Source organism: Micromonospora sp. NPDC005252 (assembly GCF_042872475.1).
GTDB lineage: Bacteria > Actinomycetota > Actinomycetes > Mycobacteriales > Micromonosporaceae > Micromonospora.
In genome coordinates, this window is record NZ_JBIAKN010000013.1 from 56924 (window position 1) to 111422 (window position 54499).

The 54499-nt window shown below is 72.3% G+C and carries 57 protein-coding genes (2 of these 57 cut by a window edge); 27 read left to right on the plus strand and 30 right to left on the minus strand.

Features of this window, described 5'->3' with window-relative positions; translation table 11 throughout:
• From ACFYPH_RS26975 to ACFYPH_RS26985, 3 genes are all read right to left on the minus strand, one after another.
• Positions 1 to 1250 carry the 5' portion of an RNA polymerase sigma factor gene (locus tag ACFYPH_RS26975; protein WP_387185637.1) on the minus strand. It extends 58 nt beyond the left edge of the window, so only the first 1250 of its 1308 coding nucleotides appear in the window; the start codon lies at positions 1248 to 1250; the stop codon falls past the left edge of the window.
• Complete coding sequence (locus tag ACFYPH_RS26980; RefSeq protein WP_355066679.1) at positions 1247 to 1603, minus strand: YciI family protein; 357 nt, start codon at positions 1601 to 1603, stop codon at positions 1247 to 1249. Before ACFYPH_RS26980 ends, ACFYPH_RS26975 begins: the two co-directional genes overlap by 4 nt.
• Positions 1604 to 1751: 148 nt before the next feature.
• Positions 1752 to 2993, minus strand: a complete 1242-nt coding sequence (locus ACFYPH_RS26985) for a DUF2786 domain-containing protein (protein WP_387185640.1) — start codon at positions 2991 to 2993, stop codon at positions 1752 to 1754.
• Positions 2994 to 3132: 139 nt separating this feature from the next.
• Between ACFYPH_RS26985 and ACFYPH_RS26990 the strand changes: the two genes are divergently transcribed.
• Together ACFYPH_RS26990 and ACFYPH_RS26995 are read left to right on the plus strand one after the other, a co-directional pair.
• Entirely contained in the window at positions 3133 to 3624 is a 492-nt protein-coding gene (locus tag ACFYPH_RS26990; RefSeq protein WP_354855552.1) for a DUF2243 domain-containing protein, read from the plus strand.
• On the plus strand, positions 3621 to 4475 hold the full coding sequence (locus ACFYPH_RS26995) for a cytochrome c oxidase assembly protein (protein WP_387185643.1): 855 nt from the start codon (positions 3621 to 3623) through the stop codon (positions 4473 to 4475). Before ACFYPH_RS26990 ends, ACFYPH_RS26995 begins: the two co-directional genes overlap by 4 nt.
• Here ACFYPH_RS26995 and ACFYPH_RS27000 read toward each other — a convergent pair whose 3' ends face one another.
• From ACFYPH_RS27000 to ACFYPH_RS27040, 9 genes are all read right to left on the minus strand, one after another.
• Positions 4476 to 4754, minus strand: coding sequence for a hypothetical protein (locus ACFYPH_RS27000; RefSeq protein ID WP_387185646.1), 279 nt, complete (start codon positions 4752 to 4754; stop codon positions 4476 to 4478).
• A 14-nt stretch (positions 4755 to 4768) separates the two neighbouring features.
• Positions 4769 to 5830 (minus strand): hypothetical protein, encoded by a 1062-nt coding sequence (locus ACFYPH_RS27005; protein ID WP_387185649.1) that lies wholly within the window; start codon positions 5828 to 5830, stop codon positions 4769 to 4771.
• Positions 5808 to 6149 (minus strand): hypothetical protein, encoded by a 342-nt coding sequence (locus ACFYPH_RS27010; RefSeq protein ID WP_355066648.1) that lies wholly within the window; start codon positions 6147 to 6149, stop codon positions 5808 to 5810. Before ACFYPH_RS27010 ends, ACFYPH_RS27005 begins: the two co-directional genes overlap by 23 nt.
• Positions 6150 to 6152: 3 nt before the next feature.
• Positions 6153 to 6599, minus strand: a complete 447-nt coding sequence (locus ACFYPH_RS27015; RefSeq protein WP_354855557.1) for a YbaB/EbfC family nucleoid-associated protein — start codon at positions 6597 to 6599, stop codon at positions 6153 to 6155.
• A gap of 88 nt (positions 6600 to 6687) precedes the next feature.
• Positions 6688 to 7809 carry a CaiB/BaiF CoA transferase family protein gene (locus ACFYPH_RS27020; RefSeq protein WP_387185653.1) on the minus strand — a complete coding sequence of 374 codons (1122 nt, stop codon included), beginning with the start codon at positions 7807 to 7809 and terminating at the stop codon, positions 6688 to 6690.
• A complete protein-coding gene (locus tag ACFYPH_RS27025) occupies positions 7806 to 9947 on the minus strand; it encodes a 3-hydroxyacyl-CoA dehydrogenase NAD-binding domain-containing protein (RefSeq protein ID WP_387185656.1) in 2142 nt (713 codons plus the stop codon). The genes ACFYPH_RS27020 and ACFYPH_RS27025 overlap by 4 nt, the downstream gene beginning before the upstream one ends.
• A 17-nt stretch (positions 9948 to 9964) precedes the next feature.
• The gene (locus tag ACFYPH_RS27030) at positions 9965 to 11179 is read right to left on the minus strand and encodes an acetyl-CoA C-acetyltransferase (RefSeq protein WP_355066645.1); all 1215 of its coding nucleotides are present in this window, start codon (positions 11177 to 11179) and stop codon (positions 9965 to 9967) included.
• Complete coding sequence (locus ACFYPH_RS27035) at positions 11169 to 12329, minus strand: acyl-CoA dehydrogenase family protein (RefSeq protein WP_354855561.1); 1161 nt, start codon at positions 12327 to 12329, stop codon at positions 11169 to 11171. Before ACFYPH_RS27035 ends, ACFYPH_RS27030 begins: the two co-directional genes overlap by 11 nt.
• A 32-nt stretch (positions 12330 to 12361) precedes the next feature.
• Positions 12362 to 13234, minus strand: a complete 873-nt coding sequence (locus ACFYPH_RS27040; RefSeq protein ID WP_355066644.1) for an alpha/beta fold hydrolase — start codon at positions 13232 to 13234, stop codon at positions 12362 to 12364.
• A 60-nt stretch (positions 13235 to 13294) separates the two neighbouring features.
• Here ACFYPH_RS27040 and ACFYPH_RS27045 point away from each other — a divergent pair, with 60 nt between their 5' ends.
• A complete protein-coding gene (locus tag ACFYPH_RS27045) occupies positions 13295 to 13609 on the plus strand; it encodes a hypothetical protein (RefSeq protein ID WP_355066643.1) in 315 nt (104 codons plus the stop codon).
• 51 nt (positions 13610 to 13660) lie between these two features.
• Here the strand turns inward: ACFYPH_RS27045 and ACFYPH_RS27050 are convergent, their stop codons facing one another.
• Complete coding sequence (locus ACFYPH_RS27050) at positions 13661 to 13879, minus strand: hypothetical protein (protein WP_354855564.1); 219 nt, start codon at positions 13877 to 13879, stop codon at positions 13661 to 13663.
• 113 nt (positions 13880 to 13992) lie between these two features.
• On the opposite strand from ACFYPH_RS27050, the gene ACFYPH_RS27055 reads away from it, so the two are divergent.
• Positions 13993 to 14250 (plus strand): hypothetical protein, encoded by a 258-nt coding sequence (locus ACFYPH_RS27055; RefSeq protein ID WP_355066642.1) that lies wholly within the window; start codon positions 13993 to 13995, stop codon positions 14248 to 14250.
• Between the two features lie 78 nt (positions 14251 to 14328).
• Here ACFYPH_RS27055 and ACFYPH_RS27060 read toward each other — a convergent pair whose 3' ends face one another.
• On the minus strand, positions 14329 to 15285 hold the full coding sequence (locus tag ACFYPH_RS27060; protein WP_355066641.1) for a YafY family protein: 957 nt from the start codon (positions 15283 to 15285) through the stop codon (positions 14329 to 14331).
• A gap of 120 nt (positions 15286 to 15405) precedes the next feature.
• Between ACFYPH_RS27060 and ACFYPH_RS27065 the strand changes: the two genes are divergently transcribed.
• Together ACFYPH_RS27065 and ACFYPH_RS27070 are read left to right on the plus strand one after the other, a co-directional pair.
• Positions 15406 to 15804, plus strand: coding sequence for a VOC family protein (locus ACFYPH_RS27065; RefSeq protein WP_355066640.1), 399 nt, complete (start codon positions 15406 to 15408; stop codon positions 15802 to 15804).
• A gap of 95 nt (positions 15805 to 15899) precedes the next feature.
• A complete protein-coding gene (locus ACFYPH_RS27070; RefSeq protein ID WP_355066639.1) occupies positions 15900 to 16532 on the plus strand; it encodes a TetR/AcrR family transcriptional regulator in 633 nt (210 codons plus the stop codon).
• Positions 16533 to 16552: 20 nt separating this feature from the next.
• Here the strand turns inward: ACFYPH_RS27070 and ACFYPH_RS27075 are convergent, their stop codons facing one another.
• Positions 16553 to 17062 (minus strand): pyridoxamine 5'-phosphate oxidase family protein, encoded by a 510-nt coding sequence (locus ACFYPH_RS27075; protein WP_355066638.1) that lies wholly within the window; start codon positions 17060 to 17062, stop codon positions 16553 to 16555.
• A 137-nt stretch (positions 17063 to 17199) separates the two neighbouring features.
• Here ACFYPH_RS27075 and ACFYPH_RS27080 point away from each other — a divergent pair, with 137 nt between their 5' ends.
• Positions 17200 to 18678, plus strand: a complete 1479-nt coding sequence (locus tag ACFYPH_RS27080; RefSeq protein WP_387185664.1) for a flavin-containing monooxygenase — start codon at positions 17200 to 17202, stop codon at positions 18676 to 18678.
• Between the two features lie 7 nt (positions 18679 to 18685).
• Here ACFYPH_RS27080 and ACFYPH_RS27085 read toward each other — a convergent pair whose 3' ends face one another.
• Positions 18686 to 19510, minus strand: a complete 825-nt coding sequence (locus tag ACFYPH_RS27085) for a zf-HC2 domain-containing protein (protein ID WP_387185784.1) — start codon at positions 19508 to 19510, stop codon at positions 18686 to 18688.
• 72 nt (positions 19511 to 19582) lie between these two features.
• On the opposite strand from ACFYPH_RS27085, the gene ACFYPH_RS27090 reads away from it, so the two are divergent.
• From ACFYPH_RS27090 to ACFYPH_RS27125, 8 genes are all read left to right on the plus strand, one after another.
• A complete protein-coding gene (locus ACFYPH_RS27090) occupies positions 19583 to 20623 on the plus strand; it encodes a TRM11 family SAM-dependent methyltransferase (protein WP_387185668.1) in 1041 nt (346 codons plus the stop codon).
• A 383-nt stretch (positions 20624 to 21006) separates the two neighbouring features.
• A complete protein-coding gene (gene kdpF, locus ACFYPH_RS27095; protein WP_036390805.1) occupies positions 21007 to 21096 on the plus strand; it encodes a K(+)-transporting ATPase subunit F in 90 nt (29 codons plus the stop codon).
• Positions 21096 to 22751, plus strand: coding sequence for a potassium-transporting ATPase subunit KdpA (gene kdpA, locus ACFYPH_RS27100; RefSeq protein ID WP_354855571.1), 1656 nt, complete (start codon positions 21096 to 21098; stop codon positions 22749 to 22751). The genes kdpF and kdpA overlap by 1 nt, the downstream gene beginning before the upstream one ends.
• A gap of 20 nt (positions 22752 to 22771) precedes the next feature.
• Positions 22772 to 24967 carry a potassium-transporting ATPase subunit KdpB gene (kdpB, locus tag ACFYPH_RS27105; RefSeq protein ID WP_387185672.1) on the plus strand — a complete coding sequence of 732 codons (2196 nt, stop codon included), beginning with the start codon at positions 22772 to 22774 and terminating at the stop codon, positions 24965 to 24967.
• Positions 24967 to 25848: a potassium-transporting ATPase subunit C gene (locus ACFYPH_RS27110; protein WP_387185675.1), complete on the plus strand. Its 882-nt coding sequence runs from the start codon at positions 24967 to 24969 to the stop codon at positions 25846 to 25848. Before kdpB ends, ACFYPH_RS27110 begins: the two co-directional genes overlap by 1 nt.
• Before the next feature lie 73 nt (positions 25849 to 25921).
• Positions 25922 to 28474, plus strand: a complete 2553-nt coding sequence (locus ACFYPH_RS27115; RefSeq protein ID WP_387185678.1) for a DUF4118 domain-containing protein — start codon at positions 25922 to 25924, stop codon at positions 28472 to 28474.
• On the plus strand, positions 28471 to 29151 hold the full coding sequence (locus ACFYPH_RS27120) for a response regulator (RefSeq protein ID WP_354855575.1): 681 nt from the start codon (positions 28471 to 28473) through the stop codon (positions 29149 to 29151). Before ACFYPH_RS27115 ends, ACFYPH_RS27120 begins: the two co-directional genes overlap by 4 nt.
• Before the next feature lie 100 nt (positions 29152 to 29251).
• A complete protein-coding gene (locus ACFYPH_RS27125) occupies positions 29252 to 29527 on the plus strand; it encodes an FAD-dependent oxidoreductase (protein WP_355066631.1) in 276 nt (91 codons plus the stop codon).
• Positions 29528 to 29806: 279 nt separating this feature from the next.
• On the opposite strand, the gene ACFYPH_RS27130 is transcribed toward ACFYPH_RS27125, so the two are convergent.
• The gene (locus ACFYPH_RS27130) at positions 29807 to 30241 is read right to left on the minus strand and encodes a universal stress protein (protein WP_387185682.1); all 435 of its coding nucleotides are present in this window, start codon (positions 30239 to 30241) and stop codon (positions 29807 to 29809) included.
• The gene (locus ACFYPH_RS27135; protein ID WP_387185685.1) at positions 30238 to 30672 is read right to left on the minus strand and encodes a hypothetical protein; all 435 of its coding nucleotides are present in this window, start codon (positions 30670 to 30672) and stop codon (positions 30238 to 30240) included. Before ACFYPH_RS27135 ends, ACFYPH_RS27130 begins: the two co-directional genes overlap by 4 nt.
• A gap of 198 nt (positions 30673 to 30870) precedes the next feature.
• Between ACFYPH_RS27135 and ACFYPH_RS27140 the strand changes: the two genes are divergently transcribed.
• Positions 30871 to 31626, plus strand: a complete 756-nt coding sequence (locus ACFYPH_RS27140; protein WP_387185688.1) for a dienelactone hydrolase family protein — start codon at positions 30871 to 30873, stop codon at positions 31624 to 31626.
• Between the two features lie 31 nt (positions 31627 to 31657).
• Here ACFYPH_RS27140 and ACFYPH_RS27145 read toward each other — a convergent pair whose 3' ends face one another.
• Together ACFYPH_RS27145 and ACFYPH_RS27150 are read right to left on the minus strand one after the other, a co-directional pair.
• Positions 31658 to 32764, minus strand: a complete 1107-nt coding sequence (locus tag ACFYPH_RS27145; RefSeq protein WP_355066628.1) for an L-dopachrome tautomerase-related protein — start codon at positions 32762 to 32764, stop codon at positions 31658 to 31660.
• A 100-nt stretch (positions 32765 to 32864) separates the two neighbouring features.
• Positions 32865 to 33746: an SMP-30/gluconolactonase/LRE family protein gene (locus tag ACFYPH_RS27150; protein WP_387185692.1), complete on the minus strand. Its 882-nt coding sequence runs from the start codon at positions 33744 to 33746 to the stop codon at positions 32865 to 32867.
• 141 nt (positions 33747 to 33887) lie between these two features.
• On the opposite strand from ACFYPH_RS27150, the gene ACFYPH_RS27155 reads away from it, so the two are divergent.
• Entirely contained in the window at positions 33888 to 34418 is a 531-nt protein-coding gene (locus ACFYPH_RS27155) for a GNAT family N-acetyltransferase (RefSeq protein WP_387185695.1), read from the plus strand.
• Between the two features lie 57 nt (positions 34419 to 34475).
• Here ACFYPH_RS27155 and ACFYPH_RS27160 read toward each other — a convergent pair whose 3' ends face one another.
• The 3 genes from ACFYPH_RS27160 to ACFYPH_RS27170 all read right to left on the minus strand — a co-directional run bounded on the left by ACFYPH_RS27160 (position 34476) and on the right by ACFYPH_RS27170 (position 36472).
• Entirely contained in the window at positions 34476 to 34955 is a 480-nt protein-coding gene (locus tag ACFYPH_RS27160) for a winged helix-turn-helix transcriptional regulator (protein ID WP_387185698.1), read from the minus strand.
• A gap of 150 nt (positions 34956 to 35105) precedes the next feature.
• Positions 35106 to 35513: a RidA family protein gene (locus ACFYPH_RS27165; protein ID WP_354855585.1), complete on the minus strand. Its 408-nt coding sequence runs from the start codon at positions 35511 to 35513 to the stop codon at positions 35106 to 35108.
• A complete protein-coding gene (locus ACFYPH_RS27170) occupies positions 35510 to 36472 on the minus strand; it encodes an NAD(P)-dependent oxidoreductase (RefSeq protein ID WP_387185787.1) in 963 nt (320 codons plus the stop codon). The genes ACFYPH_RS27165 and ACFYPH_RS27170 overlap by 4 nt, the downstream gene beginning before the upstream one ends.
• Here ACFYPH_RS27170 and ACFYPH_RS27175 point away from each other — a divergent pair.
• Positions 36420 to 37331 carry a LysR family transcriptional regulator gene (locus ACFYPH_RS27175; RefSeq protein WP_387185702.1) on the plus strand — a complete coding sequence of 304 codons (912 nt, stop codon included), beginning with the start codon at positions 36420 to 36422 and terminating at the stop codon, positions 37329 to 37331. The two genes, ACFYPH_RS27170 and ACFYPH_RS27175, sit on opposite strands and share 53 nt — an antisense overlap.
• Positions 37332 to 37364: 33 nt before the next feature.
• Here ACFYPH_RS27175 and ACFYPH_RS27180 read toward each other — a convergent pair whose 3' ends face one another.
• Complete coding sequence (locus tag ACFYPH_RS27180; protein WP_387185705.1) at positions 37365 to 38078, minus strand: oxidoreductase; 714 nt, start codon at positions 38076 to 38078, stop codon at positions 37365 to 37367.
• Between the two features lie 83 nt (positions 38079 to 38161).
• Between ACFYPH_RS27180 and ACFYPH_RS27185 the strand changes: the two genes are divergently transcribed.
• The 4 genes from ACFYPH_RS27185 to ACFYPH_RS27200 all read left to right on the plus strand — a co-directional run bounded on the left by ACFYPH_RS27185 (position 38162) and on the right by ACFYPH_RS27200 (position 40284).
• Positions 38162 to 38704, plus strand: coding sequence for a TetR/AcrR family transcriptional regulator (locus ACFYPH_RS27185; protein WP_387185708.1), 543 nt, complete (start codon positions 38162 to 38164; stop codon positions 38702 to 38704).
• A 93-nt stretch (positions 38705 to 38797) separates the two neighbouring features.
• Positions 38798 to 39565, plus strand: coding sequence for a zinc-binding dehydrogenase (locus ACFYPH_RS27190; protein ID WP_387185711.1), 768 nt, complete (start codon positions 38798 to 38800; stop codon positions 39563 to 39565).
• Entirely contained in the window at positions 39562 to 39828 is a 267-nt protein-coding gene (locus ACFYPH_RS27195) for a zinc-binding dehydrogenase (RefSeq protein ID WP_387185713.1), read from the plus strand. Before ACFYPH_RS27190 ends, ACFYPH_RS27195 begins: the two co-directional genes overlap by 4 nt.
• A 282-nt stretch (positions 39829 to 40110) precedes the next feature.
• The gene (locus tag ACFYPH_RS27200) at positions 40111 to 40284 is read left to right on the plus strand and encodes a hypothetical protein (protein ID WP_354855591.1); all 174 of its coding nucleotides are present in this window, start codon (positions 40111 to 40113) and stop codon (positions 40282 to 40284) included.
• A gap of 72 nt (positions 40285 to 40356) precedes the next feature.
• Here the strand turns inward: ACFYPH_RS27200 and ACFYPH_RS27205 are convergent, their stop codons facing one another.
• Both ACFYPH_RS27205 and ACFYPH_RS27210 read right to left on the minus strand, forming a co-directional pair.
• Positions 40357 to 41157: an RNA polymerase sigma factor SigF gene (locus ACFYPH_RS27205; RefSeq protein ID WP_387185716.1), complete on the minus strand. Its 801-nt coding sequence runs from the start codon at positions 41155 to 41157 to the stop codon at positions 40357 to 40359.
• A 243-nt stretch (positions 41158 to 41400) separates the two neighbouring features.
• Positions 41401 to 42432 carry an ice-binding family protein gene (locus ACFYPH_RS27210; protein WP_387185719.1) on the minus strand — a complete coding sequence of 344 codons (1032 nt, stop codon included), beginning with the start codon at positions 42430 to 42432 and terminating at the stop codon, positions 41401 to 41403.
• A 312-nt stretch (positions 42433 to 42744) separates the two neighbouring features.
• Between ACFYPH_RS27210 and ACFYPH_RS27215 the strand changes: the two genes are divergently transcribed.
• Both ACFYPH_RS27215 and ACFYPH_RS27220 read left to right on the plus strand, forming a co-directional pair.
• Positions 42745 to 43959, plus strand: a complete 1215-nt coding sequence (locus ACFYPH_RS27215; protein WP_354855594.1) for a PP2C family protein-serine/threonine phosphatase — start codon at positions 42745 to 42747, stop codon at positions 43957 to 43959.
• Positions 43960 to 44027: 68 nt separating this feature from the next.
• The gene (locus ACFYPH_RS27220; protein ID WP_387185723.1) at positions 44028 to 45095 is read left to right on the plus strand and encodes a DUF2855 family protein; all 1068 of its coding nucleotides are present in this window, start codon (positions 44028 to 44030) and stop codon (positions 45093 to 45095) included.
• An 8-nt stretch (positions 45096 to 45103) separates the two neighbouring features.
• On the opposite strand, the gene ACFYPH_RS27225 is transcribed toward ACFYPH_RS27220, so the two are convergent.
• Positions 45104 to 45904 carry an SDR family NAD(P)-dependent oxidoreductase gene (locus ACFYPH_RS27225; protein ID WP_387185726.1) on the minus strand — a complete coding sequence of 267 codons (801 nt, stop codon included), beginning with the start codon at positions 45902 to 45904 and terminating at the stop codon, positions 45104 to 45106.
• Positions 45905 to 46221: 317 nt separating this feature from the next.
• On the opposite strand from ACFYPH_RS27225, the gene ACFYPH_RS27230 reads away from it, so the two are divergent.
• The 3 genes from ACFYPH_RS27230 (at position 46222) to ACFYPH_RS27240 (ending at position 48926) form a co-directional block, all read left to right on the plus strand.
• A complete protein-coding gene (locus tag ACFYPH_RS27230) occupies positions 46222 to 46404 on the plus strand; it encodes a hypothetical protein (RefSeq protein WP_354855611.1) in 183 nt (60 codons plus the stop codon).
• 81 nt (positions 46405 to 46485) lie between these two features.
• Positions 46486 to 48321, plus strand: a complete 1836-nt coding sequence (locus tag ACFYPH_RS27235) for a sigma-70 family RNA polymerase sigma factor (protein ID WP_387185729.1) — start codon at positions 46486 to 46488, stop codon at positions 48319 to 48321.
• Complete coding sequence (locus ACFYPH_RS27240; RefSeq protein WP_387185732.1) at positions 48318 to 48926, plus strand: DUF305 domain-containing protein; 609 nt, start codon at positions 48318 to 48320, stop codon at positions 48924 to 48926. Before ACFYPH_RS27235 ends, ACFYPH_RS27240 begins: the two co-directional genes overlap by 4 nt.
• A 4-nt stretch (positions 48927 to 48930) precedes the next feature.
• Here ACFYPH_RS27240 and ACFYPH_RS27245 read toward each other — a convergent pair whose 3' ends face one another.
• The 3 genes in view from ACFYPH_RS27245 to ACFYPH_RS27255 are tightly spaced (at most 25 nt apart) and all read right to left on the minus strand, a layout consistent with a single transcriptional unit that may run on beyond the window.
• Entirely contained in the window at positions 48931 to 51798 is a 2868-nt protein-coding gene (locus ACFYPH_RS27245) for an FAD-binding and (Fe-S)-binding domain-containing protein (protein WP_387185735.1), read from the minus strand.
• Between the two features lie 25 nt (positions 51799 to 51823).
• On the minus strand, positions 51824 to 52996 hold the full coding sequence (locus ACFYPH_RS27250; protein ID WP_387185738.1) for an anhydro-N-acetylmuramic acid kinase: 1173 nt from the start codon (positions 52994 to 52996) through the stop codon (positions 51824 to 51826).
• An 11-nt stretch (positions 52997 to 53007) separates the two neighbouring features.
• Positions 53008 to 54499, minus strand: the 3' portion of a protein-coding gene (locus ACFYPH_RS27255; protein ID WP_354855601.1) for a sodium:solute symporter. 74 nt of this gene lie beyond the right edge of the window; the window shows 1492 of its 1566 coding nt (coding positions 75-1566); its start codon lies beyond the right edge, outside the window; the stop codon is at positions 53008 to 53010.

Consider the following 54499-nt stretch of genomic DNA (forward strand, 5'->3'; position numbering starts at 1 on the left):
GGCCGGCCCGCCAGCCGGGCGGCTCTCAGCTCCAGGTAGCGCTGCTCGGGCAGGCTCGTCGTGCCGCGCGCGGCCGCCAGGTACGCCTCCCGGGCCGCGCCCGGCTCCCCGGCCAGCTCCAGCAGGTGCGCCCGGACCGCGGCGAGCCGGTGGTGCCCGGCCATCCGCTCGTCGGCGTCCAGCGGGGTGAGCAGGGCGAGCCCCGCCCGCGGCCCGTCCACCATGGCCACGGCCACCGCCTGGTTGAGCGTGACCATCGGGTTCGGAGCGATCCGGGCCAGCAGCCGGTAGAGCGCCACGATCTGCGGCCAGTCCGTCTCCGCCGCCGTCGGCGCCTCGGCGTGCACCGCCGCGATCGCCGCCTGGAGCTGGTACGGGCCGGGCGGCGACCAGGTCAGCGCCTCGGTGACCAGGGCGACTCCCTCCGCGATGGCACCGGCGTCCCACCGGGCGCGGTCCTGCTCGGTCAGCGGCACCAACTCGCCGTCCTCGCCGACCCGGGCCGCCCGGTGCGCGTCGGTGAGCAGCATCAGCGCCAGCAGCCCGGTCACCTCACCGTCGTCGGGCAGCAGCCCGTGCAGGACGCGGGCCAGTCGGATCGCCTCGCCGGTCAGTTCGGCCCGTCGCAGGTCCGGTCCGCTGGACGCGGTGTACCCCTCGTTGAAGATCAGGTAGAGCACCCGGAGCACGGTCCGCAGCCGCTCGCCGCGCTCACCCGGCCCGGGCATCAGGAACCGCGCCCCGGCGGCCTCGATCCGCTGCTTGGCCCGCCGGATCCGCTGGCTCATCGTCGCCTCGGGCAGCAGGTGCGCCCGGGCGATCTGGGCGGTGCTGAGCCCGCCGACCGCCCGCAGGGTCAGCGCCACCTGCGCCGAGGGCGCCAGCGCCGGATGGCAGCAGAGGAAGAGCAGGGTGAGGGTGTCGTCCGCGTCCGCCACCGCCGGCTCCGCGTCGGCCGCCGGCGCCACCTGGGCGTACGCCGGCTCGCGCAGCGCCACCGCCACCTCGCGGTCCCGGCGGGCGCTCTCGCTGCGCCACTCGTCGGTGAGCCGGCGGGTGGCCACGGTGAGCAACCACGCGCGCGGATTGTCCGGTACGCCCTGCGCGGGCCACTGCGTCGCGGCGGCGAGCAACGCCTCCTGGACCGCGTCCTCGCACCTGTCGAACTGGCCGTGTCGGCGGACCAGCAGGCCGAGGACCTGCGGCGCGAGCGTGCGCAGCAGATCCTCGACCGTCCGGTCGTCGGTCACATCTCCGTCCCGGCCTGCTCCATGATCGGGCGGACCTCCATCGCCCCGCCGAAGCGCACGTCCGGCCACCGGGCGGCGATCTCGGCGGCCCGCTGCGGGCTGTCGCAGTCGACGGTCAGGTAGCCCGCGAACTGCTCCTTGCTCTCCATGAACGGCCCGTCGACGATCTCCGGGCGACCGCCGGCGAGCCGGACCGTCTGCGTCTGCGACGGGTTGGCCAGCGCCTGGCCGTCGACCAGCTCGCCGCTCTCGGTCAGCTCCTTCATGATCTCGTCCACCTCGCCGAACAGGGCATTACGGTCCGCTTCGGTCAGCTCCTCGGTGAAGCCGGGCCGGTTCCAGATCAGCAGCATGTACTTCACGGCGATGCTCCTCGCTTGGCTGGCCGCTCCCCGGTCGGGGCGCGGCTCACCGGAGGGTCGGAGCCGAGACCCCGTTCCCTACCGCGTACCGAAGAAAATCGCAGAAAGACTTCCCGGCGGTGGTCCCACGCCGTGCGGATCAGGGTCGGCCCGGCACCTGTCGAGGCCGCTGGCCGCCGCCGAGGTCGAGCGCGGCGCGGTCGGCGGCCGAGGTGCCGGACGACCAGCCCTCGGCGTCGCGGACGCTGAGCCGGTGTCGGGTGACACCCGGAAAGAGGGCGCCCAGCCGCTCCTGGACCGCCTCGCCACGGGCGGCGAGCACCGGTAGCAGACGCTCCGGGCCGGCCGTCTCGGCAGCCGCCTGGTCGGCCGCCTCGGTGGCCCCGCGCAGTCGCTCACCGATCCGCAGCGCGAACGCGTTGAGGAAGGACTCGTCCCACACCTTCGTCCGCCGGCCCGACCCCGGCCGGCGCTCGGTGCGCCCGCGCAGCATCGCGGCGGTGGCCTGCACCAGCAGCGACGTGTAGAGCAGCTCCACCGCCACGAGATCCGCCGGCCACCCCAGCACGGTGGTGAAACCGAGGTCGTCGGACCAGACCGCCTCGCACCGGTTCGCCGCCGCCACCTCCTGCACCAGCAGCGCCTTCGCCCCCGCGTACGGGGTCTCGGTGCCCAGCCGGACCCCGCCCGGCACATCGCCGGGCTCCGCCCCGGCGGCCAGCAACGCCTCGTCGATGCTGTGCCGGGCGATCAGCTCCTGCGCCTTCCCGGTCAACGCCTCCGCCTCGGCCGGGAAGGTGGTCGACTCGGCCTTCGCGAGCAGCGCGCGTACCCGGTCCAGCATCGGCGATCCGCTGCGGACCGTACCGGCGGTGCGGGGGATCGTCGCCCCGGTCGAGCCGGGCGGCGGGCGTAGCACCGCGATCGGCGGCAGGCTCTCCACCAGCGCGAGCACGTCGACAGCGGCGCGGAGAGCGTCGGCCCGGTCCAGTCCCTCCGCGGCGGTCCAGGCGGCCAGCAGGTCGTCGCCGTCGTCCCGGCCCTCGGCGGCCAGAGCACGTAGCTGGTCGTCCCACCAGTCGGGGACCGGCCCGGCCTGCTCGCGTCGCTGGGCGGCCAGCGCGTCCCGGACCAGCCGGGCCGCCCGTGCGTCGAGCCGCCGCGCGGTGATCCGGTGCACGTCGACCGGCTGCCAGCCGCGTGGCCAGAGCTGCCCGAGGCCACGGACCAGCCGACGCCGCAGGGCCGCGTCCACCGCCGTGGCGCCGTCCGCCGCGCCGGTGCCGACCATCAGCCGGTCCAGCTGCCGTTCGGCCTGTCGTACGTCGGTGCCGCGCACCGCCGCGAGCGCGTCGGCGACGAGTTCGTCCGCGTCCGGCACAGGCACCTCCTTCGGTCTCCGCTGCCGGCGAGGCATCCGGCCGCCCCACCCAATGATCATGCCGGCACGGCTTCGGTGGGCATGACTCGGCCAGTTTGGGGTAGTTCGGCGGTGACCCGGACGGATGACGAGGTGTGTGGTGGTCGGTTCGAGCCTGCCGCGGGGGCGTCCCGTCGCCGCGCCGGACCGCCGGTCGTCCACGCTCGCGGGCGTCCTGATCGGGGTCGCGATCATGGCCGCCGTGGACGAGATCGTCTTTCACCAGTTGCTGGCCTGGCACCACTTCTACGACCGGTCCACCCCGTCGGTGGCGCTGCTCTCGGACGGGCTGCTGCACGCCGCTGAGGTGATCGCCCTGGTCGGTGGGTTCTTCTGGTTCGCCGATCTGCGCCGACGGCTGGCCCTGTCACCCCGGCTGGTCTGGGGTGGCTTCCTGCTCGGCGCCGGAGGATTCCAGCTCTTCGACGGGCTGGTCGACCACAAGGTGCTCCGGGTGCACCAGATCCGCTACGGCGTCCACCTGGTGCCGTACGACGTGGTGTGGAACGTGGGCGGCGCGGTCCTGCTGCTGGCCGGCGCGGCGCTGGTCTGGCGGACGCGGTCCCGCCGACCGGATGACGGCCCCCGGTGACGGCAGTCGCCCCGGGCCGGGCGGCGGTGGTGCCATGGGCGCACGGGGGCCACCCGGCGGACGGGCCGGGCTGGGTGCCGCTGCTCCCGGTCGCGGTGCTGGCCGTCGGCTACCTGCTGGCCGCCGTACGCGACCCGCGAGGCTGGGACCATCGGCGTACTCTCGCCTGGCTGGCCGGCTGCACCGTGCTGGCGGTCGCGGTCGGGCCGCTGGCTCACCTCTCGGACGACCCGCGCGGGCACATGGCGCAGCACCTGCTGCTCGGCATGTTGGCACCGCTCGGGCTGGTCCTCGGCGCCCCGGTGACGCTGCTGCTGCACGTCGCGCCCACCTCGACGCGTCGGCGGGTGGGCCGGCTGCTGCGCGCCCGCGCGCTGCACCTGATCGCCCACCCGGTCACCGCCGCGCTGCTGAGCACGGGTGGGCTGGCGCTGGTGCTGCTCACCCCGCTGTACGCGACGGCGGAACGCCAGCCAGCCCTGCACCACGGCGTACACCTGCACTACCTGGGCGCGGGCTACCTGTTCGCCTGGTCGCTGGCCGGGCCGGACCCCGCGCCCCGCCGCCCCGGGCTGGCCGTGCGGGTCGGCGCGCTGCTCGGCGCGTCGGCTGGCCACGCCGCGCTCGCCAAGTACCTCTACGCGCAGGCCGGCACCCTGCCCCCGGGGCTGACCGACCCGGACGCCGCGGCGTTCGGATCGGCCGCCCACCTCATGTATTACGGCGGCGACGTCGCGGAGCTGCTGCTGGCGGTGGCACTCTTCGCAACCTGGTACCACCGCTCCCGCCCACCCCTGGTGAACAGGAGTTTCGCGTCACGACACCGCGATGCCGTGACGCGAACCTCTTGATCAACTCTGTGCGGGCGGGGTCGCCAGGGCGGCGGAGAGCCGCCGGAAGAACGCGCGGATGTCGTCCTCGCTGTGGTGCGTCTCGGCCTGGTCGTTCAGCGGGCCCGAGTAGAGCAGCGCCTGCTCCAGCGCGTCCCGCGTCTCGGCCCGGCCACCCGGGTAGAGCCCGGCGGCCACCCCGTCGGCGACCCGGATCACCACCGAATCGTCGAGCGACCTGTCGAACTGGACCCCGTAGAGGATCCCGTTGACGTGGCCCTTCCAACTGTCCGTACCCATGCTCGTCGACTCCCCTAGAAGATCCGGCCGCCATCCCAGCCCAGAATCGGAACCCCGTTGACGCCGTTGCGTTTGAACTCGGCGTCGAGATTGGCCATGTGGCTGGGCTCGGGCTGGTAATGACCGCTGCGCGCCGTGGCGTACTGGACCCTACCGTCCTTGACGACCAGCTCGCCGGCCGCGGCGACCGGGTTTCCGCCGCCCAGAGTGGAGTGGTGGAAGTCGCCGACCTTCTGGTAGTTGGACGCGTAGAGGTTGCCGTTGCGGTCCATCACGAAGATCGCTTGACCGTTTCCGCTGAACACGGTCTGCGCGCTCGACGTGTCGAACGGCTCGCCGTTGCGCGCGCTGCGCAGCACGCCGTTGCTGTCGAAGAAGACCCGGTGCTGTTCCAGCTCCTCGGGGCTGAGCCGGCGCACGGCCGTCGGGAAGTGCCCTCCGGGCAGGTGCTCGTTGCGGTACTTGTCGAGCATCGGCTTGGTGTTGGAGTAGCGCGGGGTGGTGTGCGGGCCGGGCACGCCGGGCCGCTTCGGGCCGCCGCGCTTCGCGCCCTTTCGGGTGAAGCGGCGCAGCAGCGTCTTCGCGCGCTTCAACAACTGCGGGATGATCTCCTTGATGACCCGCTGGATCGCCATCCGGGCCAGGCCGATCGAGACGGGGATCTGGGCCAGCGAGGCACCGAAGCTGGGTGCCGCCGCCGCCAACGCGATCGCCACCTGAATGACCAGGATCGTCAACTGGACGATCACGATGATCTTCTGCGTCAGGGTGATGATGGCCATCACCAGCAACGCCATGCCGATCAGCTCGGCCGCCTGCGCGCCGTCCTCCATGCGGCGCGGCGCACCCTCCTCGTCCTGCCACGCCTGCTCGAACGCCCGGATGTCGTCGCCGCTGTTGGTCGTGCTGACCTGCGCCGCGCCCGCCTGGGCCTCCCCGACCGCCGTCCGCAGCCGGCCGGCGAACGCGAACCACATCTGGGACGCCTCGAACAGCAACTCCTCGTCGGCGGTCGGCCAGGTGAAGCCGACCCAGCCCAGCGCCTCGGCGAGCTCAGGAGGAAGCTGCATACCCACTGGGCAGCTCCATCCTCGTGAAGAGTTCCGCGTTGGCGAGGTCGGTCGCCTCGTGCGCGTCGGCACCGAGGTCGAGGTTCTCGGCGGCCTCCAACAACTGGTCGGCCATCGACCGGTACACGTCGAGCGCATGCGTCAGGACCTCGACGTACACGGCCCCGAAGAGGGAGCCCGCCTCGTCGGCGCCCCAGGGATTACCCGCTCCGTTCACCGTCGACTCGAGGCCGCTGACCGCCTCGCCGAGCTGCTGGCCGGTTGTCGCGATCGACGCGGCTGCGGCATGCAGAGCGTCGACGTCCACCTCAATTCCGTCGGACATGGCTCAGCGACGATCCATCCGGCGGGTGGCCGCGTCCAGGTCACCGATCATCTGTTGGAAGCCACGGAACGCCTGCTCGGAGACCCGTTCGAGCTGCTGGGTGAGGGCCGTGCTGTCGACCTGGGCCCCGGCCGTCAGGTCGGCCCGGCGGGCGCGCTCGTCGGCCTGTGCCGCCTGGACCGCCTCCAGGACGTACTCGGCGATCGTGCTCGTGCCGGCCCGGGACAGGCTCGGGTCGATCACCAGCGTCTGCAGGGCGCCGAACGCGGAGACCTCCGCCTCGACGAGACCGTCACCGCCGGTGCCCCGCCCTACCATCTGCTCGGCGTCCGGCGCGGGCCCGTCGCCGTCACCCGGCTGCGCCGTGACAGCACCCGTTGCCTGGCTCAGCAGGCGCATCGCCTCTTCGAGCGAGCTGCTCAGGCCGGACGGATCAATCCCGCTCGCCATGCACGTCCCCCCACGTCCGCAGTCCACCGTCGGTGCACGACCGTATCAATGCGGCACCCGCACGGCTGCCCCGGAAGTCGGCTGTGGATCACTCCCAGGTGGACAGAATTTCCTCGACCGGCGCGACGTCGCGCCCCGGATCGGGCGCCGGGGCGGGCGGGCCAGCCGGCGTACGGTCGAAGCGGGGTGCCGGCGCCGGTTGGATCTCGCCGTCGACCTCGACGAACGTCCCCCGGGCCGCGTTGTGCGGGTGCCGGTGCGCCTCATTCGGGGCCAGCACGGGGGCGACGCAGGCGTCCAGGTCGGCGAAGACCGCCGTCCACTCGTCCCGGGTCCGCTCGGCGAACCGTTCGGTGAACCGCCTCCGCAGCTCGTCCCAGCCGCTCGGGTCGTACTGGTCGGGCAGCTCCGCCTCGTCGGCCAGGCCGAGACCTGCCAGCAGTACGGCGTAGAAGGCCGGCTCCAGCGCCCCGACGGCCATGAAGCCGCCATCGGCGGTGGCGTACGTGTCGTAGAAGGGCGCTCCTCCGTCGAGCAGGTTCCGCCCGCGCGGGGCGGCCCACAGGCCGGTGCCGAGCAGCCCGTGCAGGAACGAGGTGAGCAGCGCCGATCCGTCCACCATGGCCGCGTCGACGACCTGGCCGACGCCGGAGCGTTCCCGCTCCAGCAGCGCCGCCAGCACACCTACGGCCAGCAACATGCCGCCGCCGGCGAAGTCACCGATCAGGTTCAGCGGCGCGTGTGGGCGTGCGTCGGCTCGACCCAGTGGCTCCAGCGCCCCGGCGACCGCGATGTAGTCGATGTCGTGGCCGGCCCGAGCCGCCAGCGGGCCGTCCTGGCCCCAGCCGGTCATCCGCGCGTACACCAGCCGGGGGTTGCGGGCCTGGCAGACGTCCGGGCCGAAGCCGAGCCGCTCGGCGACCCCCGGCCGGTACGCCTCGACGAGCACGTCCGCCCGTTCGATGAGGCGCAGCAGGTCGGCCACACCGGCCGGGGACTTCAGGTCCAGCGCGGTGACCCGCCGGCCGCGCTGCAACGGTCCACCGGTCGGCGCGGCGAGGCGCCCGTCTCCCGGGCCGCCCGGCCGGTCGACGCGTACCACGTCCGCCCCGAGGTCGGCGAGCACCATGCAGCCGAACGGGGCCGGCGCGAGGCTGGCCAGCTCGACCACCCGCACCCCGGCCAGCGGCCCGCCGCGCGCCGCCGTCACGCGACGCCAACCGGCTCAGCGAGCCGGTCCGCCAGGTCGACGGGAGGCGTGAACCGGTCGCCGTACCGTTCGGCCAGCTCGGCGGCGCGGGCCGCGAAACCGGCCGGGCCGCCCGCGTACTGCCGGACGTAGCGGATCACCCCGCCCGTCCAGGCGGGGAAGCCGATGCCGAAGATCGAGCCGATGTTGGCGTCGGTCTCGGTACGCAGCACCCCCTCGTCGAGGCAGCGCAGCGCGTCCAGCGCCTCGGCGAAGAGCATCCGTTCCTGGAGGTCGGTGAACGGCACCGCCCGGCCGGCATCGGTGACCAGGTCCGCGAGCCCTGTCCACAGCCGCCCTCGGGTGCCGTCGTCGTAGGAGTAGAAGCCGCGTCCGGCGGCGCGGCCCGGCCGGTCGTACGCGTCGACCAGCTCGTCGACGAGCCGGTGCGCGGGCAGCGGCAGGTACTCCTCGCTGGCCGCCTCGAACTGGCGGCGGATCCGCTGGATCAGCGTGAGACTGACCTCGTCGGCGAGCGCCAGCGGCCCGGTCGGGTAGCCGGCCTGAAGGGCGGCCTGCTCCACCGACGCGGCGGGGACACCCTCGGCGACCATGCCGACCGCCTCGTCGATGAACCGGCCGATGACGCGGCTGGTGAAGAAGCCCCGGCCGTCGTTGACCACGATCGGGGTCTTGCCGATCCGCCGGCCCAGGTCGAACGCGCGGGCCAGGGCGGCGTCCCCGGTCCGTTCGCCCACCACGATTTCCAGCAGCGGCATCCGGTCCACCGGCGAGAAGAAGTGCATGCCGATGAAGTCGGCCGGCCGGTCCACGCCGGCGGCCAGCTGAGTGATCGGCAGGGTGGAGGTGTTGGAGGCGAGCAGCGCGCCCGGCGCGAGCACCGGCAGCACCTCGGCGAAGACGGCCTGCTTCAGGGCCGGGTCCTCGAAGACCGCCTCGATGACGGCGTCGCAGCCGGCGAGCGCGTCCACCTGGTCGGTGGTGGTGATCCGGTCCAGCACCGCGCGGGCGTCGGCTTCCGTGGCGCGGCCCTTGCGGACCCGGCGGGCCAGCAGTCGTTCGGCGTGCTCCCGGGCCCGCCCCGCGGCCTCCGGCGACACGTCCCGGACCACCACGTCGAGGCCGGCGCTGGCGCAGGCGTACGCGATGCCCGCGCCCATCATGCCGGCGCCGAGCACCGCCACCCGCCGCACCGGCGGGACGTCCACGGCCGGTCGGGCGGCGCCGCCGTTGACGGCCTTGAGGTCGAAGAAGAACGCGCCGATCATGTTCTTGGCGACCTGCCCGGTGAGCAGGCCGATCAGGTGCCGGGTCTCCACGGTGAACGCGGTGTCCAGGTCGACCTGTGCGCCCTCGACGGCGGTGGCCAGGATCGCCTCGGGCGCGGGCAGCCGGGCCCCCTTGAGCTGCTTGCGCAGGGTGGCCGGGAAGGCGGGCAGCTGCGCGGCCAGCGAACGGCTGGCCGGGGTGCCACCGGGCATCCGATAGTCCGGCCGGTCCCACGGCTGGGCCGGGTGCGGGTTGGCAGCGATCCAGGCCCGCGCGCGATCCAGCATCTCCGCCTCGGTGGCGACGACCTCGTCGACGATCCCGGCGGCCAGGGCGTCGGCCGGGCGCATCCGCCGGCCGGTGAGCAGCACCGTGGTCAGCGCCCCGGCCAGGCCGAGCATCCGCACCGTCCGGGTGACGCCGCCGGCCCCGGGCAGCAGACCCAGGGTCACCTCGGGCAGCCCGAGCCGCGAGTCGGGCGCGTCCAGCGCGATGCGGTGGTGGCAGGCGAGGGCGATCTCCAGGCCGCCGCCGAGCGCGGAGCCGTTGACCGCCGCGACGACCGGTCGGCCCAGCGTCTCCAGTCGGCGCAGGTCCCGCTTGATGGTGCCGAGCAGGTCCGCCAGCGCGGGCGCGTCGGCGCGGGTGGCACGGATCATCTCGGGCAGGTCGCCGCCGGCGAAGAACGTCGACTTCGCGCTGGTCACGATGACACCGGCGAGATCGTCCTCGGCCTCCAGCCGGTCCAGCACCGCGCTCATCGATGCCGCGTACGCCCGGTTCATGGTGTTGGCGGACTGGTCGGGGTCGTCCAGGGTGAGCGTGACGATGCCGTCGGCGCTGCGGTCGTACCGGATGGTGGTGGTCATTGGTCTTGTCCCCCGGGTCAGCAGCGCTCGAGAACGGTGGCGACGCCCATGCCGCCGCCGATGCAGAGGGTCACCACGGCGCGGCGCAGGTCGCGGCGCTCCAACTCGTCCAACGCTGTGCCGAGCAACATGGCTCCGGTGGCGCCCAGCGGGTGGCCGAGAGCGATCGCGCCGCCGTTGACGTTCACGCGGTCCGGGTCGAGGCCCAGGTCGCGGACGTACTTGAGGACCACGGCCGCGAACGCCTCGTTGATCTCGAACAGGTCGATGTCGTCGAGGGTCAGCCCGGCGACGGCGAGCGCCTTGTGGGTGGCCGGGATCGGGCCGGTCAGCATGAGCGTCGGGTCGGCGCCGGTGACGGCCGCGCCGACGATCCGGGCGCGCGGGGTGAGGCCGAGGTCCTGCCCGACCTGCTCCGAACCGATCAGCACCAGCGCCGCGCCGTCCACGATGCCGGACGAGTTACCGGCGTGGTGGACGTGCTCGATGGCCTCCAGCCAGTGGAACTTCTGCAACGCGACCGCGTCGAAGCCCGCGGCCGCACCCATGGTGGCGAAGGACGGGGTGAGCCGGGCCAGTGCCTCCCGGGTCGTCTCCGGGCGGGGGTGCTCGTCGACGGTGAGGATGTCCAGCCCGTTGCCGTCGCGGACCGGCACGACCGAGCGGGCGAAGTGCCCACCGGCCCACGCCTTGGCGGCCCGCTCCTGTGACCGCAGCGCGTAGCCGTCCACGTCGTCGCGGGTGAACCCCTCCAGGGTGGCGATCAGGTCGGCGCTGACGCCCTGCGGCACGAACGACGTGGCCAGCGCGGTCTGCGGGTCGGTGGCCCAGGCGGCGCCGTCGGAGCCCATCGGCACCCGGGACATCGACTCGACCCCGCCGGCGAGCAGCAGGTGCTCCCAGCCGGAGCGGATGCGCGCGGCGGCGGAGTTGACCGCCTCCAGCCCGGAGGCGCAGAACCGGTTGAGCTGCACCCCGCCCACCTCGTCGGGCAGCCCGGCCAGCAGCGCGGCGGCCCGCGCCAGGTCGCCGCCCTGCTCGCCGACGGGGGTGACGATGCCGAGCAGCAAGTCCTCCAACCGGCCCACGTCCAGGCCGGGGTTGCGCTCGCGCAGCGCGTCGATCAGGCCGACCACCAGCGAGATCGGCTTGACCCCGTGCAGCGCGCCGGTGTCCCGGCCGCGTCCGCGCGGGGTGCGGACCGCGTCATAGACGTACGCCTCAGAGGGCACGGGCGATCAACTCCTTCATGATCTCGTTGGTGCCGCCGTAGATCTTCTGGACGCGGGCGTCGGCGTACATCCGGGCGATCGGGTACTCCGTCGTGTAGCCGTAACCGCCGAACAGTTGCAGGCACCGGTCGATGACCTCGCACTGCCCGTCGGTGAGCCACGACTTCGCCATCGCGGCCGTGGCGACGTCCAGGTCGCCACGGGTGTGCCGGACGATGCAGTCGTCCAGGAAGACCCGGCTGACCCGGGTGCGGGTGGCGCACTCGGCGAGCACCATCCGGGTGTTCTGGTGCCCCATCAGGGTCTTGCCGAAGGCGGTGCGCTCCTTGGCGTACGCCACGGTCAGCTCGACCGCGCGTTCCATCGCGGCCACCGCGCCGACGCCGATGACCAGCCGTTCCTGCGGAAGTTGCTGCATGAGTTGGATGAAGCCCAGCCCCTCGGCACCGCCGAGCAGGTTGGCCGCCGGCACCCGGAACTCGTCGAAGAACAGCTCGGCGGTGTCGTTGGCGTGCAGCCCGATCTTGGACAGCAGCCGGCCCCGGCGGAAGCCCTCCGGGTCGCCGCCCACCTCGCACACCAGCAGCGAGACGCCGGCTGCCCGCTGCTCGGGGTCGGTCTTCACGGCCACCAGAATCAGGTCGGCCAGGCCGCCGTTGGTGATGAACGTCTTCGCGCCGGTGACCAGGTAGTCGTCGCCGTCGCGGACCGCCCGCGTGCGCATCGCCTGGAGGTCCGAGCCGCCGTCGGGCTCGGTCATCGCGATCGCGCCGACCAGCTCACCGCTGCACAGGCCGGGCAGCCACCGTCGCTTCTGCTCCTCGCTGCCGTACGCGACGAGATAGCCCGTGACGATGCCACTGTGGACGGCCAGCCCGAGGCTGCTCTCCCCGGTGTACGCCTGCTCGTGCAGCAGCACCGCCTCGTGGGTGAAGCCGCCGCCTCCGCCGCCGTACTCCTCGGGGACCGACAGGCCGAGCAACCCCAGCTCACCGGCACGCCGGTAGTGCTCGCGGTCCGGGTGCCCCTGGGCCAGCAGGCGGTCCGTGTGCGGCAGCACCTCCTTGGTGAAGAAGGTGCGGGCCAGGTCGGCGAGGTCGTCGTGCTCAGGTTCGCGCCAGGGCGAGGGGGAGCCATCGAGCGTCGGCATGTGCACCACCCTCGCGCGCTGTTGGCGGCATGTCAATAAGTCTGGATCAGCAGCCGGGCACAGGCTTCCGGGTCGTCCGCGAAGGGCAGATGTCCGCAGCCCGCCAGCGGCACGTGCCGGGCCGCCGGCAGCGCCGCGCGGGCCCGCCGGGCCTGACTGGGGTACGGCAACACGAGATCGCGCGTACCCCAGGCGACCGTCACGGGGATGTCGTCGAGCGCGCCGGCCGTCCCTCGACGGAGCTGCCATCCGGCGAACGCGGCGCGGGCCACCGCGAAGCCGGGCGCGTCAGCCAGTGCCGCCGCCGAGTCGACGCACTCGTCGGGGTCGAGGTGACCCGGGTGGCCGTAGAACAGGCCGCAGAACGCCACCCGCCCGGCCCGGCTCGCCAGCAGCCGGGGCAGTGCCGGCCGCAGCCCGCCAGCCGCCGACCGGGCCCCGCCGACCGCCAGTTGACACCAGCGTCGCCCGACCGGCCCCCAGAACCCGATGGGCGAGAACGCGGTCACCGAGTGGGCCAGCCCGCGTCGCCCCAACTCCAACGCGATGCCGCCACCGAGCGAGTTGCCGGCAACGGCGGGCCGGCGCACGCCCAGCGCGTCCAGGAACGCGGCGACCCGATCGGCCAGGTGCTCCACCGACCCGGGGGCCGCCTGCGCCAGCGGCTCGGGTGGCGTCGGCGGCTTCGGCGGCTTTGATGGCTCCGACGGCTTCGGTGGCTCGGGCCACGGTGGTGAGGCGCCGAAGCCGGGCAGGTCCAGCGCGATCACGTCGCGGTGTCGGGCCACCTCGTCGAGCACCGGTTCCCACACCTGCCACCGACTACCGATGCCGTGGATGAGCACCAGCGGCGGTCCATCACCATGCCGCGAGTGAGCGAGCCAGTCCGGGTCCCCACGGTGCATCCACCCACCCTCACACGCCGGGCTCACATTCAACTCCTGCCGATGGGCGAGGATCGTGCCATGAGTGCCACACCGCCGGCTCTGCTCGACGGAGCCCGGGTCACGATGTTCGCCAATCTGGGACGAGAGCAGTCGCCGACCGGTGCGACGCGCCACTCCGTCGGCAACTTTGCTGACGTGGTTGTACGCCTCGCGATCGCCGGCTACGACGGCGATACCGACCGCTACCTCTTCTACTGCAACCGGAAGTGGGAGGTTGTGGCAGACACGTGTCATCCGACGGAGAGGGAGGCCGTCGCCCAGGCGGAGTTCGAGTTCCGGGGCGTGACGTTTCTGCGAGTGCCGCCGAGCGAACCTGGTGACCCGACGGCGTGAGGCGGCCGTCCCGAGCAGATCCGCGGGTGCGTGAAGGTGGCGCCGCGTGACCTACTCCGGCTCGTCGCCATCGGTAGGGCGCGGTGGGCGGTGCTCGGCGATCCACGCCTCCACGTCGGCGCGCAGCCAGACCGTGGTGCCATGCAGCCGTTGAAACGGCGCGGGGAAGGTCGGATAGCGGATGAGCTGACGCATCCGGGTCCGGCTCACGCCGCCGAGCAACTCCTGTAGCTCGTGCGGGCCGACCAGCGGACCCGGGACCTCACCCATCACTCGACGGTAGGGCGATCAGGAATGCCGAATTGCGTCTACCTACTTGCGCAGCCCGTTCGAGTGGGCGAGGGTAGAGCCACGACAAGAAAGATGACGAGAGGGGCCGGCCGATGGATCAGGCGACGGAGTTGGCATGGCTTCGGGAGCGGGTCGGGGGATTGGAGACGGCGCTGCACTGCGCACGGAGAGAGTTGTTCGATCTCCGTTGTCGGCTGACGTTGATCGGCCGGGTCGTCCAGGACATCGACCGGGTGCAGCGAGCCCCGGGCGTCGCAGTGGGTGCGATCAACGCAGCCCTGTACTCCGAGACGTCCAACCTGCGGCATCTCGGCCGGCACCTGATCCGGCGTCAGCGCGGAATTCAGTGATCAGTTGATGCTCAGCAGCTCAGGAACGGCGCTGATAACTGGTGAGCATCAAGTGATCAAGGTGAGGGTGGCGGCTTGCTAGTTGCGGGCCGACTCACGTCGTGCCGAGGCCGCCAGCCGCTCGGCGAGTGCGACGACGCGGTCGCGGAGCTCGTCCGGGCGTTCGATGACGAACGGCAGGTCGAGCGCGGCGAGCACGCCGGGCAACCAGTCGAGGCTCTCTGCCCGGATCCCCACGTCCTGCCAGCCTTCGTCCGCACCCTCTCGCACCTCGGCGATGCTGGCCGGTAGTCGTCTGCGGATCTGCTCGACTGTTCCTTGTATCCGCAGCGACACCGCATGCTGGTACGGCGCTTGTGCCATCGAGGTGAGAAGGCGCCCGGCCGGATCGTTTCCGGCGGGCGGCTCGAACGAGCCCGGCAGCGGTCTCGCGTCCGCGATGCGGTCGAGTCGAAGGGTGCGGTCCTCGCCGATCTCCGGATCGACCCCGGTGACATACCACCGGCCGGCATGGTTGACCAGCCCGAACGGATGCAGCACGCGGACGCTACGCCTGCCGTCGCCCGAGGTGTAGTGCAGCGAGATCGGCCGGTGATGGCGGACCGCCTCGGCGACGGCGAGTAGTACCTCGGTCTGCGGTGCAGGGAAGTCACCGGGTTCGGCGGTGAAGGCAAGGGACTGGAGTGCGGCGTCCAGCCGGTCCGCGGTCCGCGACGGTAGGACGCGGCGGATCTTCGCGGCGGCTGTTTCGCCCGCCGCGCCTGTTGCCGTCGCCAACCCGGCACGGCGGCCGGCGATCAGGCCGAGTAGGACGGCCAAGGCTTCGTCGTCGCTGAGCATCAGCGGCGGCAGTCGATAGCCGGCGGCGAGCCGATACCCGCCGTAGCGACCGCGCACCGACTCCACCGGCAGGTCCAGGTCGACCAGATGACTCACGTAGCGCCGCACCGTGCGCGGTTCGACACCAAGGCGCTCGGCAAGCTCGGCCATCGTCCGGACGCCGCCGGACTGCAGGAGCTCCAGCAGTGCGAGCACCTGGGCTGTCGGTCGTGCCACGGTCCGAACTTTATCAAAATACTGGACCAAATCTGTCCAGTATTTGCCCTAGCGTGATCTCCACAGACCGGTACCGACCGTACTGAGCAGGGAGAAGACATGGACTTCGTCTCCATCCGCATCATCACCGACGAGATCAACCGCCTGGTCGGCTTCTACGAGAAGATCACCGGCGTGCAGGCGGCCTGGGGCAACGAGGACTTCGCCGAGTTGCGCACCGCCCACGGCACGCTGGCGATCGGCAGCACCCGCACGGTCCCACTGTTCGCGCCAGGCTCCGCCCGCCCGGCCGACAACCACAGCGTCATCATCGAGTTCCTCGTGGAAGACGTGGACGCGCTCTACGAGAGACTGAAAAGCGTGGTGGAGGACTTCGTGAACGAGCCCACGACCATGCCCTGGGGTAACCGAGCCCTGCTCTTCCGCGACCCCGACGGCAACCTGGTTAACTTCTTCACTCCGGTGACCCCCGAGGCGATCGAGAGGTTCCGCCGTTGATCGGTCGGCGCGGCCTCGAGGCCGGCGGCTCCGACAAGACATGGGGGACGTCGATGCCGAAGCTGGCGGCGTGAGCTGCCGATAGGGTCGGGCAGATGAGTGTCGAGACGGCTCCGCGCCGCCGCAGGTTGGAGCCGGACGCCCGGCGCGGGCAGATCCTGGCCTGCGCGGTCCGGCTGTTCGGCGAGCGGCCGTACGCGGACGTGTCGACCACCGACGTCGCCCGGGAGGCGGGTGTCGCCCGGGGCCTGGTCAACCACTACTTCGGCACCAAGAAGGACCTTTACCTGGAGGTCGTCCGGGTCATGGTGACCATCCCCGAGGTTGCCCTGGAACGACTGCCCAAGGGTGACCTGCGGACCCGGGTGGATGCCAGCGTCGCGTGGTTCCTCGACGTGGTGTCGCGGCACAGCACCTCGTGGCTGGCGGCGGTCACCGCCAGGGGGATGGGCGGCGACGCCGACGTGGAACGGGTGCTCGCCGAGGCCGAGGAGGTCGCCGCCGACCGGATGCTCGTCGCCGTCGGGCTGGCCGAGGAGGCCGAGGACCACGAGGAGTTGCGGGGGATGGTCCGGGCGTACTGCGGGCTGGCGACGTCCACCGCCCGGGAGTGGCTCCAGCGCGGGGCGTTGACCCGGCCGCAGGTCCACCTGCTGCTCACCACCACCCTGCTGACCATCGTCGAACAGGTCGTCCCACAGGTCATCGCGGCCAGCGACCCGTCCTGACCGCAGCCGGCGAAGGCTTTTCAGCGACGCCAGAACTGGCGGGGCGCGAACCCGTCCCGTCGCAGCCAGTGCTCGGTATAGACGATCCGTTCCGCCTCGATGACCACGAGGGTGTCCTCGGGCGGCTCGGACAGCGGTCGCCCCCGCTCGGCGTGCTCGTTCTCCCAGCGGAACGCCGACCAGTAGTGCGCACGGTCCGGATCCTCCGGGCCGAGCACCCTGGCCGTTCCGAACAGTTGAGCTCCGCGGCTGCTGGCCAGCCCGACGAGCGGCGCGAAGATGCCGACGGACACGCGCGGGTCGGCAGCGATGTTGCGCATCTTCGGCGAACGCGGCGCGGCGGTGAAGAGCACCGCGAAGCCGAGCGGGTAGTACCGCACCGGCGTGGCCAGCGGCCCGTCCGGACCCGTGGTGGCGAGCACGCACATGTTCTGCGACGACAGTAGGTTGTGAATGCGCTCTTCAAGTCGTTCACGGTCGAGCCGCTTCGCCGGCGTGGGTCCAGCCAGCCACGGATTCGTCAACGGCATGAAACCCTCGCGACCATGGCGAGCACCCGACCCACGTGGCCCCGCCGGGCGGCCACAGGATCGGCGGGGTGCGCTCGCATCGTTGGCGAGCCGCCAACAAGCTGTTACGGTCGGCCGCACCGCCGAGGGAGCCCGCCATGACCGAAAGCGCAGCGACCGCCCGACGTCCCGGTCGGGTGCGGGTGGCGATCATCGGCTCCGGGTTCGGCGGGGTGGCGGTGGCCGCCGCGCTGCGCCGCACCGGCGACGCGGATGTGGTGCTGCTGGAGCGGGCCGACCGGATCGGCGGCGTCTGGCGCGACAACACCTACCCGGGCTGCGCCTGCGACATCCCGGCGCCGCTCTACTCGTACTCCTTCGCGCTGAACCCGGACTGGTCGCGGCGCTTCCCGCCGCACTCGGAGATCCTGGATTACCTGCACCGCTGCGTGACCGAGCTGGGGCTTACCGACAGCGTGCGGTTGCGTACCGAGGTCACCGACGCGTCGTGGGACGAGGCCGGCGCGTGCTGGCGGCTGCGTACCGCCGATGGCGCCGAACTGACGGCGGACGTACTGGTCCCGGCGGTCGGGCAGCTCTCGCGGCCGGTGGTGCCGACGCTCCCGGGCGCGCAGCGGTTCGCCGGGCCGGCGATGCACACGGCCCGGTGGGACCCGACGGTACGACTGGACGGCGCCCGGGTGGCGGTGATCGGCACCGGCGCCAGCGCGGTGCAGTTGGTGCCGGCCATCGCGGGCCGGGCGGCCCGGGTCACCGTCTTCCAGCGCACGCCGCCCTGGACGCTGCCCAAGCCGGACCGCCGGCACGGGCGACTGGGCCGGGCGCTCTACCGGCGGGTGCCGGCGCTGATGCGGGTGCCCCGGGCGGCGTTCTGGTCGCTCACCGTGCTCACCGGGCTGGCCGTGACCGGCAACCGGGTCGCCGCGGCGGTGCTGCGGGGTGTCTCGCGGGCGCAGCGGTGGTGGCAGGTACGCGACCCGGAGTTGCGCGCCCGCGTCACGCCGGTCGAGCCGATGGGCTGCAAGCGGGTGTTGTTCACCAACGACTGGCTGCCCGCCCTGGGTCGGGACGACGTCGAGCTGGTCACCGAGGCGATCGTCGAGGTGACCGAGGACGGCATCCGCACCGCCGACGGCCGGGCCCACCCCTGCGACGTGCTGGTCTACGGCACCGGCTTCGCGGCCACCGACTTCCTGGTGCCGATCAGGGTCACCGGACGCGCCGGCCGTCAGCTCGGCGAGGAGTGGCGCGACGGCGCGTACGCGTACCTCGGGATGGCCGTGCCCGGCTTTCCCAACCTCTTCCTCATGTACGGCCCGAACACGAACACCGGCAACACGTCGGTGATCTACTTCCATGAGGCGCAGGCCCGGCACATCGCGCAGGCGGTGCGCCTGCTCGCCGCCGGTGGCGAACCTCTGGAGGTACGCCCCGAGGTGGCCGCCGACTACGACGCGGAGCTGCAACGCCGGCTCGCCGCAAGCGTGTGGACCGCCTGCCGGAGCTGGTACCGCACGGCCACCGGCCGGATCGTCACCAACTGGCCGGGGATGGCCGCCGAGTACCGCCGCCGTACCGCCCGGCTGGATCCGGCCGACTACGGCCGCGTGACGTGATCGATGCTCAGGCGGCGCGGCGGCCGGTCTGCGCGGCCGGGGCGGCGTAGCGGTCGGCGGCCTGCGCGGGGTACGCCCCGGAGTGCACCACCCGCAGTGGCCGTTCGGTCTCGTCCGCGCCGAACCTCCAGCGCGACGGCGTCGGCTGACGCTGTGGCGCGGGTCCGCCGGGGCGCAGCCCGGGCCGGGACAGCAGGGCGGTGATCAGGTAGCCGACCACCAGGAACCCGTGGCTGACCAGGCGTTCCCCCTCCACCGAGCCGGTGGCGAGGTCGTTGACCGAGAGCAGCAGGAGCGTGCCGACGAACGCGCTGAGCATCGGCAGGAGACCCGCCGGAGGGCTGCGGCGTACCGCCACGAAGAGGAAGCCGGCCCCGACCGCCACGTTCCAGGCGGCCGACTCGTGCCACAGGTGCTGGCCGGCGGCGTGCACGTGGTCCGCGCTCGCTCCCCGGCCCACCTGGGCCAGGCCGAGCACGAGCTGGACCGCGCCGAGCAGCCCGAGCGCCGCGCGCAGCCCGACGACCAACCCGGCGCGGCCGGGCAGGCGGGGTCGCCAGCGCGACCGGCCAGCCGGCGGCGTGTCACCGGCGTCGGCAACCGCGTCGCCAGCGGCGCTGCCACCGACGGCGGCCAGGATCGCGTCGGTCCGGTCGGGCACCTCGGTGACCAATCGGGTACGAACGCGGCGCGTCACCGCGACCGCCGCCGCGAACCAGGCCCGGCACTGGGCGCACTCGTCCAGGTGCCCCTGCGCCGCCGCCCCTTCGGCGGCGGTCTCCTCCCCGTCCAACTGCGCGGACAGGACCTCCCGCCACTGCTCACACCCCATGTGTGGGTAGTCGGTCCGCAGGCCGCTCCGGTTCCCGGCGACCGTCACGCGTTGTGGAATACTCGCCGGATCATGACGCGCTACGGCCTGCTGATCCTGCCCGCCACCAACCGGGTGTACGCCCGCTCCGCCATCGACCTCACCCGGGCCGAGCTGGAGATCTTCGGCCGGTCGGCGCTCGACGGCCGGATCGGCGAGCTGGACACGGAGGTCGTCGGCGGGGCGACCTACGTCACGTTCAGCGGTGACGGGCTGACCGAACGGGACCTGGCCGTCCTGGGCAACCTCTCCGCCGGGTACGCGCTGTTCGAGATCGTCGGCGACCTGCTGCGCCCGGTCGAGTGGAGCCGGCTGGACCGCTACGACGACGATCTGCTCACCATCCAGAAGTACCCCGGCAAGACCAACGAGCAGTTCACCAAGCTACTGCTCAACGTCACCCTGCTCGCGTCGGACTGGGCCGGCGAGCTGACCAGCCGCCGGTTCCGGGTGCTCGACCCCCTCTGCGGTCGCGGCACCACCCTCAACCAGGCGCTGATGTACGGCTTCGACGCCGCCGGGATCGAGCGCGACCAGAAGGACGTCGAGGCGTACCGCGCGTTCGTCACGACCTGGCTGAAGCAGAAGCGGGTCAAGCACCGGGTGCTGGAGTCGGGGCCGGTGCGGCGGGAGCGCAAGGTGGTCGGCCGGCGGGTGCGCATCGAGTTGGCGCCGACCCGCGAGGAGCACAAGGCCGGCCAGACGCAGTTGCTCGACGTCGTCAACGCCGACACCACCCGCGCGGGGGAGTTCTTCCGGCCGGAGACCGTCGACCTGGTGGTCGCCGACGCGCCGTACGGCGTGCAGCACGGCAGCCGTACCGCCGATCAGGGTCTGACGCGTGACCCGCTGGCGCTGCTCGCGGACGCCGCGCCGGTCTGGGCCCGGCTGCTGCGCCCCGGCGGGGCGCTGGGCATCTCGTGGAACACCCACGTCGCCAGCCGCGACGACGCGGCGGCGGCCCTGGCCGACGCCGGTCTGACCGTTGTCGACGCGGAGCCCTACCGCGCGCTGCGGCACCGGGTGGACCAGTCGATCATGCGCGACGTGCTGGTGGCCCGCCGCCCGGCCTGACCGGCCGCCCATCCCCTTCGGGCCCTTTGCTCTGCTTCAACCGGCGCAACAGTGTCGGTGCCTCGCTGTCGCCTCCGTTGAAGCAGAGCAAAGGGTGGACAGCCACCCCTCGTCTCCCCGGCTGACGCGCCTCTGTGCCGCATTTCACCTGTTCATGGGCAGGTGTGAAAACCGCGTCAAGAAAAGGTTCGCCGCCGTCATGGTCGCGTTATGACCCCTGCCGTCCGGCGGGTGGTGGGGCTTTGATTGCCCGGCGCGACCGGAAGGCGGTCGCGACGAACCTTTCCGGTTAGAGGAGTCAGCGTGTCTGACGTGGTGTTCGTGGTCCTCACGGTGGCGCTGTTCGCAGTGCTCGCCCTGGTGGTCCGGGCGGTGGAGAAGCTGTGAACGCGGTCAACGCCGTCGGTCTGGTGCTCGCGATCGTCCTGGGCGCGTTCCTGGTGTTCGCCCTGCTGTTTCCGGAGCGCTTCTGATGACCATGACAACAGCGGGCGTCATCTTCGTGCTGACGCTGGTGGCGGCCCTGGTCGCCGTCTACAAGCCGTTCGGTGACTACATGTTCCGGGCGGTCTCCGGGACGAAGCAGTCGCGAATCGAGCGGGGGATCTACCGCCTGGTCGGGGTCAACCCGGCCGCCGAGCAGACCTGGGGCGTGTACGCCCGCAGCGTGCTCGCGTTCTCCGCGGTCTCGATCCTGTTCCTGTACCTGTTCCAGCGGGTGCAGAACCACCTGTGGCTGTCGCTGGGCTTCGATCCGGTGGTGCCGCACGGCGCGTGGAACACGGCCGTGTCGTTCGTGACCAACACCAACTGGCAGTCGTACTCGGGTGAGTCGACGATGGGCCACCTGGTGCAGATGGCCGGTCTCGCCGTGCAGAACTTCGTCTCGGCGGCGGTCGGCATCGCGGTGGCGGTCGCGCTGGTACGCGGCTTCGCCCGCAGTCGCACCGGGCAACTCGGCAACTTCTGGGTCGACCTGACGCGGATCGTGCTGCGCATCCTGGTGCCGATCGCGGTCCTCGGGGCCATCGTGTTGATGATCGGCGGGGTGGTGCAGAACCTCTCCGGCGGCACCGACGTGAGCACGCTGACCGGCGGCACCCAGACCATCACCGGCGGCCCGGTCGCGAGCCAGGAAGTGATCAAGGAGCTGGGCACCAACGGTGGCGGCTTCTACAACGTCAACAGCGCCCACCCGTTCGAGAACCCCACGACCTGGACGAACTGGTTGCAGATCTTCCTGATCCTGCTGATCCCGTTCAGCCTGCCCCGGGTGTTCGGCCGGATGGTCGGGCAGAACCGGCAGGGTTACGCCATCGCCGCGGTGATGGGCATCCTCGCGTTCCTCAGCGTCGCCATCACCAACATCTTCGAGCTGGCCGGCCACGGCACGGTCCCGCAGGCGGTCGGTGCGGCGATGGAGGGCAAGGAGGTGCGGTTCGACGTGTCGAACTCGGCCACCTTCGCCGCCGCCACCACGCTCACCTCGACCGGAGCGGTCAACTCGTTCCACGACTCGTTCACCTCGCTCGGCGGCATGATGACGATGGTCAACATGATGCTCGGCGAGGTCGCGCCCGGCGGCACCGGTTCGGGCCTCTACGGCCTGCTCATCCTCGCGGTGATCACGGTGTTCATCGCCGGCCTGATGGTCGGCCGCACCCCGGAGTACCTGGGCAAGAAGATCGGGTCGCGGGAGATCAAGTTCGCCTCGCTGTACTTCCTGATCACGCCGATCCTGGTGCTGGTCGGCACGGCGGCGGCGTTCGCCACCGGCAACAACTCGACGGCGCTCAACGTCGGCCCGCACGGCCTCTCCGAGGTGCTGTACGCGTTCACCTCGGCCAGCAACAACAACGGTTCCGCCTTCGCCGGCATCACGGTGAACACCACCTGGTGGGACACCGCGTTGGGGCTGTGCATGCTGCTGGGCCGGTTCCTGCCGCTCATCTTCGTGCTCGCGCTGGCCGGCTCGCTGGCCCGCCAGGCACCCACCCCCGCGTCCGAGGGCACCCTGCCGACCCATCGACCGCTGTTCATCGGCATGGTCGTCGGCGTCACGGTGGTTCTCGTCGCGCTGACCTTCCTGCCCGCGCTCGCGCTCGGCCCGCTGGCAGAAGGGCTCTGACCATCATGAGGAACGAGGACATGTCCGTCACGTCCGCCCCGACAGAGCAACTGCCAGGCACCCCGGCAACGCAGGGCAACCGGGTCGGCGGGGGCCTGCTCGACCCCCAGCAACTCATCCGGTCCCTGCCGGACGCCGTACGCAAGCTCAACCCGACCACCCTGTGGCGCAACCCGGTGATGCTGATCGTGGAGATCGGCGCGGCCTTCACCACCGTCCTGGCGGTGACCGACCCGTCGGTGTTCGCCTGGGCGATCACCATCTGGCTCTGGCTGACCGTGATCTTCGCCAACCTGGCCGAGGCGGTCGCCGAGGGCCGGGGCAAGGCCCAGGCCGCCGCGTTGCGACAGGCCAAGCAGGACACCATCGCCACCCGGCTGGTCGACTGGAAGCCGGGCGCGCGGGCCAACACCTACCGCGACGAGGCGGTGCCCGCGCCGCAGCTGCGCCAGGGCGACATCGTGCTGGTCGAGGCGGGCGGCATCATTCCCGGCGACGGCGACATCGTGGAGGGCATCGCGAGCGTCGACGAGTCGGCCATCACCGGCGAGTCGGCCCCGGTCATCCGGGAGTCCGGCGGGGACCGCAGCGCGGTCACCGGCGGCACGAAGGTGCTCTCCGACCGGATCATCGTGAAGATCACCCAGAAGCCGGGGGAGAGCTTCATCGACCGGATGATCGCCCTGGTCGAGGGCGCCAACCGGCAGAAGACGCCGAACGAGATCGCGCTGAACATCCTGCTCGCCGCGCTCACGATCATCTTCCTGCTGGCCGTGGTCACCCTTCAGCCGCTGGCGATCTTCTCCAAGGCGTACCAGGCGGCCGCGCCGGACAGCGGGGCGATCACCGGTTCCGGTGTCACCGGTGTCGTGCTGGTCTCGCTGCTGGTCTGCCTGATCCCCACCACCATCGGCGCGCTGCTGTCGGCCATCGGCATCGCCGGTATGGACCGGCTGGTGCAGCGCAACGTGCTGGCCATGAGCGGCCGGGCCGTCGAGGCGGCCGGCGACGTCAACACCCTGCTGCTGGACAAGACCGGCACCATCACGCTGGGCAACCGGCAGGCCGCCGAGTTCGTCCCGGTCGAGGGGGTCGACGCGGCGTCCCTGGCCGACGCCGCGCAACTGTCCAGCCTGGCCGACGAGACCCCGGAGGGGCGCTCGGTCGTCGTCCTGGCGAAGAACGAGTTCGGGCTGCGCGAGCGCGAGCCGGGCGTGATGCCGCACGCCACGTTCGTGCCGTTCACCGCGCAGACCCGGATGAGCGGCGTCGACCTGACCCCGGACGCCAGCGTCGACGGCGGCGCGTCGGGCACGGCCCGCCGGGTCCGCAAGGGCGCCGCCGCCGCGGTCATGAAGTGGGTACGGGAGAACGGCGGCCACCCGACCGAGCAGGTCGGCGAGATCGTGGACGGAATCAGCAGCACCGGCGGTACGCCGCTGGTCGTCGCCGAGCACGTCGACGGTGAGCCGGCCCGCGCCCTGGGCGTCATCCACCTCAAGGACGTCGTCAAGTCCGGCATGCGGGAGCGGTTCGACGAGATGCGCCGGATGGGCATCCGTACCGTGATGATCACCGGCGACAACCCGCGTACCGCGAAGGCCATCGCCGACGAGGCCGGGGTGGACGACTTCCTGGCCGAGGCGACGCCGGAGGACAAGCTCGCGTTGATCAAGCGGGAGCAGGAGGGTGGCCGGCTGGTCGCGATGACCGGTGACGGCACCAACGACGCGCCGGCGCTCGCGCAGGCCGACGTCGGGGTGGCCATGAACACCGGCACGTCGGCCGCCAAGGAGGCCGGCAACATGGTCGACCTCGACTCCGACCCGACCAAGCTGATCGAGATCGTGGAGATCGGCAAGCAGTTGCTGATCACGCGTGGGGCGCTGACCACGTTCAGCATCTCCAACGACATCGCGAAGTACTTCGCGATCATCCCGGCCATGTTCGCCGGCCTCTACCCGAGCCTGGACGCCCTGAACATCATGCGGCTGGCCAGCCCGGAGTCGGCGATCCTGTCCGCGGTCATCTTCAACGCCCTGGTGATCATCGCGCTGATCCCGCTCGCCCTGCGCGGCGTGCGGTACCGGCCGGCCGCCGCGTCGAAGCTGCTCAGCCGCAACCTGCTGGTGTACGGGCTGGGCGGCATCATCGTGCCGTTCATCGGGATCAAGCTCATCGACCTGCTCATCCAGTTCATTCCGGGGATTTCGTGATGCGCCTACCCACCTGGCTCGCCCAACACCTCGCCGCCCTGCGTGCCCTGCTCGTCTTCACGGTGCTGCTCGGGCTGGTCTACCCGCTGGCCCTGGTCGCGCTCGGTCAGCTGCCCGGCCTCAACCACAAGGCCGACGGCTCGCTGATCACCGTGGGCGGCAACACCGTCGGCAGCTCGCTGATCGGCCAGTCCTTCACCGACGCGGACGGCAACCCCGTCCCGCGCTACTTCCAGTCTCGCCCGTCGGCCGCCGGTGACGGCTACGACCCGACGTCCACCTCGGCCAGCAACCTCGGGCCGGAGAGCGTGGTCGACACCGTGGCCACCGACCCGGAGGAGTCCAGCGAGAGCCTGCTCACCCAGGTCTGCGGGCGCAGCAAGGCCGTCGGCGAGCTGAACGGCGTCGACGGCCGCCGCCCCTACTGCACCGACGACGGGGTGGGCGCGGTGCTCGCGGTGTTCCGTGCCGACGGTCTGACCGGCCCGGTCACCCGGGTGGTCAGTGTCAACCAGGTCGCCCCGGCCACACCGTTCGTCACCTCGTACCAGGGGGTGACGGTGGAGCTGGCCCAGCCTGGCGAGGACTACGTCGCGGCCGGCGGGGTCATCACCCCGATCCGGGGCGACGCGCCGGCCGACCCGGCGGTGCCCGCCGACGCGGTCACCGCCAGCGGCAGCGGCCTCGACCCGCAGATGAGTCCCGCGTACGCCGAGCTGCAGGTGAACCGGGTCGCGCGGGAGCGCGGCGCGGACCCGGCGGCGGTCCGCAAGCTGGTCAAGGAGCACACCGACGGGCGTGGGCTCGGGTTCATGGGTGAGCCCGGAGTCAACGTGCTGGAGCTCAACATCGCCCTCGACCGGCAGTTCGCCGCGCGCTGAGCACCCCCGCGGGCGGGGCCGTGCCGACCGGGCACGGCTCCGCCCGCGACTTTGACCAGGGAGGATGGTTCTCGTGCCACGCGGAGAACTACGCATCTATCTGGGGGCCGCTCCCGGCGTCGGCAAGACGTACGCCATGTTGGAGGAGGCCCAGCGGCGGGCCGCGCGGGGCTCCGACGTGGTGATCGGTTTCGTGGAGACCCACGGCCGCCCGCACACCGCCGCGATGCTCGGCGACCTGGAGCAGGTGCCCCGCCGCGCGATGACCTACCGGGGCGCCGAGTTCACCGAGATGGACGTGGACGCCGTGCTGGCCCGCCGGCCGGAGATCGCGGTGGTCGACGAGCTGGCGCACACCAACGTGCCCGGTTCCCGCCACGGCAAGCGCTGGCAGGACGTCCAGGAGCTGCTCGACGCGGGGATCGACGTGCTGTCCACGGTCAACGTGCAGCACCTGGAATCGGTGAACGACGTCGTCGCGCAGATCACCGGCACCACCCAGCGGGAGACCGTGCCCGACGAGATCGTCCGCGCCGCCGAGCAGGTCGAACTGGTCGACATGACCCCGGAGGCGCTGCGCCGCCGGATGGCGCACGGCAACATCTACCGCCCCGACAAGATCGACGCGGCGCTGGGCAACTACTTCCGGGTCGGCAACCTCACCGCGCTGCGCGAGCTGGCGCTGCTCTGGCTGGCCGACAAGGTCGACGAGCAGCTCGACCGCTACCGCAGCCAGCAGGGCATCGCCGCCACCTGGGAGGCCCGCGAACGCGTCGTGGTGGCGCTGACCGGCGGCCCGGAGGGCGAGACGCTGATCCGCCGGGCGGCCCGGGTCGCGGCTCGCAGCAAGGGCGCCGACCTGCTCGCCGTGCACGTGGCCCGCAGCGACGGTCTGGCCGGCGCCGATCCGGCCCAGCTGGCCCGCCAGCGGGTGCTCGTCGAGAGCCTCGGCGGCACGTACCACCAGGTGCTCGGCACCGACGTGCCGGCCGCGCTGCTCGACTTCGCCCAGGGCGTGAACGCCACCCAGCTGGTGCTCGGGGCCAGCCGGCGGGGCCGCCTCGCGCAGATCTTCGCCCGGGGCGTCGGGGTGACCACCACCGCGCTCTCCGGCTCGATCGACGTGCACCTGGTCACCCACAAGCAGGCTGGCAAGGGCCGTCGGGCGGCGGCCGTGCCGGCGGCGCTGTCCCGCCGCCGCCGGCTGCTCGGCTTCGGCCTGGCCGTGCTCGGCATGCCGCTGCTCACCCTGCTGCTTGAGGCCCTGCCCGACCTGACGCTGACCAACGACATTCTGCTGTTCCTCGCCGGGGTCGTCGGGGTCGCGCTGGTCGGCGGGGTGTGGCCGGCGCTGATCGCCGCGCTCGGTGGGTCGCTGCTGCTCAACTGGTTCTTCACCCCGCCGTACCGCACGCTGACCATCGCCGAGGCCGACAACCTGCTCGCCCTGGCCGTCTTCGTCGGTGTGGCGCTTGCCGTGAGCTGGATCGTCGACGTGGCCGCCCGGCGTACGCGGGAGGCCGCGCGGGCTGCCGCCGACGCGCAGACCCTCGCCGCCGTCGCCAGTGGCGTGCTGCGCGGCGAGCGCCCCCTGCCCGCCCTGCTGGACCAGCTCCGGGAGACCTTCGGGCTGCGCGCGGTGAGCGTGCTGGAGCTGGCCGAGGAGGCGAGCGGCCGCCCCGACCGGTCCCGCGAGGAGCACGCCTGGTGCGTCGTCGCCAGCGTCGGCGACCAGCCCGCCTGCACGCCCGACGGCGGCGAGACGGCAGTACCCGTCGACGACCGGATCACCGTCGTGCTCAGCGGCCGGCGCCTGGAGGCGGCCGACCGGCGGATCGTCGAGGCGTTCGCCGCCCAGGCCGCCGTCGCGCTGCGCCAGGAACGGCTCGCCGAGGAGGCCGCCACCGCCCGGCCGCTCGCCGCCGCCGACCGGATGCGCACCGCGCTGCTCGCCGCGGTGAGCCACGACCTGCGTACGCCGCTGGCCTCGGCCAAGGCGGCCGTGACCAGCCTGCGCAGCCACGACATCGAGTTCGACGAGGCCGACCGCGAGGAGCTGCTGGAGACCGCCGAGGAGTCGCTGGACCGGCTCGCCCGGCTGGTCGGCAACCTGCTGGACATGAGCCGCCTCCAGGCCGGCGTGCTGGGCATCTCCGCCACCGCGATCGGCCTGGAGGACGCCGTACCCCTGGCGTTGGACGAACTTGGCCCGGCGGCCGCGACTGTCGCCACGGACATCCCGGCCGACCTGCCCGCGGCCACCGCCGACCCGGGCCTGCTGGAACGGGTGCTCGTCAACGTCATCGCCAACGCGCTGCGCTACAGCCCGCCCGACCAGCCGCCCACCGTCACCGCGAGCGCGCACGCCGGCCAGGTGGAGCTGCGGGTCATCGACCGGGGGCCGGGCATCCCGGAGGACCAGTGGGAGCACGTCTTCCTGCCGTTCCAACGCCTCGGCGACCGGGACAACCAGACCGGCGTCGGCCTCGGGCTCGCCCTGTCCCGGGGCCTGGCCGAGGCGATGGGTGGCAGCATCACCCCCGAGACCACGCCCGGCGGTGGGCTCACCATGGTGCTGCGGCTGCCCGCCGCCGCGCAGAGCAGCTCGGAGGAGCCGCAGGAATGACGCGCATCCTGGTCGTCGACGACGAACCGCAGATCCTGCGGGCCCTGCGGATCAACCTGCGTGCCCGCCGGTACGACGTGGACGTCGCCGCGACCGGGGCCGCCGCGTTGAAGGCCGCCGCCAGCCACCCACCCGACCTCGTGGTCCTCGACCTCGGCCTGCCCGACATCGACGGCGTCGAGGTGATCCGCGGCCTGCGCGGCTGGACCGCCGTGCCGATCATCGTGCTCTCCGGCCGGGCCGGCAGCGAGGACAAGGTCGCCGCGCTCGACGCGGGCGCGGACGACTACGTCACCAAGCCCTTCGGGGTGGAGGAGCTGCTGGCCCGCATCCGCGCGGTGACCCGGCGGCTCGGCGCGCCCAGCGAGGCCGTGCCGGCGCTGCGGATCGGCCGGCACACCGTCGACCTGGCCGACCACCGCGTGTGGCGCGACGACGACACCGAGGTCAAACTCACCCCCACGCAGTGGAGCGTGCTGGAGAAGCTGCTGCGCCACCCCGGCAAACTGGTCAGCCAGCGCCAGCTCCTCCAGGACGTGTGGGGGCCGGAATACCAGAACGAGACCAACTACCTGCGGCAGTACCTGGCCCAGCTGCGACGCAAGCTGGAGGACGACCCCGCTCGGCCCCGCCACCTCATCACCGAGCCGGGGATGGGCTACCGCTACCGCCCCTGACCCGTTGACACCCGCCGGCAGAGATTGAAGAATTTCGTTCGCAGCGGCAGCGGCGTGCTTCTGTAACCGTCCCCCTCCGGTTACCCCTCGGGAGCCTGCCGTGTCCCTGCCCCTGTCCCGTCGCCGGCTGCTGACCACCGGCGGCGCCGGCCTCGTCCTGGCCGGTCTCACCGACCCGTTCCGCGCCGGCCCCGCACGAGCCGCCGTCACCACCGCCGACCTGGTCGTCTACGGCGCCACCTCCGGCGGGCTGGCCGCCGCGATCACCATGCGCCGGCTCGGCCGCACCGCAGTGGTGGTGGAGCCCACCAGCCACGTCGGCGGGCTGAGCACCGCCGGGCTGGGCGCCACCGACACCGGCGTCCAGCCGGGGTGAGCTTCACCGTCGGGCGCGAGTCCAACGACACGTACGGCGAGACGATCAACAGGGTGCAGTCCGGCAACACCCACCAGTTCGCCTACCCCGTCGACCCGTACGTGACGGCCGGCTCGCCCGCGAGCGGCCTGTTGCCGGGCATCTCCGCCGCGCCGCTCGCCCCGCGGGGCAGCGCCGACGACCGGATCCAGGCGTACTGCTTCCGGATGTGCCTGACCCAGGCGGCCAACCGGATCCCGTTCGGCTGGGAGGACGACCCCGCTCGGCCCCGCCACCTCATCACCGAGCCGGGGATGGGCTACCGGCACGTCGTACGCAGTACCGGGTCACGTGTCCGCGTGACCGGCCGAACCGGCCGCGGCCGGGGCTGCCGACGACGCGCAGGTCGGACTCCCGGTCCGCGTGGTCGATGAGCACCTGTCCGGCGTACCCCTGGGTGGTCACCAGTCGAACCGTGACGTCCCGAGGGATGCCGCCCATCGTCGCGTCGAAGACGCCGCGCGGGTAGACCAGGGCGGCCCGGTCGCATTCGTCCTGCCAGCGCCAGGTCAGCGTGCCGGGCCGCCACGTGGGTGCGAAGACCCACGCGCGTACGGCGTCCACCTGCGCGCCCTCGCGGCGGGCGAGCTGGACGGCCCGACGCAGCGCCTGCATTCCGGCGAACGACCGGTCGACGCCGACGACGATCCGGTGGGCAACGGCGGGGCGGCTCATGCGGCGGGCACCGCCCACACCGGGGCGTCGTCGTGCCGGTCGGCCGGCGCGGCCAGGTCGAGCGCGCGGAGGATGTAGTTGGCCTCGGCCACCTCCACTCCGGCACGCAGGCGCAGATCGGCCACGGCGCGGTGCAGCACGGTGATGCTGTCGGCGGAGAGGCGGACCACGGCGTCGACGTCGGCGGCGATCCACCACGCCGCGACGGCACACGGCTCGTGCCGCAGGTACTCCACCAGGTGGCTGCCGGGCGCGGACGGGCCGAGCCGGACGCTGACCAGCGCCTCGTGCCGGCGTTCGGGCGCGCCCGCGGCGGCGGCTGCCCGGCCGGCCGCGATGGACGCGGGTTTCGGGCCCGGGGCCGGCTCGATCGGGTCGGTGTCGGGTGGCAGGTTCCCGCGTTCCCAGCGTGTCATCCGCCAAGGACTCATGGACCCATCGTCACCGCCCGTCGGCCGCCCAGCGCCCGTCGATACGCCGTTTCGACGGGCCAGCGCCGATTCTTGACGCGCCGTTCACGCGGTGTCCCGGCCTGGAGTGCCGGTCCCGGCCTGGAGGACCGGTGTCGGGCACGCCGGCGCGGCGAGTAACGTGCCAGACGGACCAAGATCGGCGTACGAGGAGGCTCGGTGCAGACGACGACGGTGGACATCCCGACCGGCGATGGGATCGCGGACGCAAGCCTCACCCGCCCGGACGGGGACGGCCCGTTTCCGGCGGTGCTGCTGTTCATGGACGCCTTCGGGCCTCGGCCCCGCCTCGTGGAGATGGCGGAGCGGATCGCCGAACGCGGCTACCTGGTGCTGACGCCGCACCTGTTCTACCGGGCCGGCCGGGCGCCGCTGTTCGACCTGTCCCGACTCGGTGAGGCGGACCAGCGCGGCGCGCTCTTCGAGAAGATCATGCCGCTGGTCGGCGCGTTGACCCCCGACGTGATCAGCCGGGACAGCGCCGCGTACCTCGACTACCTGGCCGCCCGCGACGACGTCCGGCCGGGCCCGGTCGCCATCACCGGCTACTGCATGGGCGGCACCAACGCGCTCCGGGCCATCGAGGCGCACCCGGACCGGATCACCGCGATGGCGAGCTTCCACGGCGGGCGGATCGTCACCGACGCGCCGGACAGCCCACACCTGGGCGTCGGCTCGATCACCGGCGAGGTGTACTTCGGCCACGCCGACGCCGACCAGTCCATGACGCCCGAGCAGATCGCCACGCTGGAGAAGGCGCTCGACGCCGCCGGGGTGCGCTACCGCTCCGAGGTGTACGCGGGCGCGCACCACGGCTACACCATGGCCGACACCCCGGCGTACGACGAGCAGGCCGCCGAGCGGCACTGGGCGGCCCTGTTCGACCTGCTGGACCGCACCCTGCCGGCGAGCTGACGCGGCCTACCCGCCGCCCGGGTGGGCATGCCTACCCGCGGCGCAGCAGCACCGGGCCGGCGTCGATGCGGGTGCGGAACAGCGCGTACGGCTTGCGTCGCAGGTCCTGGCCCCGCTGGTACCGCGGCTGCCGGTGCAGTTGGTTGGCGGTCACGTAGAGGTGCCCGTCGGCGGCCACCGACATGGTGTCCGGCCAGAGCAGCCGCGGGTCGTGCACCAGCGTCTCGTACTCGCCGTCCGGCAGTCGACGCAGCACCGCGTTGTGCTCGTACGCGGTGAGGTAGAGCCGCCCGGCGTCGTCGCTCTCCAACCCGTCCGACGCGGTGCCCTTGTCGCCCTCGTCGACCACGGTCGCGGCGACCGCCTCCTGGGTGGCCGACGGGTCGGCCAGCGCCTCGGTGGAGACGCTGTGCAGGCGTCGGGACGCCAGCGGGCAGTAGTAGAGCCGGGTGCCGTCGGCGGAGATGGCGATGCCGTCGGAGCCCATGCCCACCGGCTTCGGCGGCCCGTCGGCCGGCCGTTCCAGGAACGGCCGGCCCTCGACCACCGGACGGAACGACGTCAGTGGCTCCGCCTTGGTGGACGGGTGGTCGTGCAGCCGCCGCCAGGAGGCCCCGCTGGCCAGGTCCACCACGATGATCCCGTTCGGCCCGGCGAACGCGGAGTCGGTGATGTAGGCGACCCCCGACTCGCCCCGCCGCAGGTCGAAACGGATGTCGTTGAGGTACGTCGTCGGCAGCGCCACGTCCGCCGGAAAGGTGATCACCTGGGCGACCGTGTCGGTGTCCAGGTCGATCCGGACCAGCTTCGGGCCGCCCGGCTTTGTGGGCTGGAACATCGGGCTGCCGGTGTCCAGCACCCAGAGCCGGTCGGCCGGGTCCACCACGATGCTCTGCACCGACACGAACGCGCCCGCGTCGTCGTCGCCGGACGGGTCGTTCCACGCCTGGTCGGGGTAGGGCACCTCCCGACCGTCGCGCACCTCGACGACGGTGGCCGGCACCTCGTCACCCCACTTGGGGAAGTTGACGAAGATCCGGCCCCGGTGCGAGACGCTCACCCCGGTCGGCATCGGCCCGGTGAACGTGTGTACCAGCTCCAGCTCGCCGAGCGGCTCGTCGCCGACCGGCCCGTTCATGACGTCCACCCCACGGTGCTCATCGGCTCGCTCCCCACCGGTCGGCTGTCACCGCACTCGGGTGCGGTTGTTCCCGCCCGGGCGTCCGACATGCCTCCGATCAGCTCACTGGTGCGCCGGCCCTCGCGGCGGGCAGACCGGGCACCGGGACGTCCACCGCGAGCAGCGCGCCGTCCTGCGGGCCCGCCGCGTCCAGCCCCACGCGGGCGGTGCCGATGAAGAGTCGCCGCAGGTCGGGGCCGCCCAGGCAGATGCCGGCCGGTTGCCTGGCCGGCAGTCGGATCTCCCGGTCGAGGGTGCCGTCGGGCCGGTAGCGGCGTACCGCGGAGCCGCCCCACAGCGCGATCCAGAGGTGGCCGGCCGCGTCGAGCGTCATGCCGTCCGGGCCGCCGTCGGCGGGGGACAGCCGCAGGAACGGCTCCCGCCCGCGCAGGGCGCCGGTGGCGGGGTCGACGGTGAACCGGTCGATCTCGCCGCGGGGCGTGTCGGCCAGGTACATGGTGGTGCCGGTCGCGTCGAACGCCGGCCCGTTCGGGATGGTCAGCCCGGTCACCGCGGGGACCGGCTCGGCGCCCGGGGCGAGGCGGAACAACGTGCCGCCGCCCGGCGCCATCGCGTACGTCATGCTGCCGGCCCAGAAACGGCCGTGCGGGTCGGCGACCGCGTCGTTCATCCGGGTCGGCTCGGGCGCGTCGTCGACCAGCTCGGCGAGCGGTCGGGGATCGCCGGTGGCGGGGAGCAGGGTGACGCCGGTCCCGGCGGCGGCTAGCCATTCGCCCGGTCGGTCGACTACCGGGGCGACCGCGCCGAGCGGCACGTCCAGGCGGCGCAGCTCCCGCAGCGGGGTCGGGGCGTCGCCGTCGGTCTCCAACAGTCGCCCGGCGAGCAGGTCGACCAGGACCAGCCGGTCGTCGACCCAGCGCAGGCCCTCACCCAACTCCAGCCGGTCGGTGCTCCAGACGGTCGGCTCGGTCAGCTCCATGGTGCTCCTTAAAAGGATCGTCAGCGGACCGTACCGCCGGGGCCGTGGTCGAGCAGCGCCAACTCAGCCCGGTCGGGCAGGCCCTCCCAGTCGCCCCGGGCGGCGACCGCTGGCGGCCACCGCCACGATTACAGTTCCGCCATGGACGACACCACTCGCGGCATACGGATCAGACGCGGTGGCCCGGCTGACGCAGCCGCCGTACTGACCATGCTCGACTCCGCGGTGACCTGGATGAACGCGCGGGGCAACACCGAGCAGTGGGGCACGACACCGTTCTCGGAGAAGCGCGGCGGGGTCGAGCTGGTCGATCGGTACCTGACCGAGAACCTTCCGTACATCGCGGAACTGGACGGAACGCCAGCCGGCGCTCTGGTGTTGGATTCCGGGCCTCATCCGCAGACACCGATCACTCCCGCGGAAGAGCCCGAGCGGTACGTCCGGCTCCTGGTCTCCGACCGACGATTCGTCGGTCGACACCTCGGGTCGGCCCTGCTGGCGCACGCCGTGCAGGAAACCCGGCGAGCCGGCGTGCGGTTGCTCCGGGTCGACTGCTGGGCGGGCGGTGGCGGCGAGTTGGTGGCCTTCTACGAACGCCACGGGTTCACCCGCACCGAGACCTTCCGCGCGGGAGCCTGGCCGGGGCAGGTGCTGGCCCAGCGGGTCGACTGACCGGCACGTCGCCGGCCCCCGACGCGCCCCCAGGTGTCGGTCGCCTGGCCGGGGGCGTCAGTCGCGGCGGATCAGGCCCGGCCCGGCGGTGATGTCGATGTCGCCGCTCTTGATGTCGTGCCCGGCTGCGCAACGGAGCACCGCACGGACGGGTTCGCCGCAGTCGTGGTGGGTGGCGAGGATGCCAGGGCCGGCTTCGTCGGCGCTCCAGGTGTCGCCCCAGTTGCGCAGCGCGGTGATGACCGGCAGCAGTTCGTGACCCTTGCGGGTGAGGTGGTACTCGTGGCGGGTGCGCTGTCCCGGCTCCCGGTACGGGATCCGTTCGAGCAGCCCGGCGGCGACCATCTCCTTGAGGCGGGCCGCCATGGCGGGCTCGCCGATTCCGACCCGGCGGACGAAGTCGTCGAAACGGCGCGTGCCGAGCAGTGCCTCGCGCATGATCAGGATCGTCGAACGGCTGCCCACGATGTCCATCGCCCGTGCGACGGAGCAGTTCTCCATCGACCAGGATTCGCGGTTGTCCCGTAGGTCCTCCATGCCGCCCAGTCTACCTGGCTTGCGCCGAAGCTAGCCAGGTGATTCACTGGGGACTGCTGACTTCTGCAAATGCAAGCCAGCGCCGCCCCCACCAGCACTGAGGCCGGAGCGCCGACTGCGCCGACCACCACTGAAATCAGCCGATCGCGGTCAACCCGTGGTCACGGCCGCGGTGACCTCGACCTCCAGCACCGCGCCGTCGAGAAAGAGCCGGCTCACCTCGACTGTGGTGCTGGCGGGCCTGGTCTGCCCGAAGTGGCGGTTGCGGACGTCGGCATAGCCGGCCAGGTCGCCGAGGTCGGTCAGGAACGTCCGGACGTGCAGCACGTCGGCGAAGGTGGCGCCGTGCGCCGCGAGCAGCGCTCCGATCAACTCGAAGATCCGTTCTGACTGCGTTCGCACGTCGCCGGGTGCGACCACCGCGCCGGCGTCGTCCACACCAACCTGACCGGAGAGCATCAGCAACGCGCCCCCTGGCAGGTCGAGGCGGGCGACGTGCGCGAACCGGTCGCCGAACGGCGCGGCGACGGTCGTCGGATTGTCCAGGGTCAGGTTCACTTCTGCTCCTCCGGTGCGGCGCTGTCAGCGAGACGGGCGATGTCGCCCTCCGGATGGGGCGCGGCCGCCAACGCCGACGCGGCGGCGCGCAGCAGGGGCGCTGGCGCGTCGCCGAGCACGTCGAGGGCGAGCCGGGCGTCCTTGGCGGCCAGGGCGGCGGCGAACGCGGCGTCCGTGGCGGTCGCCCGGGCGATCGCGCCGCCGAGCGGCCCGGTGCCAAGTGCATCGATCGCGGTACGTCGGTCGACGCCGACGGCGTCCGCGACGGCGAGGGCGTCCGCGACCGCGGTGACCGCGGTGATCAGCGCGGTGTTGAGCACCAGCTTCAACGCGGCGCCCCGACCGGAGTCGCCGCAGCGGCGGACCGTACCCAGCGTCTCCAGCAGCGGGGCGACCCGGTCGACGATCGTCTTCTCCCCGCCGGCCAACACCACGAGCTGGCCCGTCTCGGCAGCGCCGGCACTGCCGGCGACCGGGGCGTCGACCAGTGGTACTCCCGCCGGCAGCAGCGTGGCCAGTTCGGCCACGGCCCGGGGACCGATGGTGGACATCTCGATCACGGGGGTGCCCGGCCGCAGCGCCAGTGCCGCACCCGAGTCGACCAACGTGTGCCGAACGGCGACCGCGTCGGTGAGCATGGTGATCACCACGTCGGCGTCGCGGACCGCCTCGGCTGGGCTGCCGGCGACTCGCGCTCCGGCGTCGACGAGCGGCACCGTGCGTTCGGACGTGCGATTCCAGACGGTGAGCCGATGCCCGGTGGCCAGCAGTCGACGGCCGATCGCGGTGCCCATCGTGCCCGTACCCAACAGGGCGATCTCGAACATATCGGCAAGGCTAGGGGACGGGAAGCCATGCCACCAACGACTCTTATGCATCGCTGCCATGCTGCGGGAGCATGTCACGATGCAGCTGAACGCGCTCCAGGTCTTTCGTGCCGTCGCCGAGCACGGCTCCATCACGGCCGCGGCCCGCAGCCTGCGCTACACCCAGTCGGCGGTGTCCCGACAGATCGCCGCGCTGGAAGCCGAGACCGGGTCGCCGTTGCTGGACCGGATGCCGCGCGGTGTCGCCCTGACCGAGCAGGGCCGTTGCCTGCTCGGCCACGCCGAGGCGGTGCTCGACCGGCTGGACACCGCCCGGCGGGACCTGGCGGCACTGCGCGACCTGTCCGCCGGGCGGTTGCGGGTCGGCGCGTTCCCCACGGCGGTCGCCGCGCTTGTGCCACGTGCTCTGGCCAGCTTCAAGTCCGACCATCCCGAGGTGGCCCTGTCGCTTGTCGAAGGGCTCACACCGAAGCTGCTGGAGCGCCTGGTCGACGGTGAAGCGGACGTCGCCGTGGTGAGCGCCGCGTCGGACCAGCCGCTCGACCGCGACCAGTTCGACCTGCACCACCTCGTCGACGAGACGCTTCTGGTGGCCGTACCGCGGGCGCATCGGCTCGCCCACCGGCGGACCATCCGCCTGCGCGACCTGGCCGACGAGTCGTTCATCGCCGGCTCGGCGACCGCCGAGGAGACTCTGCTGCGAGCGACCCTGCCGGCGGGTTTTCGCCCGCGGATCGACATTGTCGCGGCCGAGTGGACCGGCAAGCTGGGCTGTGTCGCGGCCGGTCTCGGCGTCGCGCTGGTGCCGGCCCTGGCCGTACGCGCCGCTCCATCCGACCTGACCCTGCTCCGCCTGCACCCCGACGACGCCTCCGTCCGGCGGATCTTCGCCGCGACAGTCGCCGGGCGGAGCCGACCACCGGCGGTGCGGCGGTTCCTCACTCATCTTGACCGGGCGGCGGGGGCGGGCCTGAGCGAGGCGGGCGGGTGACGCGGACCGCCGCACGACGGTCCGCGTCCGGGGTCACCCGCCGATGGTGTCGAGTTCCGCGATCGCGTCGGCCGGCAGCGTCAGGTCGGCCGCGGCGAGGTTCTCCCGCAGGTGTGCCAGCGTCGACGTGCCCGGGATCAGCACGGTGGTGGGGGAGCGCTGCAGCAGCCAGGCCAGGGCGACCTGCTGTGGCGAGGCGCCCACCCGGGCGGCCACGGCGTTGAGGATGTCGGACTGCAACGGCGTGAACCCGCCGAGCGGGAAGAACGCCGCGAACGCGATGTTCTCCGCCGCGCACCGGTCCACCAGGGCGTCGTCCTGCCGGTTGGCGAGGTTGTAGAGGTTCTGCACCGTGACCACCGGGGCGATGGCCTGGGCCTCGGTGAGCTGGTCGAGCGTGACGTTGCTGAGCCCGAGGTGCCGGATCAGCCCCTCCTGCCGCAACTCGGCGAGGGCGCCGAACTGCTCGGACAGGGGATCGTCGCCGGTGCCCTCCGCCACACCGACCCGCAGGTTGACCACGTCGAGGACGTCCAGACCGAGGTGTTGGAGGTTGTCCCGGACCTGGGCCTTCAGCTCGTCCGGCTCCAGCGCCGGGATCCAGGAACGGTCGGCGCCGCGTCGCGCGCCGACCTTGGTGACCAGGTGCAGATCCTCGGGGTACGGGTGCAGCGCCTCGCGGATCAGCTCGTTCACCACCACCGGGCCGTAGAAGTAGGTGTTCCTGGTAGTGACACAGCCAGTCACCGGACAGCCAGATCCGGGCCCTGCGCATCGCGCCGTGATCGGCGGGCTTGACGAGAGTTGTTTGTGAGTGCACACTTACAAACATGCGATCCACCGCTGAGGCCCGCCGGGCCACCGTTCTGAACGCCGCCGTGTCGGCGTTCGCGCGCACCGGCTTCCACGCCACCCCGGTCACCGCCGTGGCGGCCGCCGCCGGCATCTCCGAGGCGTACGTCTTCCGGCTCTTCGCCGGAAAGCTCGGGCTGTTCGTGGCGGCCGCCGGGGCGTGCTTCGAGCGGATCGTCGTGGCGCTGGAGGCCGGGGCGGAGCGTGCCGGAGGCGCCGGACCGGAGGAGGTGTTGGAGGCGATGGGCGACGCCTACGCCGAGCTGATCGCCGACCGTGATCTCCTGCTGTTTCAGGTGCAGGCGCAGGCCGTCACGGACGTCCCCGAGATCGCCGAGGCGGTGCGCGCCGGCTACCGGCAGGTCGCCACCTTCGTGGGGAGTCGGTCCGGCGCCAGCGACGCGCAGGTCCAGCAGTTCTTCGCGTACGGCCAGCTCTGCCACCTGATCGTGACCGCCGGCCTGGAGCAGGTGCCCGAGCCGTGGGCTCGTGCGCTGACCGCAGGCATCCGCCACCCCTGATCCCGACGACCGCACCACCGGGCCGCTTCCTGGCGGCCCACTTTTTCCACCCAACATGTGTGTGAGTGCACACTTACAAACAGGGAGAACGCGATGACAACCGACGAGATGATCACCGAAGTGGTGCTGCCCGGCGTGGTGGAGCCGGACGGGCTCCAGGTCAACCGACGCGCCATGCCCGTTCCCGCGGCGGGCCAGGCGCTCGTCGAGGTCGAGGCCACCGGCATCTCGTACGCCGAGCAGAGCATGCGCCGCGACCTCTACCCCGGCCAGCCGGCCTTCCCGTTCGTGCCCGGCTACGATCTCGTCGGCACCGTCCGGGCGGTGGGACCGGGAGGCGACGGCTCGCTGGTCGGCACCCGGGTCGCAGCGGTCACCAAGACCGGCGCCTGGACCACGCACGCAGTGGTGAGCGTCGACGACCTCACCCCGGTCCCGCCGGGCCTGGACCCGGCCGCGGCCGAGACCGTCGTCGTCAACGGGGTGACCGCCTGGCAGATGCTGCACGGCGCCCGCCTGCGGGCCGGTCAGACGATCCTCGTGCACGGCGCGAACGGCGGCGTCGGGACCGTGCTCGTTCAACTCGGACGCCACCTCGGGCTGCGGGTCATCGGCACCGCCGCCCCGCGACACCACACGGCGCTGCGGGAACTCGGCGTCGAACCGCTGGACTACCGCGACCCCGACCTGGCCGCGCGGGTCCGCGCGCTTTCTCCCGGCGGCGTCGACGCCGTCTTCGACCCGGTCGCCGGCCCAGGCGTACGCACGTCGTACCGGCTGCTCGCCCCCGGCGGCAAGCTGGTCGTCTACGGCAACGCTCCGCCCTGGGCTCCGCACGCTCGATCGTCTGGGTCTTCGTGAAGCTGCTGGCCCGCCTCTACACCTGGAACGCCCTGCCGAACGGTCACCGGGTCGGGTTCTACAACTTCTGGTCCGGCCGCCGCACCCGCGCCGCCGCGTTCCGGCGTCGGCTGCGTACCGACCTCGGCATCGTGCTCGACCTGCTCCGCCAGGGCGTGATCGTGCCGCAGATCGCCGCCCGTTACCCGCTCACCGAGGTCTCCGCCGCGCTGGTCTTCGCCGAGGCCCGCAGCCGGCCGGGCAAGGTCGTGCTGGAGCCCTGACCAGCCAGCGTGCCGGGGCCCGGATGCCGTGCGCGTGCAGCCGCACTGGCCGGGGCGTAGGCTGGGTATGTCGCCCGGGGCCCCCGGTGGCCGCAGGATGTCGCCGCCACCAGCCCGCCAGGGCATTACCGATCGCCGTCACCCGTCGCCGCGGCGTGCTGGCCGTTGTCGCCAGCCACGTCCCCGCCGTTCGGATTTCACCGCACAGCGCCCGGCATCCCACCCGCGCTTTCGCACCGCCGTCCACCCGTAATTCGGGCGGCTCAATCAGGGGAGCACCAGATGAGGATCGCCAGGCACCGGATCGTCAGCGCGCTACGCGATCGGGGTCAGCAGGCCAGGGCCGACTGGGTCGAGCGTGAGCTGCCGGAGCGGGTCGACCCGGCCAAGCACTCCGGGCTGCTCGCCACCCTGAATCTCGACCCCGCCGACCTGGCCGACGCGCCGGCCTCGTAGGGGCTGTGCCGCTCGGGCCGGTCGCCCCGGCCCGAGCGGGTCGAGGTGGTCCGCCGCGGCGGTCGGGTGGAATCAGGCGAAGTCCTCGGAGAGGTGCCCGCGCAGCGTGGCCAACGATCGGGTGATCAGCCGGGAGACGTGCATCTGGGAGACGCCGATCTGCTCGGCGATCTGGGCCTGGGTCAGGTTGCCGTGGAACCGCAGGCTGAGGATCCGGCGTTCGCGTTCGGGCAGCGTGGCGAGCGCCGGGCCGAGGGCGACGCGGAGGTCGACGAGGTCGAACTCGTGGTCCCGCTCCCCGAGGGTGTCGCCGAGTTCCATGCTTCCGTCGATGCCGGTGGGTGTGGACAGTGAGGTCGCCCGGTACGCCCGGGCTCCCTCCAGCCCTTCCAGCACGGTCTCCTCGGAGACGTCGAGGTAGCTCGCGATGTCGGCAACCGTCGGCGAGCGGCCCAGGGTGTGCGTCAGTGTGCTGTTGGCGGCGCTGATCGAGAGCCGGAGTTCCTGAAGGCGGCGCGGCACCCGCACCGACCAGGTGCGATCCCGGAAGTATCGCTTGATCTCGCCGACGATGGTCGGGATGGCGTACCCGCTGAAGTCGACGCCCCGGGTCGCGTCGAAGTGGTCGACGGCCTTGATGAGGCCGACCATCGCGGTCTGCGTCAGGTCCTCGTCGGGGGCGCCGCGACCCGAGTAGCGCCGGGCCAGATGGCGGGCGAGCGGCAACCACGCCTCGATGGCGCGGTCCCGCAGGGCCGGTCGGCGCGGGTCGTCGGCCGCGGTGGTGGCCAGCTCGACGATCAGTTCGTCCGTGCCGGCGGCGTTCCGTCGGCTGACAGCGGTGCCGACCTTGGGTTCGACAGTCGTGAGCATGGGCTGGTCCTCTCCGTGTCTGCCCGTCGACCAGGACGACCGGAGAGAATCCGATGCGCTGTCGACAGGACCACAACCACGGGCCTCGCCGCCGCGTCATGTCGTTCAGGTGCGGTGTGCACGTTACCTGAAAGTGCGAGCAATGACTAGCCGAAAGTATGAGATTGGGCAGCTAGACGCGCTGCAATGGTGCGCCTGGGGGGTGGCCCCGGCGGCCGGTCAACCGGCCGCCGGGGCACCTGTTCAGGACTCGAGCTGTCGGCGTCGGCGCAGAAGGAGCAGCAGGGCTGCGCCGCTGGCGACGGCGATGCTGCCGACCGCGGTCAGGGCGGGCAGCAGGCCGCCGCCGCCCCTACCGCCGGTGACGGGCAACTCGGTGCGGGTGGGGACCAGCGTTGGCTGGCCGGTCGGGGTGCCCGTGGGCTGCCCGGTCGGTGTCCCGGTGGGCTGCCCGGTCGGGGTGCCAGTCGGCGTGCCGGTCGGCGTGCCGGTCGGGGTCCCGGTTGGCGTGCCGGTTGGCGTGCTGGTGGGCGTGCCGGTCGGTGTCCCGGTCGGGGTCGACGTGGGGGTTCCCGTCGGCTGAAGGCAGACGGGTGCGTTGATGGTGTTGGTGTCGAGGGTGACCGCCCCGGTCTGTGCCAGGGCGCGGCCCTGGAGGGTGGCGCCGGTGTTCATGGTGATCGAGGTCTGGGCCAGGATGTTGCCCATGAAGCGGGTGCCGGTGCCGATCGTGGCCGAGCTGCCCACCTGCCAGTAGACGTTGCAGGGCGAGGCGCCGTTGATGAACACCACGCTGCTGTTCGAGGCGGTGATGAGGGTGGAGTCGATCTGCAAGATGAACACCGCCGCCGGGTCGTTCTGACTGTTGAGCGTCAACGTCCCGGTCAGCTGTGCGGCGCCGATCCGGTAGACGCCCGGAGTCAGTGTGGTGCCGCCCAGCTCGGCGGGCAGGTTGGTGAACGGCGTCCGGCCGGCGGCGTCGTTGTACGCGGTGGTCAGATCGTTCTTGGCCTGCAGTGCCACGGCGTCGCCGAGGTGGATCTCCCCGCCGACGATGCCGGGCGGAAAGCCGGGTGCGGTGTTGCCGGGGCTGACGCCGAGGCTCTGCGCCAGGAAGCTCGGCCCGGTGTTGGTGGCCGTCGAGCCCGCCAGCACGGAGAAGTTCGCCGCCGTTCCGAGGTTGACCGGCGCCTCGGCCGCGCTCGCGCCGGTGCCGCTGAAGATGAGGACGGCGACTGCCGCTCCGCCGGCGGCGACGGCCGTCAACGCGGACATGACCGCGCGTCGAGGTCGGCGCAATAGTGTGGTTGTCACGATATGCCCTTTCACGAATGCGTCTCACCGGACGCCGGCCGAGTCGGCGGTTGACAGCCGCACTCCGAACCGCAGATGGGACGTATTGAACTTTTGCACATCTAATGCCTCAAAATTCCCTTAACGCTCAATATGGCCGCAGCTGACCGGCATTCGCCTCTCGGTGGCGCACCGGGCCGGGCGGCTGCAGGGAGTCCCTCGTCTCGTACGGGCTCCGCACGTTGGCAGTTCGCCGCCGGGCTTCTACGGTGGTCAGGACACGGGAGGTGGAGCTTGGTCGACGCCGGCGACGCGGCGCGTTGGTTGCAGCTCAACGCACCCCGGGGCGGGCCGGACGAGTTGGCGCTTCTGGTCACCCGGGCCGCGCCGGCAATCGGTGCCACCGAGATCGTGATCTATTTGGCCGACTACAACCAGTCCTGTCTCGTGCCCCTGCTGGGCGCCGGCCTCGCCCGGGACGAGCTGACGATCGACACGACCCTGGCCGGTCGGGCGTTCACCACCCTCGAGGTGCAGCGTGCCGCCGACAACCCGGATCGGCTCTGGGTGCCGCTGCTGCTCGGCTGCGAGCGGCTGGGTGTGCTGGAGGTCGTGTCGCCGGCCGCCGCCGACACGGCGCTGGACGGGCCGGCCTGGGAGTTGGCGGTCAACGTCGCCCAGGTCCTGGTGAACCGCCGGCTCTACGGCGATGTCGTCGAGCGGATGCGGCGACGCCTGCCGATGCAGGTCGCCGCCGAGATCGTGTGGGGGCTGCTGCCGCCGCTGACCTTCGCGACCGACGACCTGGTGGTCACCGCGATCCTCGAACCGTGCTACGACGTCGGCGGCGACATCTTCGACTACGCGCTGAACGGCGACGTGCTCAGCCTCGGGCTCTTCGACACCTGCGGGCACGGCATCAAGGCGAGCACCCTGGCCTCGCTGGCGGTCAGCGCGTACCGCAACGCCCGCCGGTCCGGCCTCGACCTCGTCGACACGGCCATCAGCATCGACCGGTGGGTGCGCTCCGAGCACCCCAGCTACTTCGCCACCGCGCTGCTCGCCGAACTGGACCGGCGCACCGGTCGGCTCCGGATCATCAACGCGGGGCACCCCGGCGCCATGCTGCTGCGCGACGGCAAGGCCATCCGGGAGCTGCCGGGGCCGACCGCGCTGCCGCTCGGCCTGGGTCACCTGTCGCAGGCACGACCCCAGGTGTACGAGGAGGAGCTGCACCCCGGCGACCGCATCCTCGCCTACACCGATGGCATCACCGACGCGAAGAGCATCGACGGGGAGCGGTTCGGGCTGGACCGGCTCGTCGACTTCGTCAACCGCGCCCTCAACGACGGGCTGCCCAGCCCGGAGACGATGCGCCGCCTGGTGCGCGCCGTCCTCGCGTACCAGGACGAGCAGCTCGACGACGACGCCACGGCCCTGTTCCTGGAGTGGCAGCCCCCGCACCTGCCGTTGGGGCACCTGCGGCACGTCACCGCGCCCCAGCCCTGACCGCCGAGTGGGATTTTGCACTTCCAGTGCACTTGTCTTTAGAATTCGGGGCTGTCTAGCGTCACACCATGGCTGACTCGTGGACCTTCGCCGTGGCCCGTGCCGACCTCCGCCAGACCACGCTCGCCGACTCCGAGGCGCCCGCGCTGCCCGACGGCGCGGCGCTGCTGCGCGTCGACCGCGTCGGCCTCACCGCCAACAACGTGACCTACGCGGTGCTCGGCGACGCGATGCGCTACTGGGAGTTCTTTCCGCCCGGCCCCCAAGGGCTCGGGCCGCAGTGGGGGCTTCCGCCGCTGTGGGGCTTCGCCGACGTGCTCGCCTCGACGGTTGCCGGGGTCGAGGTCGGCCAACGGGTCTACGGTTACCTGCCGCCCGCTGGCCACCTGGTGGTCCGGCCGGACCGGGTGGACGCGTCCGGGTTCCGCGACGCGAGCCCGCACCGGGCCGAGCTGCCCTCGCCGTACAACGCGTACCGGTCGACCACTTCAGACCCGGTCTACCAGGCCGGGCAGGAGGACCTGCTGATCCTCTTCCGGCCGCTGTTCTTCACCTCGTTCATGTTGGCCGACCAGGTCGTCGACAACGACTTCTACGGCGCGCGGTCGATCGTTCTGTCATCGGCGTCGAGCAAGACCGCGTACGCTGCCGCGTCCGAACTGCACGGTCGCGGCCCGCGACTGGTCGGGCTCACCTCGCCCGGCAACGTCGCGTTCACACGGTCACTCGGCTGCTATGACGACGTCGTCGCGTACGACGACATCGACGCCCTCGACGCGGTCGCCACCGTGTACCTCGACCTGTCCGGAGCGCCCGCGACCCGGACCGCGCTGCGCGCTCACCTCGGCGACCGGCTCGTCCGGGACATCGCGGTCGGGCTCACCAACCAGACGCCGAACGCGGACGCCGCCGGGGAGGTCTTCTTCGCGCCGGTGCAGATGCGCAAGCGCAGCCGGGACTGGGGCCGCGACGGGCTCGACAGGCGGTTCACCGACGCCTGGCAGCGGTTCGTCCCGGCGGTGAGCGGGTGGCTCGACGTGCGGGTCGGCAACGGTCCCGAGGCGCTGCGACACGCGTGGCTCGACGTCCTCGCCGGTCGTACGCCGCCTCGGGTCGGCCACGTCGTCCAGCTCTGAGCCGGCCGTTACGGGACGATCGCGTCCACGTAGCCGCCGTCGACCCGGACCGCCGCGCCCGTCGTCGCGGAGGCGAGCGGAGAGGCGAGGTAGACGACCAGGTTGGCGATCTCCTCGGGCTCGATGAGCCGCTGGAGCAGCGACTGCGGCCGGTGCAGCCGCATGAACTCCCGCTGCGCCTCGTCCCACGGCAGGCTGTCGCCGACGAGTTCGGCCACGAAGTCCTCCACGCCCCCGGTGTGGGTCGGCCCGGCCAGCACCGAGTTGACGGTCACGCCGGTGCCGGCGGCGGCCTTCGCGAACCCGCGCGAGACGCCGAGCAGAGCCGTCTTCGACACGCCATAGTGGATCATCTCGGCGGGGATGGCGACCGCCGAGTCACTGGCGATGTACTGCACCCGCCCCCAGTCGCGTTCCATCATCCCGGGCAGGTAGGCGCGGGTCAGCCGGACGCCGGCCAGCACGTTCACCTCGAAGTAGCGACGCCACTCGTCGTCCGAGATCTCCAGCGCCGGAGTGGGGCCGAAGACGCCGAGATTGTTGACCAGGATGTCGACGCTGGGCAGGAGGTCGAGCGCGCGGGCCGTACCGTCGTCGGTCGACACGTCGGCGTCCACCTCGACGACCTCGGCGCCGGGGACCTTGACGCGCAGCGCCGTGGCAGCGCGCTCGACCGAGGCGGCGGTACGGCCGTTCACGGCCACCCGGGCCCCCGCGCGGGCGAGCCCGACCGTGATGGCGGCGCCGATTCCCTGGGTCGAGCCCGTCACCAGCGCGGTCCTGCCGGCGAGATCGATCTGAACCGTCATGGCTGTCCTGTCCGTTCGCACCACACCGAACCCTGGTCGGGGGACGGCTTCCGCAATCTCGACCGTAGCCGTGCCGGCCCGACCCGGCAGGGTGAGTCGGACAGTTCACGGCCCCGCCTCGGCTGGGGCGGAAACCGCTGGTCATCCGCCGGTGGCGTTGGTCCAGCACCCGCCGGTCGTCCCCTGCCGCTAGGCTGTGGGTGCGGGCACCGATGGCCCATCGCCGGGCCCGCCCCTCCGCCTCCCACGGCTTCGAAGCTGCCGATGACTGAGTCGAGCGCTGCCGTGCACATCTTTTGGAGCACCTCGTGCCCGATATGACCTCCGCCCGCAACCCCTTCACCATCGAGGGGGGCAGGGTCGTCGACGACGAGCGCAGTCCGGCCGCGGACGTCAGTGCCGCGTCCATGACCCGCCTGCGTACCCCCTTCGCGGCCGAGGCCGAGTCCGGCGCGCCGGCCGACCGGCCCGGCCGACCGGAGGAGAAAACCGTAATCTGACCCGCCGCCGCTCGTCTCCGATCACGAGGCGGTCAGCGCGCACGCGCGCCGACCGGACCGAGCGCAGGAGGAGTGGGACCCATGTCGTCAGCCGGTCGGGCAGCACCCGATCCCGGGCTGGTCGTCGCGGCTCGACAGGGCGACCGGCGCGCTCTCGACGACGTCGTGGCGGCCTCGCTTCCGCTGGTCTACAACATCGTCGGGCGTGCGCTCCGCGGCCACGCCGACGTCGACGACGTGGTCCAGGAGACGTTGGTACGGGTGATCCGGCACCTGCCCGCGCTCAACGACCCGGCGGCGTACCGGTCCTGGCTCGTGGCGATCACCATCCGTCAGGTGCGCGACTGGGACCAGCGTCGCCGCATCGCCCTCAACCGGGACGCCGGGCTCGACGCGATCCACAACGTGCCCGACCCCGCCTCCGACTTCGCCGGGATGACGATCCTCCGGCTCGGCCTCACCGACCAACGACGTGAGGTCGCCGAAGCGACCCGCTGGCTCGACCCGGACGACCAGGAACTGCTCTCGCTCTGGTGGCTGGAGGAGACCGGCGAGCTGACGCGTGCCGAGATCGCCGAGGCCGCGAGTCTGTCGCCGGGACACGTCGCGGTGCGCATCCACCGGATGAAGGAGCAGATCCAGAGCGCCCGGGGCGTCGTCCGCGCCCTGCGTGCCCGCCCTGGCTGCCCGGACCTGCGCGCGGTGGCGGCCGAGTGGGACGGCACTCCCAGCCCGCTGTGGCGCAAGCGGCTGGCCCGACACATCCGTGACTGCGCGTTCTGCGGGCACCTGGGCACCACGTTCCTGCCGATCGACAGGCTGCTCGCCGGGATGCCGATGCTGCCACTGCCGGCCGGCCTCAGCGCCCACGTCCCGAGCGCGACCGTGCCCCCGGCCGCCGCGCCGGCCGTCGGACCGCATCCCCCGGGCGTCGGCGAGCTTGCGGTGCACGCGCCCCGTGGTGTGGTTCCTTACCTGGCCGCCGGAGTGGTTGCCGCGGTCCTCGCGATCACCACGGTGGTGGTGGTGCTGCCGGACGATCCGGCCGCCGGGCCCTCCTGGGCCGTCCCGCCGCCCGCGGCGCCCACCACCGTCGCCTCCGCGTCCGCCTCCCCGAGCAGCGCGCCGTCACCGAGCGCGCGCCCCACGTCGAAGGCCCCGGTCGCACCGGCGGCGGTCAGCTCCGCGCGCAAGGGCGTCGGGGTGTGGAACTTCGCCGGAGCGAGCCAGGCGTTGGCCAGCTCGAAGGCCGGCTGGTACTACACCTGGGGCACCCAGCACCCGGGGATCAGCACTCCGCGCGGCGCGACGTTCGTACCCATGATCCGCAGCGCGGAGAACGTCACCGCCGCGGAGCTGGCCCGGGCCAGAGCCGCCGGGCCGTACCTGCTCACCTTCAACGAGCCGGACCTGCCCGAACAGGCGAACATGACAGTCGAGCAGGCCCTGGACCTGTGGCCGCAACTGATGGCGACGGGCAGCAGGCTGGGCAGCCCGGCGGTCGCCTGGGGCGGCCCGGACCCGCAGGGTTGGCTGGACCGGTTCATGACCGGCGCCGAGGCCCGAGGTCACCGGGTGGACTTCATCACCCTGCACTGGTACGGCGCCGACTTCACGACCGCGGCGGCGGTGAACCAGCTCCGGCAGTACCTGCAGGCCGTCCACCAGCGGTACCAGAAGCCGATCTGGCTGACCGAGTTCGCTCTGATCCGCTACGACGGCGGGCGTCAACAGTTTCCGAGCCAGGAGCAGCAGGCGGCCTTCCTCACCGCGGCTGCCGGCATGCTCGGCCAACTCTCTTACGTGCAGCGATACGCCTGGTTCGGCCTCCCCGCCACCGACAAGGACCGGTCCGGGTTGTTCAGCGACGGCACCACGCCGACAGTGATCGGCCGCGCGTTCCAGGCCGCGCGTTGAACAGGCTGTCCGGGCGGGCCGGGCGGGCCGGGCGGATCGTCGGCGTCGTCGCGACGCTGGCCGTCGGTCTGACCCGGGATGCGGGCCGCACCGACCGGACCGCCGCGCCTGCGTCAGCCGCTCCCGCGCCGACTCCGCCGGTACTGCTCAACGGCACCGATGACGCCTTCATCCAGCTGCTGCTCCCGATGAACGAGGGTGCGCTCGCGTTGATCGACGCCCTCGACGATCGTCCGTCGGCCGCCGACCCTGCGCTGCGCGCCGTCCTCGGCGACATCCGGGCGGCGCACCGGGCCGAGTCGGTGGAACTGCGCAGGCTGCTGGCCGCCGGCAACATGCCGGAACAGAACATCCATGCGGGGCATCAGATGCCCGGCATGGTCACCGAGGCCGCTCTCGCCGAGCTGCGCGCCGCTCCCGAGGCCGAGGTGCGGTCCCGGGCCGTCGGTCTGATCCGGGCGCACCTCGCGCAGACCGTCGTGCTGTGCCGGGGCGAACAGACCGCCGGAGGCAGCCCGGAGGTGAAGACCCTCGCCGGCCGGATCCAAAAGGCGCGGGCTGCCGAACTGAACGCTCTGGGACGGCAGAGGGCTGAGCAGCAGTGACGGACTAGGCCGGCGGCTCGATCGCCTCGACGAGCACCTGGAGCACGTGCCGGTACGACTGCCCGGTGGCCCGGCTCATGCCCATCTCGCAGGTGCGGTTGCAGGAGGCGTACGCGTCGTGGTCGCGTTGGTTGACCTCGGCGGCCTGCGCGGCGGTGGCGCCGCCGGTGACCTCCGGATGCAGCAGCCCCCGGTCTCCGGCGAACGCGCAGCATCCCCAGCTGTCCGGCACGGTCACGGTGTCGGCGACCGCCCGGGCCACGGTGTGCAGGTCGTCGATGCCGCCGAGGTGCACGGTGGAGCACGTGGGGTGCAGGGCCAGCGAGCCCAGACGCCGGGGTTCGGGCAGCGCCGGCAGGAGGTGTTCGGCGGTGAAGGTGACGCTGTCGACGAAACGCAGAGCGGCGTACCGTGCCCGGTCTTTTTCGGCCAGCGCGGCGGTCAGCTGGGTCAGCCCGTGGGTGCAGGACGACGCGTCGCACACGATGGGCAGGCGGGCCTGGTCGCTGGCCGTCCACAGCGCGGCCAGGGTCCGCTCGGCCATCTCGCGGTGGCCGGCGGGGTAGCCCTTGGACTGCCAGGGCGTCCCGCAGCACAGCCCCGCCGTCTCGGCCGGCACGACCACCGGCACCCGCGCCAGCTCGCACAGGCGCAGGAACGCCGCCGCCGAGCCGCCGGACGGGCCGTCCTCCGGTGCGAAGACGCTGCCGATGCACGCCGCGAAGAACACCGCCCGTGCGTCCGGCGCGCTGCGTGGCTCGGGGCGGGGCCCGCCGGCGCGCGGAATGTCGGCGCTCCACTGTGGTACGAGTTCGGTGGCGCCGAGTGCACGGATCACCCCGGTGGCGGCGCGGGTCAGCGGTGTCGGCACGGCGTGTGCGGCGTTCAGCCCGACCCGGACGCCGGCCACGGCGCCCTTCCAGTGCCGGGCGACACCGCGGGCGGTGCGCTGGGCGAGTGGGCTGTGCCGCTCCGCGCGCAGCCGCTTCATCGCCGCGCCGGTGTCGATGCCGACCGGGCAGGCGGTGACGCAGAGGCTGTCGGCGGCGCAGCTGTCCACCGCGGCGTAGTCGTAGTCGGCGGTCAGCTCCCGGCGGCGTTCCTCGTCCCCGGCGGCCGTGGCGAGGGCGATCTGCCGTTGCAGGACGATGCGCTGTCGGGGCGTGGTGGTGACGTCGGCGGTGGGGCAGACCGGTTCGCAGTAGCCACACTCCACGCAGGCGTCCAGCTCCTCATCGACTGTCGGGACGGCCTTGAGCTGCCGCAGGTGCACCGTCGGGTCGTCGTTGAGCAGTACGCCGGGGTTGAGCAGGCCGCTCGGGTCGCACAACCGCTTCAGCTCGCGCATCACGTCGTACAGCTCGTCGCCGTACTGTCGCCGGACGAAGGGCGCCATGGCGCGACCGGTGCCGTGCTCGGCCTTGAGTGTTCCCCCCTCGGCCAGCACGAGGTCGACCATGTCGTCGGTGAACCGGGCGTAGCGGTCGATCTCGGCCGGTGTGTCGAAGGACTGGGTCAGCATGAAGTGCAGGTTGCCGTCGCGGGCGTGTCCGAAGATCACCGCGTCGGGGTAGCCGTGCCGCTCGAACAGGCGGATCAGCCCGTCGCAGGTGCCGGTCAGGCGCGGCATCGGCACGGCGACATCCTCCAGCAGGGCCGTGGTGCCGGGCGGGCGGGCGCCGGCGACCGCCGTGTAGAGGCCCTTGCGCAGGTGCCAGAGCTTGGCCCGCTCGCGCGGGTCGTGGGTCAGCTCGGTGCCGGTGACGGCGGGCAGCCGGTCGAGCACGGGCTGGGCGTCGGCCAGCGTCGCGGCCAGCCGCTTCGCGGTGTCCTCGGCGAACTCCACCAGCAGCGCGGCGTGCCCGACGACCGTCAGCCCGCGCAGGGCCGGGCTCGCGTCGGGGTCGCGCTGGCTGACCCGCAGCGCGGCGGCGTCGAGCAGTTCGGCGGTACGCGCGCCGGCGGCGAGCAGGGCGGGCAGCGCGTCGGTGGCGGTGCTGAGACCGGGCAGGATCAGCAGGCCGGTGGCGGCATGTCGGTGGATCTCGACGGTCCGGAAGACGGCCTCGGCCACGAAGCCGAGCGTGCCCTCGCTGCCGATCATCAGGTGGGCCAGCATCTCGACCGGGCTGTCGTGGTCGAGCAGCGAGTTCAGTCCGTACCCCATGGTGTTCTTCATGGCGAACAGCCGCTCGATCGTGGCCCGCGACCCCGGCGTCGCGCGCACCCGGTCGCGCAGGCGCAGCAGCCCGGCGTGCAGCTCGGGCTCGGCGGCGCGCAGCCGGTCGTCGGCGTCGCGCGCGGCGGAGTCGACGACGGTGCCGGACGGGAGGACGAAGCGCAGCGACTCCATGGTGCGGTACGCGTTGTCGGTGGTGCCGCAGGTCATCCCGCTGGAGTTGTTGGCCACCATGCCGCCCACCGTGCAGGCGGACTCGCTGGCCGGATCCGGTCCGAGCCGGCGGCCGTAGCGGGTCAGCCGGGCGTTGGCCTGCCGGATCGTCAGGCCCGGCTGGAGCCGGATGCGGCGGCCGTCGTCGAGCACCTCGGCGTGCCGCCAGTCGGTGCGCACGTCGACCAGCACGCCCGCGCCGCCGGCCTGCCCGGCGAGGCTGGTGCCGCCACCGCGCAGGGTCAGCGGCACGCCGGCCTCCCGGGCGCCGACCATCAGCGCGCCCACCTCGGCCGCCGAGGCCGCGCGGACCACGGCCTGCGGCTCGAACAGGTACGGCGAGGCGTCGTGCGCCGCCGCCAGCCTCCGGGGCAGCTCGGCGCTGGCCCGGGTCGGATCGTCGAGGCGCGAGCGCAGCAACTCGGCGACCTCGCGGGCGCGGACGCCGGCGGCGCTCGGCACGGGAACGACGGTGCTCATGGGCGATCCTCCCGGGAAGGGGTGGTCAGTCGGCGACGATCAGCATCCGCTCGGGGGCGGTGTCGACCGGCGCCGGCAGCCGCAGCGGTTGGCGGCCGGGGGTGATGCTGCCGAGCACCGAGGCGTGCCGTGCGCCGGTGCCCGAGGGCAGGGTGCCCGGCAGCCCGTGCACGGTCAGGTAGCCCAGCAGCGCGAAGGCCAGTGCCTCCTTGGCGTCGGACGCGACACCCACCTCGTCGCTGGACGTCAGGTGGACGTCCGGCAGCTCGTCGCTGATCATCCGCAGCAGCGTCGGGTTGTGCGCGCCGCCGCCGGAGACGACGAGGCGGGTGACGCCGTGCTCGCGGCAGGCGTCGGCCACCGTGACCGCCGTCAGCCGGGTGAGCGTGGCCAGCACGTCGTTCGGCTCCGGCGTGGGGGCGTCGGCGAGGGCGGCGAGCAGGTACGGCAGGTGGAACAGCTCCTTGCCGGTGCTCTTCGGGCCGGGCTGCCGGTAGTACGGCTCGTCGAGCAGCCGCCGCAGCAGGACCGGGTTGACCTGCCCGGCTGCCGCGCCGCGCCCGTCCCGGTCGTACTCCTCGACGCCGCCGCTGAAGTGGCGGACGGCGGCGTCGAGGAGCGCGTTGGCCGGCCCGGTGTCGAACGCGAGGGGATCCGCGTCCCGCGCGACGACGGTGATGTTGGCGATGCCGCCCAGGTTCAGCGCGGCGGGGACGCCGGGCAGGCCGCGCAGCAGCAGCGCGTCGAACAGGGCGACCAGGGGTGCGCCCTGGCCACCGGCGGCGACGTCGCGGCTGCGCAGGTCGGCCACGACCGCAAGGCCGGTGGCCTCCGCGATCCAGGCCGGCTGACCGAGCTGGAGGGTGCCGCGGACCGTACCCGCCTCGACCCAGTGGTGCATGGTCTGGCCGTGGGAGACGACCAGGTCGGCCCGGCCGCGGCAGAGTTCCGCGACCGCCCGCACGCCCGCCTCGGCGAAGGTCTGGCCGATGCCGGTGTCCAGCACGCAGATCGCCTCGGTGGTGGTCGTCGCGGGTGGCAGGGCCGCGGCGATCCGGGCGCGCAGCTGCTCGGGGTACGGGTGGCTGAGCCGGCCCAGCGGTCGCATCCGCAGGTTGTCGCCGCTCAGGTCGAACTCGGCTGCGGCGGCTTCGATGCCGTCGTAGGAGGTTCCGGACATCAGGCCGATCACGCGCATCGCGTCCTCCTTCACGCCCGGCCGGCGGGTGCCGTCGCGGCGTCGTCGTCGACCTCGTCGCGTCGTCCATGGTCGTACGGCGTCTCCGGGGCCGGGTGGAACCGGCTCGACACCGCGCCGACGACCAGGGTGATCAGGACGCCGATCGGCACCAGCCACTGCGCGGCGATGGCGGTCGCGGTGGTGGTACCCGCCGTCGTCACATCGATCTTGACGAAGCGGACGATGTAGGTCATCACCGCCACGGTGACGAGGAAGGCGATGAACGCGTCGACCTGGTTGGCCCGCTTGACCAGACGGCCGAGCAGGAAGGCCCCGAGCAGCGCCCCGTAGGTGTAGCCCGCGATGGTCAGACCGGTCAGGTAGACGTTTCCGGTGCTGGAGCTGAACGCGCAGGCGAAGATCGCCATCAGCACCGCCCAGACCAGGGTCATCACCCGGGCGAGCCGGAGCATCGCGTCGTCGGACGGGACCTTGCGCGAGAAGCTGTGGATGAAGTCGGCGACGGTGGAGTTCGACATCGAGTTCAACGCCGACGACAGCGAACCCATCGCGGCGCCGAGGATGCCGGCCACCAGCAGACCTGAGATGCCGACCGGCAGGGCGTGCAGGATGAAGCTCGGGTAGAGGTTGTCGCTGCTGGCCAGGCCGAGTTCCTTGAAGGTCTGACCCTTGTTGTACGACCACAGCAGCGCGCCGACCAGGGAGAACGCGGCGAACTGGATGACCACGAAGACGCCCGAGGAGATCATCGCCTTCTGCCCGTCGCGCAGCGTGCGGGTGGACAGGATGCGCTGGACGATCAGCTGGTCCGATCCGTGGCTGGCCATCGCGAAGATGGCACCACCGATGATCGCGGTCGGCAGGGCGAACGGGCTGGTGAGCACGTGCGCGAGGGTGAAGTTGGTGTCGAAGAGCTGGAACTTGCCGGCGTCCAGCGCCTGCGAGTAGCCGTCGAAGCCGACGGCGTGGCTGAGCACCGCGATGGCCAGGATCGCCCCGCCCAGGTACAGCCCCATCTGGATGGCGTCGGTCCAGATGACCGCCTTGATGCCGCCGAGGTAGGTGTAGACCACCGTGATGAGCGTGAGGACCACGATGATGGCCTGGTAGCCGACGTGCAGGCCGAACTCGTCGAGGAGCAGCTTGATGGGGATGGCCGAGGCGAACAGGCGGACACCCTCGGCGAGCAGGCGGGTGAAGACGAACGTGACCGACGCCAGACCCTGAAGTTTCAGGCCAAACCGCTCACCGAGGTACTGGTAGGCGCTGACGAACCCACCCCGTTTGTAGAGCGGGATGAGCACCGTGGCCACGACGACGCGACCGATGACGTAGCCCAGGGCCAGCTCGACGTTGCCGAACCCCTGACCGCTGTAGGCGCCACCCGGCACGCTGATCACGGTCAGGACGCTGGTCTCGGTGGCGACCACGGAGAACGAGACGGTCCACCACGGCAGCCGGCCCTCGCCCACGAAGTAGTCCTTGGCGGATTTCTGCTTG

What these genes read in the sequence shown, in the direction of transcription:
- ACFYPH_RS27205 (WP_387185716.1), bottom strand. Translation starts at nt 41,157, where the DNA reads ATGCTCACGACTGTCGAACCCAAGGTCGGCACCGCTGTCAGCCGACGG.
- ACFYPH_RS27065 (WP_355066640.1), top strand. Translation starts at nt 15,406, where the DNA reads ATGGACTTCGTCTCCATCCGCATCATCACCGACGAGATCAACCGCCTG.
- ACFYPH_RS27090 (WP_387185668.1), top strand. Translation starts at nt 19,583, where the DNA reads ATGACGCGCTACGGCCTGCTGATCCTGCCCGCCACCAACCGGGTGTAC.
- ACFYPH_RS27075 (WP_355066638.1), bottom strand. Translation starts at nt 17,062, where the DNA reads ATGCCGTTGACGAATCCGTGGCTGGCTGGACCCACGCCGGCGAAGCGG.
- ACFYPH_RS27040 (WP_355066644.1), bottom strand. Translation starts at nt 13,234, where the DNA reads ATGCACCGTGGGGACCCGGACTGGCTCGCTCACTCGCGGCATGGTGAT.
- ACFYPH_RS27160 (WP_387185698.1), bottom strand. Translation starts at nt 34,955, where the DNA reads ATGGAGGACCTACGGGACAACCGCGAATCCTGGTCGATGGAGAACTGC.
- ACFYPH_RS27135 (WP_387185685.1), bottom strand. Translation starts at nt 30,672, where the DNA reads ATGAGTCCTTGGCGGATGACACGCTGGGAACGCGGGAACCTGCCACCC.
- ACFYPH_RS27010 (WP_355066648.1), bottom strand. Translation starts at nt 6,149, where the DNA reads ATGTCCGACGGAATTGAGGTGGACGTCGACGCTCTGCATGCCGCAGCC.
- ACFYPH_RS27050 (WP_354855564.1), bottom strand. Translation starts at nt 13,879, where the DNA reads ATGGGTGAGGTCCCGGGTCCGCTGGTCGGCCCGCACGAGCTACAGGAG.
- ACFYPH_RS26980 (WP_355066679.1), bottom strand. Translation starts at nt 1,603, where the DNA reads ATGCTGCTGATCTGGAACCGGCCCGGCTTCACCGAGGAGCTGACCGAA.
- ACFYPH_RS27025 (WP_387185656.1), bottom strand. Translation starts at nt 9,947, where the DNA reads ATGACCACCACCATCCGGTACGACCGCAGCGCCGACGGCATCGTCACG.
- ACFYPH_RS27210 (WP_387185719.1), bottom strand. Translation starts at nt 42,432, where the DNA reads ATGTCCGCGTTGACGGCCGTCGCCGCCGGCGGAGCGGCAGTCGCCGTC.
- ACFYPH_RS27015 (WP_354855557.1), bottom strand. Translation starts at nt 6,599, where the DNA reads ATGGCGAGCGGGATTGATCCGTCCGGCCTGAGCAGCTCGCTCGAAGAG.
- ACFYPH_RS27230 (WP_354855611.1), top strand. Translation starts at nt 46,222, where the DNA reads ATGACCTCCGCCCGCAACCCCTTCACCATCGAGGGGGGCAGGGTCGTC.
- ACFYPH_RS27070 (WP_355066639.1), top strand. Translation starts at nt 15,900, where the DNA reads ATGAGTGTCGAGACGGCTCCGCGCCGCCGCAGGTTGGAGCCGGACGCC.
- ACFYPH_RS27085 (WP_387185784.1), bottom strand. Translation starts at nt 19,510, where the DNA reads ATGGGGTGTGAGCAGTGGCGGGAGGTCCTGTCCGCGCAGTTGGACGGG.
- ACFYPH_RS27120 (WP_354855575.1), top strand. Translation starts at nt 28,471, where the DNA reads ATGACGCGCATCCTGGTCGTCGACGACGAACCGCAGATCCTGCGGGCC.
- ACFYPH_RS27110 (WP_387185675.1), top strand. Translation starts at nt 24,967, where the DNA reads ATGCGCCTACCCACCTGGCTCGCCCAACACCTCGCCGCCCTGCGTGCC.
- ACFYPH_RS27220 (WP_387185723.1), top strand. Translation starts at nt 44,028, where the DNA reads ATGGCTGACTCGTGGACCTTCGCCGTGGCCCGTGCCGACCTCCGCCAG.
- ACFYPH_RS27250 (WP_387185738.1), bottom strand. Translation starts at nt 52,996, where the DNA reads ATGCGCGTGATCGGCCTGATGTCCGGAACCTCCTACGACGGCATCGAA.
- ACFYPH_RS27145 (WP_355066628.1), bottom strand. Translation starts at nt 32,764, where the DNA reads ATGAACGGGCCGGTCGGCGACGAGCCGCTCGGCGAGCTGGAGCTGGTA.
- kdpA (WP_354855571.1), top strand. Translation starts at nt 21,096, where the DNA reads ATGACCATGACAACAGCGGGCGTCATCTTCGTGCTGACGCTGGTGGCG.
- ACFYPH_RS27170 (WP_387185787.1), bottom strand. Translation starts at nt 36,472, where the DNA reads ATGGAGCCGTGCTCGGCGACGGCACGAAAGACCTGGAGCGCGTTCAGC.
- ACFYPH_RS27055 (WP_355066642.1), top strand. Translation starts at nt 13,993, where the DNA reads ATGGATCAGGCGACGGAGTTGGCATGGCTTCGGGAGCGGGTCGGGGGA.
- ACFYPH_RS27225 (WP_387185726.1), bottom strand. Translation starts at nt 45,904, where the DNA reads ATGACGGTTCAGATCGATCTCGCCGGCAGGACCGCGCTGGTGACGGGC.
- ACFYPH_RS27185 (WP_387185708.1), top strand. Translation starts at nt 38,162, where the DNA reads ATGCGATCCACCGCTGAGGCCCGCCGGGCCACCGTTCTGAACGCCGCC.
- ACFYPH_RS27130 (WP_387185682.1), bottom strand. Translation starts at nt 30,241, where the DNA reads ATGAGCCGCCCCGCCGTTGCCCACCGGATCGTCGTCGGCGTCGACCGG.
- ACFYPH_RS27235 (WP_387185729.1), top strand. Translation starts at nt 46,486, where the DNA reads ATGTCGTCAGCCGGTCGGGCAGCACCCGATCCCGGGCTGGTCGTCGCG.
- ACFYPH_RS27000 (WP_387185646.1), bottom strand. Translation starts at nt 4,754, where the DNA reads ATGGGTACGGACAGTTGGAAGGGCCACGTCAACGGGATCCTCTACGGG.
- ACFYPH_RS27190 (WP_387185711.1), top strand. Translation starts at nt 38,798, where the DNA reads ATGACAACCGACGAGATGATCACCGAAGTGGTGCTGCCCGGCGTGGTG.
- ACFYPH_RS27045 (WP_355066643.1), top strand. Translation starts at nt 13,295, where the DNA reads ATGAGTGCCACACCGCCGGCTCTGCTCGACGGAGCCCGGGTCACGATG.
- ACFYPH_RS27175 (WP_387185702.1), top strand. Translation starts at nt 36,420, where the DNA reads ATGCAGCTGAACGCGCTCCAGGTCTTTCGTGCCGTCGCCGAGCACGGC.
- ACFYPH_RS27200 (WP_354855591.1), top strand. Translation starts at nt 40,111, where the DNA reads ATGAGGATCGCCAGGCACCGGATCGTCAGCGCGCTACGCGATCGGGGT.
- ACFYPH_RS27155 (WP_387185695.1), top strand. Translation starts at nt 33,888, where the DNA reads ATGGACGACACCACTCGCGGCATACGGATCAGACGCGGTGGCCCGGCT.
- ACFYPH_RS27245 (WP_387185735.1), bottom strand. Translation starts at nt 51,798, where the DNA reads ATGAGCACCGTCGTTCCCGTGCCGAGCGCCGCCGGCGTCCGCGCCCGC.
- kdpB (WP_387185672.1), top strand. Translation starts at nt 22,772, where the DNA reads ATGTCCGTCACGTCCGCCCCGACAGAGCAACTGCCAGGCACCCCGGCA.
- ACFYPH_RS27035 (WP_354855561.1), bottom strand. Translation starts at nt 12,329, where the DNA reads ATGCCGACGCTCGATGGCTCCCCCTCGCCCTGGCGCGAACCTGAGCAC.
- ACFYPH_RS27150 (WP_387185692.1), bottom strand. Translation starts at nt 33,746, where the DNA reads ATGGAGCTGACCGAGCCGACCGTCTGGAGCACCGACCGGCTGGAGTTG.
- ACFYPH_RS27080 (WP_387185664.1), top strand. Translation starts at nt 17,200, where the DNA reads ATGACCGAAAGCGCAGCGACCGCCCGACGTCCCGGTCGGGTGCGGGTG.